Genomic DNA, 57,671 nt, shown 5'->3' on the forward strand with positions numbered 1-57,671 from the left:
ACCTGGCGCAGGTTGTCGCGCGTGTCGTAGACGTAGCCGGTGGTGGTATTGGCCGTGGCCGTGTCGACGCCGGCGAGGTTCTGGATCGTCTCGACCAGGCGGTTGAGGCCGTCGTAGCGCTGTTTTGTGGTGACGCCGAGGCCGTCCTGCTGCAGCACGCGGTTGCCGTTGCCGTCGTAGCCGTCGGCGACGCCGGTGGCGGACAGGCCCTGTGACAGCTCGACCGCGGTGCCAGCCGCGTTGTTCAGACGCACCAGTTGGCTCAGTGGGTTGTAGCTGCGGCTCAGGGCGCGCTTGATCGTGCCGGACGGATCCTTGACCTGCTCGACGCGGCGGTTGCCGGCGGCGTCCAGGCACTGCGCGCTGCCGAGGCCGCCGGGGCAGTAGTCGATCGTGTTGTTCTGGTTGTCGGCGATCTTGATCAGCCGGTGCGCGTCATCGTAGGTGTAGGCGAGGAAGGCGCCGTCGGGCTGGGTGACCTTCGTGACGTTGCCGACCGCGTCGTAGTCGAGGTGCGTGGTCGCATCGCCCACGCCCGGCGTGGCGTTGGCGCGCACGCTGCGGTCGGTCAGCCAGCCGCGCACGTGATAGGCGAAGTCGGTATACGTTCCGTTGGCGTCCTGGGTGCGCGTGACGCGGCCATTCTTGTCGTAGGTGACGTAGGTCGTGACCTGGCCGAGCGCGTTGGTCGCCTTCCACAGGTCGCCCTTGCGGTGCGGGCAGGCGCCGTTGCTGGCGCAGGTCGCGTCGTCGGTCAGGTAGTAGGTATAGGTGGTGAGGTCGTCCTGGCCGGCCGTCATGCCGGTATCGCTGGCCGGGCGCGGGCCGTTGACCGAGCGGACCAGGCCGACCAGCGGGCAGGTGCCGGCGGTGACGTCGGCCGGTTCGCAGTAGGTCGTCACCGTGCGGCGCACCTTCGCGCCGGCGGGCGGGGCGCTCGTCGCGCTGCAGGGGTAGCTCATCGCCGGGGCGTCGGCGGGGTCGAGTTCGCAGCGCGCTGTGGCCTGGCCGCGGGGGTTATAGGCCCAGGTCGTCTTGGCTTCGACGGCGCCACTGGCATTCTTCGTCTTGCGCGAAACGGGGACGCGGAAGTCCGTATGCCACTGGGTCTCGATCGTGCGTTTCGGTGAGCCAGTACCGGAGGTATTCGAGGCCTCGACGCGCGAGGTCTCTTGACCGCGCGTGTTATAGCCGTAGTCCGTCGTCACGCCGTTGAAGTCCGTGACCAGGTCGCGATTGCCGTTGGTGTCGTAGGTGATGTTCGAGCTGCGGGTGATCGAGGAGCAGTTCGCAGTGGCGCAGTGGTCGGTGCCGGCGTCGCGCAGGATGCCGTTGTTGGCGATGAAGCGGCGGCGTTCGACCTGGCCGGACGGAGTGACGAGGATGGTGGAGCCGGTCGCCGACGTGTAGGTACCGTTGTAAGTCAGGGTCAGCAGGTCGGCGCCGCTGCCGTGGTATTCCTGGTAGGCACGACCTTGCGTGTTGTACTTGTAGGTGCCGTAGCGCTGCGCGCGCTCGTCGACGATGCCGGTCAGCAGATTGAAATAGGCGAAGTTGGCGGGAACGTGAGCGGCCTCGTCGTAGCGATACTCGCGCGTCGAACCGTCGGCGCGATCCACGAACTGAAGCAAACCGCTGTTGGTCGCTGGAAATCCGGGCGACTGGTTCGTCACATACCGGAAGTCGACGGCGGCGCCGGCTGGATCGGTGACCTGGATCAGAAACCCATCGGCGTCGTAGCGGAAATACAAGGATCGACCTTGCGCATTGGTCACGCGGACCAGAAGCCCCGGCCGCGGCGCTATCGCGGGCGGCGTCGAACCGTCGCTATACGTCAGCGTGGTGATTTGTCCATAGCGCTCAAGTGACTGCCAGACGCCGTGAGCGTCGTAACGATAGATGGAATCGTCGGCGGCAACATAAATCCAGCCGGCACGGAGCCCACCGGATATGACCTCCTGCAAGGATTCCGACTTGTCCGCTCGCCCCACCCAGACACCACCGCCCAACCGAAAGTGGCGATAGTCCCCGTCCGGGCGCACGACGTAGGCGTAGGTATCCTGACCCGCCGCCAGAGCGGGTTCCACCACAATGGAGCTCTGCCAGGAATGCCGCCAGTTCTGGCCAAGCTCCTCGAGGGCACGCTCGGCACCCGCCGACGAATAAAATCCGGTGCTCGAGTAGTAACGAAGAAAAGCCAGGGAAGCCGAACTGGAGGAGATGATATCGACTTCCGTCTCCATCTTCTGCCCACCTGCGCATTGAATGGGATTTCCTACCGGGCATACTTCGGGTTTGATTCGCATACAAAGTGAATCAAGATGAGGTGAATATCCAGGAGGACAACCCACATCTCTATCCTGCTGAGAGAGCCCCAAAGCTTCCGAAGTATTTGTGCAATTTTCCGCACTCCCATAACCAATATTTATGTCATAATTATTGGCCAAGAAACTATCTATCCGCAGAGTCCTCCCTACGACTTTTGTGCATTCATATGTTCTCACTGGCTCTTGACATACAGGTATGTGGATATTGGCTCGCCAAGCCTGCCACGCCATATCCTCTTCTTGGCATAAATTCTCAGATCCTGTAAGCGGCAAATTGCACTCAGGAGTACTGGTAGAATTCGAGCTAGCTGCGAACCAATACCAAGGCCCTGTCAAAGGACTCACGCATTCGCTCTTTCCAATATCCAAAACCGGGCATGATTCCGGCGGTGACGGCGGGAACGAGCCTTCGCAATATACGACATTGTCAATTTCAGCCCTGGATTCGACCGAGAAGAACACTCCAAAGATCGCGCATACAGAAACAAGTATCGCGCTCGTCAAGCGCCGAATAAGATTGTTCTCCAATTCAATATTCATATTAGAACTTCCCTGCTCAATTAACGGCCATAGAAGAATAATTTCTATTCCATCTTCTCAATACTCAACGAAAATCTTATTGCCCTCGTATTCACTACTTGAAAATCTCCTTGTTCTTCGCGTACTGCCCCGCCTGCTGCCGCGTCACCAACCCCCGCTTCACCAGATCCTGCAAACACTGATCCAGCGTCTGCATGCCGTACTGACTGCCGGTCTGAATCGACGAATACATCTGCGCGACCTTGTCCTCGCGGATCAGGTTTCGGATCGCGGGAATGCCGACCATGATCTCGTGTGCAGCGATGCGGCCGCCGCCGACCTTCTTCAGCAGGCTCTGCGAGATCACCGCGCGCAGGGATTCCGACAGCATCGAGCGCACCATCGGCTTCTCGCCGGCGGGGAATACGTCGATGATGCGGTCGACCGTCTTTGCGGCGGAGCTGGTGTGCAGGGTCGCGAATACCAGATGGCCGGTTTCGGCCGCGGTGAGCGCGAGGCGGATCGTCTCGAGGTCGCGCAGCTCGCCGACCAGCACGTAGTCCGGGTCCTCGCGCAGCGCCGAGCGAAGCGCCTCGTTGAAGCCGTGCGTGTCGCGGTGCACTTCGCGCTGATTGATCAGGCACTTCTGCGAGGTGTGCACGAACTCGATCGGGTCCTCGACCGAGAGGATGTGCGCGTACTCGTTCTTGTTGACGTGATCGACCATCGCCGCGAGCGTGGTCGACTTGCCCGAACCCGTGGGACCGGTGACCAGGATCAGGCCCTGCGGCTGGGCGATCAGCTCCTTGAACACGCGCGGCGCGCCGAGGTCTTCGAGCGTGAGCACCTCGGCCGGAATGGTGCGGAACACCGCCGCCGAACCGCGGTTCTGGTTGAACGCGTTGACGCGGAAGCGCGCCAGGCTCGGGATCTCGAAGGAGAAATCGACCTCGAGGAATTCCTCGTAGTCGCGGCGCTGCTTGTCCGACATGATGTCGTAGATCAGCGCGTGGATCTGCTTGTGGTCGAGTGCCGGGATGTTGATGCGGCGCACGTCGCCGTCGACGCGGATCATCGGCGGCAGGCCCGCCGAGAGGTGAAGATCGGAAGCCTTGTTCTTGACCGAAAACGCCAACAGCTCGGCGATGTCCATGCGATTCCCCTAGCCCCTTCAAGCGATGGATTACGGCAGTATAGCCCGCCCCACCCTACGCAGACCGGCGATGGATTTCTGCGAAACAGCCTACCAATCGATCGGCACGCGCCTCGCCGCCGCACGCGCGGAACAGGGCCGCGACGTACGCCTGCTCGCGGTGTCGAAGACGCAGCCGGCGGCGGCGATTCGCGCGCAGTACCGCCTAGGCCAGCGTGCGTTCGGCGAGAACTACGTGCAGGAGGCGATCGCCAAGCAGCGAGAGCTGGCTGCGCTCGACATCGGCGCGGAAGCGATCGAATGGCATCTGATCGGACCGCTGCAATCGAACAAGGCGCGCGAGGCGGCGCGGCATTTCGACTGGCTGCAGAGCCTGGACCGCGAGAAGCTGATCGAACCCTTGTCGCGCCACCGTGCCGGTGCGCCGACGCCGTTGAACGTATTGATCCAGGTGAACGTCGACGACGAGGCGAGCAAGTCCGGTTGCGCGCCGGAGGTGGTCGCCGACCTCGCCCGCCGTGTCGCGCAGGCCGAGCATCTGCGCCTGCGCGGCCTGATGGCGATTCCCGAACCCGTCCCGGATGTCGATCGACGCCGTACCGCGTTCCGCCGCATGCGTGCGCTGTTCGACGCACTGCGCGCCGAGCATGCCGGCGTCGACACCTTGTCGATGGGCATGAGCGATGATTTCGAGCTCGCGATCGCGGAAGGCGCGACCATGGTGCGGATCGGGTCCGCCCTGTTCGGCGCTCGCCCCGCTCCTTCTCCCGCGCATGGAAGATGAGGGCGTTCGGAACGTAGCTGCGACTACCCGCGGCTGCGCCCCGGTATAGCCACGCAATCCCGCATCGCGTCCGCTGCACGACCCGCTCCCGCCTCGGATGGACCTCTCCCGCCGCCGGAAAGGCGACATCGTGAACCAGCGCATGGCCTTGCTATGCTTGCCGGGAACATCGAAGACCGCACGGAAACATGCCCGTCAATCCCCAGCTCCCCCTCTCCAATCCCGGCCCCGCCATCACCTTCATCGGCGGCGGCAACATGGCACGCAGCCTGATCGGCGCGCTGGTACGCGGCGGCGCGCAACCCGCGTCGATCGCGGTGGTCGAGCCGAACGCCGACCTGCGCGGGACGCTCGCGCGCGATTTCGGCATCGCCGTCCACGAGCGCGCGGAGCAGACCTCCGGCGACGCGGACGTGATCGTGCTCGCGGTCAAGCCGCAGGTGCTGAAGCAGGTCTGCCTCGATCTCGCGCCGCAGGTCGCGCAGTCGCGGCCGCTGATCCTCTCGATCGCCGCCGGCGTGCGCATCGCGCAACTGCGCGAATGGCTCGGCGTCGAGCTGCCGATCGTGCGCAGCATGCCGAACACGCCGGCGCTGATCGGCGCCGGCGCGACCGGATTGATCGCCAACGCGGCGGCCGACGAAGTGCGGCGCGCGCAGGCGGAGGCGATCCTCGCCGCCGCCGGACGCACGGCGTGGATCGAGCGCGAGGAACTGATGGACACGGTGACGGCGCTGTCCGGTTCGGGTCCGGCGTATTTCTTCCTGCTGGCGGAAGCGCTCGAGGACGCCGCCGTCGCCCAAGGCCTGCCGCGCGAGACCGCGCGCGCGCTGGCGACGCAGACCTGCCTCGGCGCCGGCCGCATGCTGGTCGAAAGCGGCGAGGCGCCGGCGACGCTGCGCGAACGCGTGACCTCGCCCGGCGGCACCACCGCGGCGGCGCTGGATGCGTTCGCCAACGGCGGCCTGCGCGAACTCGCCGCGGCGGCGATCGACGCCGCCGTCGTGCGCGGACGCGAACTCGCCGCGGCGCAGGGCTAGGAGCGCAACGATGGGCTACCTCGCCAGTGCTGCACAGATCCTCGTCAACTTCGCCTTCGTCCTGCTGATCTCGCTGATCGTGCTGCGCGTGCTGCTGCAGATCGTGCGCGCGAACTTCTACAACCCGGTCTGCCAGTTCCTGTACAGGATCACCAACCCGGTGCTGATGCCGATGCGCAAGCTGATTCCGGCCTGGCGCAATCTCGACCTCGCCGGCGTGCTGCTGGCGTGGCTGCTCTGCGCGCTCAAGCTGTACCTGCTCTACGTGCTCGACGGGCGTCATCTCGGCCTGGCCGGACTGCCGCTGATCGCGCTGGCCGACCTGCTCGACTTCCTGCTGATGCTGTACTTCGGACTGATCCTGGTGCGCGTGCTGCTCAGCTTCGTCAACGTCGACCGCGCCAATCCGGTGGTGCCGCTGATCTACCAGCTCGCCGATCCGGTGCTGCGACCGATCCGCAAGCGCCTGCCCGCAGTCGCGGGGCTCGACCTGTCGCCGATGGTCGTCATGCTGGTGATCCTGCTCGCGCGCGTGCTGCTGGTCGGGCCGGTGCTCGACTTCGGCTTGCGCCTGTCGCAGGGCGCCTGAGGCGAACGCGATGGACCCGGTCGCGATCACGTTCACGTCGGTCGCCGCGCAGCTGTTCGTCGCCGACGTGCGCGCCTCGTGCGCCTACTTCGCCGGCACGCTCGGCTTCACCGTCGACTTCGTCTACGGCGAGCCGCCGTTCTACGCGCAAGTCTCGCGCGATCGCGCGCCGCTCGCGTTGCGGCTGGTGCACGGGCCTGTCTTCGTCGACGACGTGCGCATCCGTGAGGAGCTGCTGTCGGCGGCGATCACCGTCGACACCACGGCGGAGATCGAACAGCTCTTCCTCGACTATCAGGCGAGCGGCGCGCGCTTTCATCGGACGCTGCGCGAGGAACCCTGGGGTGCGCGCACCTTCGTCGTGCTCGATCCCGACGGCAATCTGATCCTGTTCGCCGGCCCCGCCGGCTAGCGCTCGAAGGCCTGCTCGCGCGCGTCCACGTCATGCCCGCGAACGCGGGCATCCATGGAAGCGCTCGAATTTCCCGCGCCCGTAGGCAACGCACTGAGCCGGGCGCTCGAGCGCGCCCGTCATCCGGCGCTTCGCTGCGCCCATGCGGCCACGATGCGGTGGATCGCATCGAGTCCATCGAACAGCGCCGCCGGTCCCGGCTGCAGGATGATCGGCGACTTGATCTCGTGCAGCTCGCCGTCGCGCACGGCCGGGATCGCATCCCAGCCCGGTCGCGCGGCGACCTTGTCCGGCCGGAATTTCTTGCCGCACCAGGAACCGAGGATCAGGTCCGGCGCACGCCGCACGACTTCGTCCGCATCGGCGAGGATGCGGTCGCGGGCGAGCGGCCGCTCGGCGCGTTCGGGAAAGACGTCGTCGCCGCCGGCGATGCGGATCAGTTCGGCGACCCAGCGGATGCCGGTGATCGGCGGCTCGTCCCATTCCTCGAAATACACGCGCGGACGCCGCGGCAGCGCGGCGGCGGCCTTCCCGACTTCGGCCAGGTGCGCCTCGGCGCGGCGCGCATACGCCTCCGCGCGTTCGGACGCGCCGACCAGCGCGCCAAGGCGGCGGATGTAGTCGACGATGCCGGCGACGCTGCGGTGGTTGCTGATCCAGACCTCGACGCCGGCCTTGACCAGATCGCGCGCAATCTCGGCCTGGATGTCGGAAAAGCCGATCACGAAATCCGGTTCGAGAGCGAGGATCGCGTCGATCTTCGCGCTGGTGAACGCGGAGACCTTCGGCTTCTCCTTGCGCGCACGCGCCGGCCGCACGGTGAACCCGGAGATGCCGACGATGCGCTCCTGCTCGCCGAGCGCGTACAGCACCTCGGTCGGTTCTTCGGTCAGGCAGACGATGCGGCGTGGGCCGATGAGGGAAGACATGCGGCGATTGTCGCACGCATCACCGCTCGTCCCGTTCAACCGTCGATCGGATACAACCCGTCGGCGAACGCGTCGCCGTGATAGCCCTTGATGCCGATCGCCTGCGCCAGCGGGCTGCGCGGATCCTCGCCGGCACGCAGCCGCGCGAGCAGGTGCGCGAAGTCGTAGCGCGGACGCCAGCCGAGTTCTTCGCGCGCTCGGGCGTTGACGTAGACGCGATCGATCGACGCGTGCATGCGCCAGCCGAGTGGCGCGTAGGCCGCTTCGTATTCCGGTACGCGCCGGCGCACCACCGCGGGCGCGTCGGCGCGCAGCTCGGCCAGGTCTTCAGGCAGGAACGGCGTGGTCGCGCTGAGGATGTAGCGGCCGAAGCCGATCGCCGGCGCGCGCTCGATCGCGAGCAGGTGCGCGTCGACCAGGTCCTGCACGTCGGCGCGGCGATAGAGGAACTCGTTCGCCTTCAGGTTCGCGTCGAGGTAGACGTCGCGCCGCTGCGGATCGTCGTCCGGCTCGGGAAAGAAACGCGAGGTGCGCAGCACCAGGCACGGCAGGCGCTGCTTGCGATGGAACAGCCGGCACAGGTCCTCGGCCGCGGTCTTGGTCGCGCCGTAGATGTTCTTCGCGACCGGCGCGACGTCCTCGGTGATCCACGCCGCCGGCGCGCCGGGTGGCGGCACCAGGGCATCGCCGAACGCGCTGGTGGTGCTGGTGAACACGAACGCGGCGACACCGTTCGCGGCGGCGGCTTCGAGCAGGTTCAAGGTGCCGCTGATGTTGGTGTCGACGAAATCCTGCCGCGCGTGCGTGGCGACGTGCGGCTTGTGCAGGGTCGCCGTGTGCAGCACGGCCTGCACGCCCTGCATCGCGCGCTCGACGAAGGCGCGGTCGACGATCGAACCGACCCGGTCGGTGTACGGCGAGGCGACGAGGTCGAGCCCGATTGCTGCACGCCCCTGTGCGCGCAGACTGCGCATCAGGGCTTCGCCGAGGTGGCCGGCGCTGCCGGTGACGAGAATGCTCATGGTCGACTATCCACGGACGATCTTCCGGAAATACACCACGCGCTCGGTTTCCTCGAAACCGTAGGCGGCGTGCGCGGCATGGCTGGCGGCGTTGTCGAGCAGCGCGTCCGAGGCCAGCTCGGCGCAGCCGCGTCCGCGCGTCCAGTCTTCGACGGCGGCGACCAGGGCACGCCCCACGCCGCGCCGGCGCTGCGCCGGGACGACGTAGAGGCCTTCGAGGAAGCCGACCGGCGAATCGTCGGTGCCGTTGACGTAATCGTGCCGCAGCGTCGCCTCGACGAAACCGACCGCCGCGCCGCCGGCGTCGAATGCGAGATAGGCGACGGCGCGGTCGGGTCGTTCGAGCGCGTCGAGCGCTTCGCCGAGATGCGCCGATGCGTCGTCCTCGGGCCACAACTGCGCACGCAGCTCGGCCAGGGCGGCGGCGTTGCCGGCGTCGACGGCGCGAATGTCCACCGCCGTCGTCACGGATACAGCAGCCGCTTCGTCCACGTCGGCGCGTCAGCTTCGTACAGCACGCGTTCGTGCAGGCGGAAGTCGGCACCGTACCAGAACTCGATGCGCCGCGGCGCCACCACGAAACCGCCCCAGTGCGGCGGGCGCGGCACCGGTCCGTCGACGAAGCGCGCTTCGACCTCGGCGATGCGCGCCTCGAACTCGGCGCGATCGCGCAACGTACGCGATTGCTGCGAGGCCCAGGCACCGATCTGGCTGCCGCGCGGGCGGCTCGAGAAATAGGCGTCCGACTCCTCCGCCGGCAGCTGCGTCACGCGCCCCTCGACGCGCACCTGCACGCCGTGGCGCAGCGTCTTCCAGTGGAAGCACAGCGCGGCGGACGGCTCGGCGGCGAGCTGCGCCGCCTTGTCGCTTTCGTAGTTGGTGAAGAAGCGGAATCCACGCTCGTCGACGCCTTTCAGCAATACGACGCGCGCGGAAAGGCGCTCGCCGTCGGTCGTCGCCAGCGTCATCGCGGTCGGCTCGGGATCGCCGGCGGCGGTGGCCTCTGCGAGCAGAGTGCGGAAGGTGTCGAGCGCCTCTTGGTAGAGTGCGCCGGAGTCAGCGGAGGAGGAAGTCATGCGCGAGGATGCTAGCACGCGCTCCGCCTATCCCGAGGCGGTGGTGAGCGCGACGATCGACGCCGCTGTCGAACGCCTGCGCGCGCGCCGCTCGCCGTGGCTGGTCGGGCTTTCCGGCCTGCAAGGCTCGGGCAAGAGCACCTTCGCGCGGCAACTCGCCGCCGCGGCGAACGCGCGCGGCATCGCCTGCGTCGTGCTTTCGCTCGACGACTTCTACCTCGGCCGCCGCGCGCGGCGCGACCTCGCGCGAACGGTGCACCCGTTGTTCGCCACGCGCGGCGTGCCCGGCACGCACGATCTCGACCTGCTGTCGCGCACGCTGACCGCGCTGCGCCGCGCCAGCGCACGAAATCCCGCGTGGCTGCCCCGCTTCGACAAGGGTCGCGACACGCGCCTGCCGCCGTCGCGCTGGCGGCGCGTGACCTCGCCGCCGCGACTGATCCTGCTCGAAGGCTGGTGCGTCGGCGTGCCGCCCCAGCGCGAAGCCGAGCTGCGACGCCCGCTCAACGCGCTCGAACGCGACGAGGATCGCGCGCTGCAGTGGCGCCGCCGCGTCAACCACGAGCTCGCGCACGGCTACGCGAAGCTGTGGCGTCGGCTCGACCTGCTGATTCTCTTGCAGGCGCCGAGCTTCGACGTCGTCGCCCGCTGGCGCGATCAACAGGAACGCGCCCTGCGCCGCCGCGGCGCGCCGCAGGCGATGGATCGCCGGGCGCTCGCGCGCTTCCTGATGCACTACGAGCGCCTGAGCCGCGTCGCGCTGCGCACGCTGCCGGAGCGTGCGGATCTGCGTTTGCGGCTGGATGGGGAGCGTGTGGTGACGGGGGAGCTAGACGCGGATCGACGCGGATGAACGCGAATAGAGCGAATCGATTTTTTGGCGGATTGCCTGATGGACCGGGCTACGCGATTTGAACGTAGGCGTCCGAAGAAGAACCGACGAACAGCCGATCAATCAGCGCTTCTGATCCGCGCTCATCCGCGTCGATCCGCGTCCGGGTTCTGCCCTGAAGCCTCCCCCTGCAACGCCCGCTGCATCACCCCGACGAACTGGTCGAGGTTCAGCGGCTTGGTCAGGTAGTGATCCGCGCCGGCGCGCAGCGAAGCGTCGCGCGCGTCGCCGGTCGAGGTGGCCGACAGCGTGACGATGCGCCCGCGGTAGCCGTGCGAGCGCAGCTGGAACACCGCCGCGTTGCCGGACAGGCCCGGCAGTTCGACGTCGATCAGCAGCACGTCGGGCGGCTGCCGCGTCGCTTCCGCGATCGCCTGGGACGCGTTCTCGGCCACGCGCACCTCGAAGCCGAGGTCGATCAGCAGCACTTCGAGCAGCTGCGCGATGTCCGGATCGTCGTCGACGACCAGCGCCTGGACGCCGCGCGGAAACGGCGCCGCGTGCGAAGCCGCCGACTTCGCCGCCGCGCGCGCCAGCGGCGGCAGCTCGACGCGAAAGCGCGTGCCGCGGCCGAGCTCGGATTCGAGTCGCAGCTCGCCCCGCATCTGCTCGATCAACCGGCGCACGATGCTGAGGCCGAGGCCGGCGCCCTTGCTGCCGGACTGGCCGCCGCGATTGAACGGCTTGAACACGCTGTCGCGGAATTCCGCCGAGATGCCGATGCCGCTGTCGGCGACGTCGATCGAGAGCCGGCCGTCGCGCCAGACCAGATCGCAGGCGATCTCGCCCTTGGTCGTGTAGCGCACCGCGTTGGAGAGCAGATTGACGACGATCTGGCGCAGGCGCACCTCGTCGAACACCGGCGGCGCGGTTTCCTCGACGAGCAGGTCGACGCGAAACGCGACGCCCTTGTCCTCGGCGAGCGGACGGAACATCGCGTCGAGATCGCGCGCGAGCAGCGTCAGGTCGACCTCGACCGGATTCAGCAGCGCGGCGCCGGACTCGCCGCGGCCGTACTCCAGCAGGTTCTCCGCCAGCGTGAACAGATACGTCGCGTTGCGGCGCACCGCCTGCAACGCCTGCGCCGCGTTCCCGCTGCCGTCGAGGCGGCGTTCGAGCAGATGCAGATAGCCGAAGATCGAGGTCAGCGGCGTGCGGAACTCGTGGCTGAGGGTCGCGATCAGCGCGTTCTTCAGCGCGTTCGCCTCCTCCAGGCTGGCACGCTGGCGTTCGAGTTCGTTGCGGATCTCGGTGAGGCGGCCGATCGCCTTGGACTGCTCGTGTCCGGTCAGCACGGCATCGTGGCCGAGCTGCTGTTGCGCGCGCTGGCGCTCGCGCTCTTCCTCGGCGTCGAGCAGCAGCACGTGGAAACCGGGCGCGTCGGCGATCAGGTGCACGTGCGCGCTGCGACCGTTGGAGAACTCGACGAACGGAAGATCCTGGTGGCCGTCCAGCGGCAGGCCGATGAACAGGTCCTGCAATTCGCGCAGGCCGTGCTCGGCATCGAGGCCGTAGACCGCCGGATCGCCGTGCAGCTCGCGCAGTTGCCAGTCGTCGCCGAAGCTGAGCAGCAGCGGATGCGCGCGCCGCATCAGCGTGTCGCGCAGATAGTCCTCGACCGCCGACGGCAGCGCAGGCATCGGCGTCACGGTGCCAGCCTCGCGGCGAGGTCGGCGAACGCGGCTTCGACGCCGTCGCCGGACAGCGCGCTGGTCTCGAACACCGGCAGGGTGTTGCGCAGTTCGGCCAGGGTCGCCGGTGCGACTTCCCAGCGATCGACCAGGTCGAGCTTGTTGACCGCCAGCGCGACGACCGCGTTCGGCAGGCTGCGGCGCGACTGCATCAGAAGATTGAGCGCCGAAGCGAGGCTCGCCTCGCGCGTGCCGTCGGCGACCAGCAGCAGCGCCGAGGCGCCGCGCAGGTAGTTCTCGCCGACGCCGTCGAGCGCGCCGCGGCCGGCGATGTCCCACACCACCAGCTTGAGCGGTTCGCGCCCCGGCAGGGCGACTTCCTTGCTGTCGACCTTGACGCCGACGGTGGTGAGGTATTTGGCCGAGAAGGTGCTGCGCACGAAGCGCGCGACCAGGCTGGTCTTGCCGACGCCGAAGTCGCCGAGCATGCAAAGCTTGTGCGTCCGCATGTCAGGGAGTGTCCTCGACCGTCAGGCGCAGGTAGGCGACGCGCCGGTTCAGGCCGGCATCGCCGTCGGTGGCGAGCGCGCCGCCGTCGGTGCCGCCGACGCCGCGTGCCGCCAGCGCCAGCGCCAGCCATTGCGCGCGCGCCGCGCGCAGGCGCTGGTTGGTCTGCCCGCTGCCGACTTCGGTGTTGGCGCCGACGCAGGTCAGGCGGACGCGGACCTTGCCGATCTTCGCCAACTCGATCGCGCGCCGGGCTTCGCGCGCGATCGTGTCGACGGCGTTCGCGGCGTCGTCCGCCGGTGTCGCGTCGTCGAGGAATCCGACCTGGGTCGACGGAAACTCGCGGACCAGCCGCTGCAGCTCCGCGCGCGCGGTCGCGACGGGATCGATTTCCGGCGTCAGCGTCGATGCGACGCGCGCCACGCCGGCGATCCACCCGGCGCGCTCGGTCGCCGTGTCGAGCCAGGCCTGCGGCGCGGCGCCGGACAGGTTCAGCGCGCCGTCCTTGACCGCGATGCGCACGCCGGCGGGCGGCTGCAGCAGGCGCTGCGCGCGGCGTTCGACGACGGCGTCGTCGGTGGAGAGATAGCCGGTCGCGTCGAGTTTCGGCTCGACGCCGCCGAACGCGGACGCGTCGAGCAGCGGCGCCAGCGGCGCGGCGTCCGGATCGAGCAGGCCGTGCACGACCAGGCGGCTCCACGGCTTGGCCTCGATGCCGTTCAGCACGAAACCGGGATGCGCTTCGAGCTTGCCGCGCAAGTCGTCGACGCGCGCCTGCCAGCGTTCGCGGCTGAGCAGGAATGCGAACAGCAGCGCAGCCAGCACGAGCACGATCAGCAGCAACGGCCAGCGCGAAGGCGATTTGCGCTGCTCCGACTCGGCGCTGCGACCGGCCTCTTGGATCAGTGCCGGCGGCTGCAGCGCCTCGTGCCAGATCGTCTGGTTCTGCGGCGTGCGCGGATCCTCGTCCGCCGCGGCGGCGAGCCGCGCGTGGATTTCCTCGAGCCGCTGTTCGAGCAGACCGTGCAGGGCCTGCGGCGGCACGCCGCGGATGAAGCAGGCGAGGTTCGCGCGCGGACCGTGCAGCATCCACACCAGGTGCTCGCCGACGCGCACGGATTCCAGCGTGCCGCCGCCCTCGCGGCCGACCGAGTCGCCGACGAAATCGCCGAGCGCGGTCAGCATGCCGGCGATCGCGTCCTTGTCCAGCTCGGGCAGGCCGGGCGCGGCCTCGTGGTGCAGCACCAGGCCGGAGTCGCGCTCGATCAGGAACACGTGGTCGATCGCGTAGGCGAGGCGGTGCTTCAGCACGACCTGCGCGTAGGGCACGCCGGCGCGCCAGGCTTCCACGCGCCATTTCAGGCCGCGCAGGGTGAAGCTGCTCTCGATCGCGCCGTTGAGGTCGGCGACCAGGTTGCGCAGCGCTTCGGCGATCGACTTGCGGATCAGCGGGCCGATGATCGGGAACAGCACGTCGATCAGGCTCTGCCGGTTGCGCTGCACGGCCGCGCCGAGCGCCTGCGAGACCGGCGCGGCCAGCGCGTTCGCCACGCGCGTGGTCGATGCCTCGTCGGCGAGCGCCTCGAGCGCGCCGGGCAGGCGCTGCGAGAGATTGTCCTGCGTGCGTTCGAGCTCGGCGATGCGCGCGCGTGCGGCGTCGAGCGCGCGGCGTTCCTCGCCGAGCAGGAGTTCGCGCAGACGCTCGAACTCACCGGGCGGCGGGCTTTCCTCGAGCAGGTCGGACACGACCGCGGCGGCGTCCGCCGACGGCTCGCGCGAGTCCTGGCCGGATCCTGACGAGGTCACGTCGGCGGTCGGTCGGCGGCGGGTCCGCGGATCACTTCAACGTCGGCAGATCGAAATCGCCCTTGAGGCGCAGCGCGAACTCGGTCAGCAGCGCGGCGAGATCGTCGCGGCCGACCTTGTCGGCGCGCAGCTCGGCGTTGCTGCGCGACAGCGCCGCCTCGGTTTCGCCGGCGCGCGCGCTGGCGCTGGCCTGCAGATCGGCGAGCGCGGCGCGGTGGCGCTCGTCGCCCGCGTTCAATTCCTGCTCGAGCGCTTCGAGCGCCTTGTTGACCTCGCCGCGCGCGGTGCGCGCGGCCTGCTGCAGGCGCGACTCCAGGTCGTCGACCGCGCTGTTGCGGTCCTGCACTTCCTGGCGCACCAGCTTGCCGAGCTTGTCGAGCTGGTCGTCGATGCGCTTGTCGATCTGCGCGAGCCGCTTCTCCTGCGCATCGCGCATGCGCGCGAGCTCGGCTTCGAAGCGCTGGTTGAGTTCCTGGAAGCGGCGCTCGTAATCGCGCATCTGGCCGCCGAACAGGATGTCGCGGATCTGGTCGACATTGCGGTCGGCGCCGGCGTCGGCGGCCGGCTTCTTCGGGTCTGCCATCGGTTTGCTCCTGGGTTGCGGACGCGGCGCAGCCGGCCGGCGCGCTGCCGCCGGCACGCGCGAGCGCGAGCCGGTCTTGCTCTTGCGTGGAAGCGACTTCGCTGCGGTTGCCACGGTTCCCCCCGGCGGTGTCATGCCAGCATTGTGGCATTCATGCGCGCCGCCATGCATCCCCGGATCAGCTCGTATCGCGCTAGACCTGCTCCAGGCGATAGCCGTGCTGGTAGATCGCCGCGAGGCGCCAGCCGTTCTCGCCGTTCAGGTCGAGCTTCTTGCGCAGGCGGCTGACGTGGGTGTCGACCGTGCGCGTCGACACCGCCGCACTGAGATTCCAGACGTTCTCCAGCAGCGCGTCGCGGCTGACGATGCGGCCGTGGCGGCGGAACAGGAAATTGGCGAGGTCGAATTCGCGCTGGGTCAGGTCGATCTCGCGACCGTCGATGCTGACCTTGCGCCGCTTGGAGTCGACCAGGTACGGCGCGAGTTCGACGGTGTCGCCGGCACCGGCCTCGGTATCGCTGCCGTGCCGGCGCAGCACCGCGCCGAGGCGGGCGAGCAGTTCGCGCCGCTTCGGCGGCTTGACCACGTAGTCGTCGCCGCCGCTGGCGAGGCCGCGCACGATGTCGTCCTCGGCGTCGCGCGCGGTGAGGAACACCACCGGCAGCTTGCCGTTGGCCGACGAACGGATCGTCCCGATGACTTCGATGCCGGTGCTGTCGGGCAGCATCCAGTCGAGCACCAGGAGGTCGATCGCCTCGGTGCCCTGGCGGCGGCGGAACTCGGTCGCGTTGCGGAACAGGCGTACCGCGTAGCCGGATTCCTCCAGCCACTGGCCGACCAGGGCAGCCATGTCGGGGTCGTCCTCGAGCACGCCGACGACCAGACCGAGCTTGTTCATGCAGTCGCCCCGCTCGCTGCGAATTGCGTCGAACTATGGTGTTCCGCCATCACTCGACGATGAAGTTGATGCGCATGTTGACGCGCCATTCGGTGACGCGGCCGTCGTCGTCGGTCATCACCTTGATCTCGTTGACCCAGGCGCTCTTGATGTTCTTGACCGTCTGCGAAACCTTGCTGAGACCTTTCTGTACCGCATCCTCGAGACCTTTCGGCGACGAGCTGCTCAGTTCGATGACCTTGGCAACGGACATGGCCTTTCTCCTCAGGCGGGAACGCTGACACTACTGGAACGCCGACACTATAACAAAGCCGAAACGGCGCGAAAGCCCGCCAACCGGCGGCGGAATCGCCCCAATGTGAACCTGTGCGCAACCCGGTAAAGCGCGACGATGTGGAGAATGCCGCGCAGGAACCCCTCCGCTCCCGAAGCGGGTTCTATTGCGCCGCCGTCGGCTGCGGCCGTTCAGGAATCACCGCCCGCGCCGCGTCGCGCGGCAGGTAGCGCAGCCAGACCAGGAACACGACCAGCGCATCGAGCACGATCAGCGCCTGCCACAGGTACAAGTGGAACCACTCGAACCAGAGCCGGCTCCACTGGCCGAGATAGAACAGGCTGATGATGCGCACCAGGTTCAGCGTCTGGATCGCCACGAAGCCGACGCCGATGCCGGCCAGCTTGTACTTCCACGGCGCCGGAAACGCGAGCATCGCCGAGACCAGGATGATGACCGCCTCGACGCCGTTGCAGCCGCGCTCGATCGAGATGGCGAAATCGCCGCTGGCGGTCTGCAGGATCTTGCCGTAGGCGACCGCGTTCGGGTCGAACAGGCCGACGATCCCGACGCAGACCTTGGCGATCGCCGCGGTGAACGGCAGGATCACGTACTGCTCCACCGGCTGCAGCAATTCGAGCACGAACAGCGCGGCGAGGAAGAACAGGAACAGCAGGACGAAACGCAGCATGAGACGGACGGATCGCAGGGCGCCAGAAAGATCGCCCAGTTTACGCCAGAGACGTGTCCGCATGAGGCGCCGCTGCTAGCATTCCGGCATGAATCCCGCGCCGAACCTGTTCCTGATCGGGCCGATGGGCGCCGGCAAATCGACGGTCGGCCGCCACCTGGCCGAATTCCTGCGCATGCCCTTCCTCGACCTCGACCACGAAATCGAAGCGCACACGGGCGCCGCGATCAGCCTGATCTTCGAACTCGAACAGGAGGCCGGTTTCCGCCGCCGCGAGAGCGCCCTGCTGGCCGAAGTCACCGCGCGCGAAGGCATCGTGCTGGCGACCGGCGGCGGCGCCGTGCTCGACGCCGGCAATCGCCGCCTGTTGCGCGAACGCGGCTACGTGATCTGGCTCGACGCCAGCGTCGACGCCCAGCTCGCGCGCCTCGCGCGCGACCGCCATCGTCCGCTGCTGCAGGCGCCGGACCGGCGCGAACGGCTCGAACAGCTCGCCGACCGGCGCAACGCGCTGTACGCCGAGATCGCCGACCTGCACCTCGACTCGGTCGGCGTCGGCAACAGCATGCACGCCGCGCACGACCTGCTCGACCTGCTCGAAGCGCGCTGGCGGCGCGGCCGCGCGGAGACGCTGGCATGACCACGGTCGACGTCGCGCTCGGAACGCGCAGCTATCCGATCTGGATCGGCGCCGGCCTGCTCGGCGACGCCGCCCGCTGGCGCACGGCGATCCGCGGCCGTCACGTGCTGGTCGTGACCAATGCGACGATCGCGCCGCTGTACCTCGAACGCGTGCGGGCCGGGCTCGACGGCTTCGTCCACGAAGCGCTCGTCCTGCCGGACGGCGAAGCGCACAAGACGCTGGCCAACGGCGGCGAGGTGTTCGAAGCGCTGGCCGAGCTCGGCGCCAGCCGCGACGCCACCCTGCTCGCGCTCGGCGGCGGCGTGATCGGCGACCTCGCCGGCTTCGCCGCCGCGTGCTGGATGCGCGGCGTCGACTTCGTACAGATGCCGACCACGCTGCTGGCAATGGTCGACTCCTCGGTCGGCGGCAAGACCGGCGTGAACCTGCCCGCGGGCAAGAACCTGGTCGGCGCGTTCCATCAGCCGCGCGCGGTGGTCGCCGACACCGCGACGCTGGCGACGCTGCCGCCGCGCGAATACCGCGCCGGGCTCGCCGAGGTGGTCAAGTACGGCGCGATCGGCGACGTCGCGTTCTTCGATTGGCTGGAAGCGCACGCCGCGGCGCTGAACGCGCGCGACGACGCCGCGCTGATCGAGGCGATCGCGCGCAGCTGCCGGCACAAGGCCGGCGTGGTCGCGCGCGACGAGCACGAACACGGCGAACGCGCGCTGCTGAACTTCGGCCACACCTTCGGCCACGCGCTCGAAACCGAGACCGGCTATAGCAACCTGCTGCACGGCGAGGCGGTCGCGATCGGCATGGTCCTCGCCGCCAGGCTGTCGGCCGATCTCGGCCGCGCGCCGCGCGAAGACGCCGGGCGGCTCGAGCGCCTGCTCGCCGCGCTCGGCCTGCCGACGACGCCGCCGGCCTGCGATCCCGGACGCCTGCTCGCCCTAATGCAGTTGGACAAGAAGAACCTCAGCGGCCGCCTGCGCCTGATCCTGTGGCGCGGCATCGGCCGCGCCGAGATCGTCGCGGACGTCGACGAACGCGCGATTGCCGGGGTGCTCGGCGGAAAGACTTGACGCGGATCGACGCGGATAAAGGCAGATAGAGCGAATCTCCGTTTTTCGTCTGCCTCTTTCTCATCCGCGTCCATCCGTGAGATCCGCGTCCGACGCCTTTTTCTTCCTAAGTCCGCGCCCCGCCGCCCGGGCCGGTACGGTTACAATCCGAGACGACCATGCGCCTCTTCATGCAAACCCAGGCCGCCGGCGCCGAAGCGCCGCGCTACTACCAGATCGTGCTCGAGCAGGACCTGCTCGGCGGCTGGACGCTGTTTCGCGAATGGGGCCAGCAAGGCGCCCGCTCCAGCAGCAAGCGCGAGCTGTTCCTCGAGCGCGACGCGGCGATCAACGCCTTCGAGCACGCGCGCGACACCCAGCTCAAGCGCGGCTTCCAGGTCATGTTCAGCCAGGGCTTCGACGGACGCCGCGCGAGTTGAGCGTGCCGGCTCCGCATCCGGCCTGAGTCCAATCGCCGCGCCCCGCGGCCGCATCGGTGCGGCGACAATGGCGCCCCCCGCTTTTCGACGATCCGTTTCACTGATTAGTTTTCACCGATCCCGCATCCCGAGGCCGACATGTCCACGCCCGACCACCGTTTCCTGCGCGCGCTGCGCCGCGAGCCCGTCGACAAGACGCCGATCTGGATCATGCGCCAGGCCGGGCGCTACCTGCCCGAGTACCGCGCCACGCGCGAACGCGCCGGCAGCTTCCTGAAGATGGCGCAGACGCCGGAACTGGCCTGCGAAGTCACACTGCAGCCGCTGGCGCGTTTTCCGCTCGACGCGGCGATCCTGTTCTCCGACATCCTGACCATTCCCGACGCGATGGGCCTGGGCCTGCACTTCGTCGACGGCGAAGGCCCGAAGCTGCGCCATCCGCTGCGCAGCGCCGCTGACGTCGACAAGCTCGGCGTGCCGGATCCGGAAACCGACCTGCGCTACGTGCCGGACGCGGTGCGCCTGATCCGCCGCGAACTGAACGAGCGGGTGCCGTTGATCGGCTTCTCCGGCAGCCCGTGGACGCTGGCCTGCTACATGATCGAAGGCGAAGGCTCGTCGAGCTTCTCGCGCGCGAAGGCGCTGGCGCTCGACGATCCGGCGACGATGCACCGCCTGCTCGACACGCTGGCGCAGTCGGTCGCCAGCTACCTGGCCGCGCAGGCCGCCGCCGGCGCGCAGGCGCTGATGGTGTTCGACACCTGGGGCGGCCTGCTCGCACCGGGAGCGTTCCGCGACTACTCGCTGCGCTACCTGGCCGAGATCGTGGCGCTGCTGAAGTCGAATCCGGCGTCGCGCAAGGTGCCGGTGATCCTGTTCTCGAAAGGCGCCAACGCGCACCTGGAAGCGCTCGCCGCCACCGGCTGCGACGCGCTGGGCCTGGACTGGACCATCGACATCGCCGAGGCGCGCGCGCGCGTCGGCGCGCGCGTCGCGCTGCAGGGCAATCTCGATCCGGCCGTGCTGGCCGCCTCGCCGGAAGCGATCCGCGCCGAGGCGCGCAAGGTCGTCGACGGATTCGGTCCGCATACGGGCCACGTGTTCAACCTCGGCCACGGCATCACGCCGGACATCGATCCCGCGCACGTCGCGGTGCTGGTCGACGCGGTGCACGGGCAATGACGCGGCATCGCACGAACCGGTAGCGAAAACGCGGCGCGCGGAATCGCGCGACGCGCACCCGACCGTCCTCCGCGAACCGGCGCGCGACCTCAGAGGCGGGCCGCGGCGGTGATCGCTTCGCCGAGCGACTCCAACGTGGTCGGCTTGCGCAGCAGCAGGTCCATGCCGGCGGCGCGGATCTGCGCCTCCTCGTCGCCGACCGAACGCGCGGTGAGAGCGATCAGCGGCAGGCGCGCGGCGCTCCCGGACGCGCGGATCATGCGCGCCAACCGCAGGCCGTCGAGGCCGGGCAGATCGAGATCGAGCAGGGCGAGATCGAAGCCCGCTTCGCCCGCCGTCGTCGCGCACTGGAGTTCGGCCAGCGCGGCGAGCCCGTTCGGCGCGTGCAGGGCGCGATGGCCGAGCCGGGCGAGCAGTCCGACCACGACGTCGGCCACCGTCGCGTCGTCTTCGACCAGCAGGACGCGCAGGCTCCGTGGCGCGGCGGCCGGCACCATCGCGGAAATCGCCGCGGCGACATTCGGTGCTTGCGCCAGCGGCAACGTGACACTGAACGTGCTGCCGGCGCCGGGCGCGCTGGCGACGTCGATGCGTCCGCCCATGCGCTGCGCGAGTTCGCGGCAGATCGACAGGCCCAGCCCGCTGCCGCCGTGCCGCTCGGCGACGCCGTCGGCCTGCTCGAAGCGTCCGAACAGGCGCGCGCGTACTTCCTCGCTCATGCCCGGGCCGCTGTCGGCGACGCGAAACACCAGGCCGTCGTCGGCCCGCGCGAGACCGAGCGTGACGCCGCCGCGCTCGGTGAACTTGAATGCGTTGTTGGCCAGATTGAGCAGGATCTGCTTCACGCGCAGCGCGTCGCCGAGCACGCTCGCCGGCACGCCGGCGGCGACGTCGAGCGAGAGTGAAAGTCCTTTGCGTTCGGCCAGCGGCTTCTGCACCGCGGCGACCTCGCGCAGCAGCGCAACCGGATCGAACGGCGCCACGCTCAAGGCGAGCTTGCCGGCCTTGATGCGCGCCAGATCGAGACTGTCGTTGACCACGCGCAGCATCAGCTCGCCGGACTGGCGGATCGCATCGACGTAGCCGCGCTGGCGTTCGTCCAGCGACGTCGCCAGCAGCAGCTCGCTCATGCCGAGCACGCCGGTCATCGGCGTGCGGATCTCGTGTCCCATGGTGGCGAGGAAGGCGGACTTGGCGTCGACGAGCTGCTCGGCGCTGCGGCGGCGTTCCTCCGCCAAGGCCTCGGCGTGGCGCCGGCGCAGGCGCGCGCGCCAGCCGCCGAACACGGCGTAGCCGGCCAGCGCCGATGTCAGCGCGTACAGCGCGTAGGCCGTCGGCGTCTTCCACGGCGGCGAGGCGACGCGCACCGGCAGCGGCGGCAGTTCGCTCCAAACGCCGTCGGCGTTCGCCGCGCGCACGCGCAGGCGATAGTCGCCGGGCGGCAGCTGCGAGTAGATGCGTTCGCCGCGTTCGGCCTCGATCCAGTCGCGATCGAATCCGTCCAGTCGCACGCGGTAGCGGTTGGCGGCCGAGTTGGCGTAGGACAGCAGGCGTGCCTCGACGCGGAAATCCAGGTCGTCGTAGTCGAGTTCGACCGGCGCGGCCGGATCGAGCGGGCGCGTGACGCCGTCGCGGCGCACGTCGAGCGCGGTGCGATGCAGCGGCGACGGCGGCGAATCGAGTTGCAGCGCGAGCGGGTCGAATCCCGCCACGCCGTGCAAGGTGCCCGCATAGAGCGCGCCGTCGGCGGCGCGGATCAAGGCGCCGGCGAGGAACTCCGAACTCGGCAGGCCGTCGCGCTCGTCGAAGCGGCGGATCGCGCCGCTGCGGCCGTCGACGCGCCACAAGCCGCGCGGCGAGGTGACCCAGACGCTGCCGTCGGCGGCGACCGCGAGCGCCGAGGCGGTCAGGGTCGGCCAGCCCTGCGCCGCGCCGAGACTTTGCATGCGCTCGGCGGCGCCATCGGGGCCGAGGCGGTAGCGCTCCAGCGCGCCGAGCCGATGCAGCCAGAAAGAGCCGTCGGCGGCGAAGTCGAAGGCGGTGATCTGCTCGCGCGGTACGCCGGCGACGACGACGAAGCGGTCCTGCGTCGCGTCGTGGCGCTCGATACCGCCCATCGTCGCCAACCACGGACTGCCGTCGCGATCGAGCGCCAGCGCGAACACCTCGGCGTTGTCGAGCCTGCCGCCGCTCGGCGTGTAGCGCGCGAGCACGCGCGGCGGATCGGCGGCCATCCGCGCAACGCCGCCGCCGCGCACGCCGACCCACACGCTGCCGTCGCGCGCGGTCACGAGCTGATCGACGATGCCGGGCGGTAGCGCATCGGCGCGACGCAGATCCATGGGCACCTCGACGGCGCCGAGATCGCGCAGCGAGTACCGCCTGAGCGCGGACGCCGTACCGACCCAGACGTGCGCGTCGCCCTGCGGCAGCACCGCCGACAACGGCGAGCCGGACAACCGCAGGCGCTCGCCCCAGCGCTCGATGCGGCCGCTGTCGGCGTCGATGCGGTCGAGGCCGTCGCTGCCGCTGCCGACCCAGATCGCACCGGAGGCATCCTGCATCAGCGTCTTCGCGCGCGGACGCGCCAGGCTGCCGTCGTCGCCCGGCACGTGGCGGAACACGGAGAAGTTGCGCCAGTGCGGCGGCAGACGCGCGACGCCGCCGTCGTACAGGGCGAACCAGGTGCCGCCTTCGCCGTCGTGCAGGATGTCCATCGTGCGCGCGCCCGGATACGCGCCCGGCGAGGACTCGACCGCGCCGTAGCGATGCAGCCCGCGCGCGTCGCTGCGCATCAGTCCACCGCTGACGCCGATCCACAGCGCGTCCAGGTCGCCGCGCGCCATCGACAGCACGCGCAGCGGCGCCGGCGTCGCGCCGATCTCGCCGCGATAGCGCAACTGCGCGTCGACGCGGAACAGCCCCTTGGTGGTGCCGACCACCACGCCGCCGTCCGGCTCCGCCACCAGCGAGGACACCTTGGTCGGACCGGGGCGCTGCGCGGTCGGCGGCAATTCGACGTGGAGCAGGCGACCGTCGGCGTCGAGCACGTCGACGCCGTCGTCGGTGCCGATCCACAAGCGCTTGCGCGCGTCCGGCAGCAGGCTGATGACGCTGGTCGAGCGCAGGCTGTCCGGATCGTCGGCGTCGTGGTCGTAGCGCTGGAAGCTGCCGTCCGGCAGCAGGCGGTTGAGGCCGCCGAGATAGGTGCCGACCCAGATCGCGCCGTCGGCGTCCTCCACGATGGTGAACAGGTCGTCGCTGCCGAGCGTGCCGAGTTCGTTCGGTGCGTGCATCCAGTGCCGGAAGCCGCGGCCGTCGGGTTCGAGCCGATTCAGGCCGCTCGCCTCGCCGCCGCACCACAGGTTGCCGGCGCGATCGACCAGCAGCGCCGAGACGTCGTTGGACGGCAGCGAAGCCGGATCGGCCGGATCGTGGCGGAACACACGGAAGCCGAGGCCGTCGTAGCGCGCCAGGCCGTCCTGCGTGCCGATCCAGATGAAGCCCTCGCGATCCTGCACGGTCTTGTAGGCGACGCTCGACGGCAGGCCGTCGGCGACGGTCAGCGAGACGAACTGCGGTGGCGCCGGCGGCGGCGCTGCGGCGGCAGTCGATACGGCGAGCATCGCCGCAATCACACCCAGAGCGAGCGATCCATGCATCCCCTCATCCCCACTGCAAGCCCCAATGCCCTTTGCTTCACTTGAAAAGTGCGGCCATGGATGGCCGCTCTAGACTCCATAGAGGGCTCGACCGACACGGACCCCGAAGCCTCCAAGCCACAGCGATCACGGACGATCGCACAAGCAATCCCACTAGAATGCCGACGTTCACCGGACACGTCCATGCCGCAGCCACGCCTTCCGCTACGCCTGATCCTGTTCGCGGCGCTCGCCGTCGGCGGCGCCATCCTGATCGGTCTGGTCGTCGCGACGCTGAACAGCCTGCTCGAGTTCTATCAGCGCCTGGCCGAGCTGCCGCTGTGGCTGCGCCTGCCGTTGATCGCCGCGGTCGCGCTCGCGTTCGGCGCATTGCTGTGGCTGCTGTGGCGGCTGGCGCGGCCGACGTCCAAGTCCGCCGTGCCGACCGCGATCCCGGTGTCGCGCGGCGAAGTGGACGCACGCATCGACGCGCTGCGCGAACGCCGCGCGGAAACCGCCGCGCTCGAAGCCGAACTCGCCGAACTCGACCGCCGCCGCGCCGCCGGCGAGGTCTACGTCGCGTTGTTCGGCGAGATCTCCACCGGCAAGTCCAGCCTGATCCGCGCGCTGGCGCCGGAGGCGCTGCCGGCGATCGACGTGCGCGGCGGCACCACGCGCATCGTCGCGCACCATCGCGGCCGCCTGCCGGACGGCCGCGAGCTGATCCTCGCCGACGTGCCCGGCAGCGGCGAGGTCGACGGCAAGGTGCACGAGCAGCTCGCGCGCGACGAGGCGCTGCGCGCGCACGCGGTCGTCTATCTGTGCGCCTCCGACCTGACCCGCGCGCAGGACGCCGAGCTGAACTGGCTGGCTCGTTTCGGCAAGCCGCTGCTGCTCGTGCTGAACAAGGCCGATCTCTACAGCGACGCCGAGCGCGATGCGCTGCTGCGGCGTTTCGAGCAGCGCTACGCCGCGCAGGCGCGCGCGGTCGTCGCGATCAGCGCCGGCGGCAGCGAGCGCTACGAGCGCACGCTCGCCGACGGCCGCCGCGAGAAGGTCGAACGCGAGCGCGTACCGGAGATCGGCGCGCTGACCGGCGCGCTGGTCGACCTCACGCGCGCCGGCGCGGCGGCGCTCGAACCCGCGCGCGAAGCCGCCGTGCTGGCCGAGGTCGGCCGCCGCGGCGACGAACTCGCGCGCGCTGCCGCCGCGCGCGAAGCGGTCGACACGGTCGCCAAGTACACGCGCCGGGCGGTGGTCGGCGCGCTGGCCGCGGTCGCGCCGGGCAGCGACATCCTGATCCAGGGCGCGCTCGGCACCGCGCTGGTGCGCGAACTGGCGCGCATCCACGGCGTGCCGGTGCGCGAACTCGACGTCGAGGCCCTGCTCGCGCGCGTCGGCCTGACCGTGCGCAACACGACCGCGATCGTGCTGGCGATCGCCGGCAACGCGCTGAAGGCGTTCCCCGGCCTCGGCACGCTCGGCGGCGGCGTGCTGCACGCGATCGCCTACGGGCTGGTGTTCGACAGTCTCGGCAACGCGCTCGCCGCGACGCTCGCCGAGCGCGCCTCGCTCGACGCCGCCGACGTCGAGGCGCGCGTGCGCGCGCTGCTCGCCGAGCCCGCGCGCGAACGCGTCGAGCGCGTCGCGCGACTGGCGTGGGAGGCGGCGCGCGGCGATCGCGGCAACGGCGCTGAATCCTAGGCGGCGCTCCGCCGTTCCGTTCCCCAGCGGCGGAACGGTGAATGCAGCGTTCACGCCACGGCGCTAGTCTAGGCTGCCGCTTTTTGCCAAGCTGTCGGCCATGTGCCTCTGCCGCCCGATCCTCGCCGCGCTTGCTCTCGCCCTGCCGGGCGCCGCTGCGGCCGCGCCGGAAACCTACCGCTTCGATCCGGTGCACACGCAGATCTGGTTCAGCGCCGCGCACCAGGGCTTCTCGCATCCGCTCGGCCGCTTGCGCGTGAAGGACGGCTGGTTCGCGTTCGACGCCGAGGACTGGAGCGCGAGCCGCGTCGACGTGACGATCGACCTCGCCTCGGCCGACCTCGGCGACGAGAAGTGGAACCGGACCGTGACCTCCGGCCAACTGCTCGACGTCGAGCGCTGGCCGACCGCGCGCTACGTCAGCCGCAGCGTGGAAAAGAAAGGCGAACGCGACGGCGTGATCCACGGCGAACTGCAGTTCCGCGGCGAGAGCCGGCCCGTCGACGTCGCGTTCACGCTGAACCGCGTCGCCAACGACCCGTATCTGTTCAAGCGCAAGGCCGGCTTCTCGGCGACGGCGACGTTGCAACGGTCGGCCTTCGGCATGAAGCGCTACGCCGAGGTCGTCGGCGAGGACGTCTCGCTGCGTTTCGAGATCGAGGGCATCCGCGACGGCGACGCCGCCAAGCCCACCACCGCCGACGGAGGAAAAGATGGCGCTGAAAAGTGACGCGACGCGCTGGGGAAGCCTGGCCAAGTTCTTCCACTGGACGATCGTGCTGCTGATCCTCGCGCAGGCGATCATCGGCCTGGTCATGGTCGAGCTGCCGAAGCGGCCGAGTTCGATTCCGGTCTACTCGTTCCACAAGTCGCTCGGCATCACCATCCTCGCCCTGGCGGTGCTGCGCCTGGGCTGGCGTCTGTTCGATCCGCGCCCGCGCGAAGTCGCCGGCATGCCGCACTGGCAGGCGCTCGGCGCGCGTCTCGGCCACGTGCTGCTGTACGTGCTGATCTTCGCCGTGCCGCTGTCGGGCTGGCTGTTCGATTCCGCCTCGAGCCTGCGTCCGCTGTACTGGTTCAACCTGTTCCCGCTGCCGAACCTGACCGGCGGCAAGAACGAGGCCGTGAAGGAGTTCGCCGAAGGCGCGCACGAGCTGCTGTTCTGGGTGCTGGTGGTGGTCGCCGCCGGGCACGCCGCCGCCGCCCTGATCCATCACTTCCACAATCGCGACGAGACGCTGGTGCGCATGCTGCCGTGGCGCAATCGCGCCGGGCGCGCGCCGTCATCCGAAGTTTCCTGATCCGCACGAGGAGTACGACATGCTGCGTTCCATGATCTGCGTGGCCCTGCTGCTGCCGCTGTCCGCCGTCGCGCGCGACTGGCAGGTCGACACCGCCAAGAGCACGCTGGCCTTCAAGGGCAGCTACCAGGGCGAAGGCTTCGACGGCACGTTCAAGAAGTTCGACGCGACGATCGCCTACGACGCGAACGACCTGTCGAAGTCGAAGTTCGACGTCACCATCGATCTCGCCAGCGCCGACACCGGCAACGGTGATCGCGACGACTCGCTGCACGGCTCGGACTTCTTCGACGTCAAGAAGACACCGAAGGCGCATTTCGTCACCGAGTCGTTCGCCAAGGCCGCCGACGGCGGCGTCGAGGCGAAGGGCAAGCTGACGATCCGCGACAAGACCGCGCCGGTCACGCTGAAGGTCAAGTTCGCCGAGACCGGCGACGCCGCCACGCTCGACGTCGACACCGTGCTCAAGCGCGCCGACTACGGCCTCGGTGCGGGCAGCGACTGGTCCGACGTCGGCGCCGACGTGCCGGTGCACGGGCATCTGCAGCTCGGTGCCAAGAAGTAGCCGGCGGCGCCGCCGGCTCAGAACACGCGGCTGAAAAGATAGATCAGCACCAGCAGACCGGCGGGAATGCCGAGCAGCCACGCCAGGACGTACTTGCGCATGGTTCGTTCTCCGTGTGTGTCGATGGTGCAGCGGCGCGGGTGCCGCTGCGTGCCTGACGGCGAGATGGCGCGAGTGCCGTCATAGGCCTGATGGCGCGGCGGCAAGGACGTCGCCGTGTGCCTGATGGCAGGACAATGCAAATGCCGCCGCATGCCTCTGACGGCGGAGCAACGCAAACGCCGCCATAGGCCTGATGGCGGGGCGGCGCAAGCGCCGCCCCGCGTCCATCACAGACCGCGCTGGAAGTCGTCGATCTGCTTCTTCGCCTCATCCTTGGCGATGCCGTAGCGCTCCTGCAGCTTGCCGGCGAGGTATTCGCTGTTGCCTTCGGCGACGGTGAGGTCGTCGTCGGTCAGCTTGCCCCACTTCTCCTTCAGCTTGCCGGTCAGCTGCTTCCACTGGCCCTTGATCCTGTCTTCGTTCATGGCTTCTCTCCGAATGGTTGAGTGAATGATCGACGGCGCTCAGGACTTCGCCTTGAGCCCCGCCGCGTCGACTTCCTTGACCCCCTTCACCGCCTTGGCCGCCGCGACCGCCTTCTTCACCGCCAGCTCGGTCGACTGCACGCCGGTCAGCGTGACGACGCCGTTGACGGTGGTCACGCTGATGTCCAGGCTCCGCACGCCCTCGGTGGTGGCCAGTTCGGCCTTGACCTTGCCGGTGATCCAGCTGTCGGTCACCGGCTGCGCGGAATCGGCTTCGTCGGCGTTGCGATCCTGCGGCGCCGCCTGCACCGGCGTTGCAGGAGCGAACGCGAGCAGCGCGCTCGCGACGGCGCTGCACAAGGCAAGCGACGCGGCGGCCATTCCGCTGCGGCGTTGCTCGCCGCCACGCTCCGGACGATCTTTGTCCGGTTCGCCCCGACTCGGACGACGCTGCCCGGATCCTCCGCGATCGGCCTCGTCCTCGTCGCGGCCTTCGTCGTCCCGCTCGCGGCGGCCGGGACTCTCGTGGGCGGGATGCGGCTCGGTATGGCCGGTGGCACCGGCGTGGGCAGCGGTCGAAAAAGGCTTCGGTGCGGTTTTCGGTGGCACGTTCATCTTTCGTCTCCTTCCTGTCGATGTCTGCCGTCGTGCGGCGAACGCCACAGAAACTAGACGCCGCCGGCGATGCCCGACAGAGCAGCCCTACTCCCCCGCCGTGGTAGTTTTTGCCCTCCCACGACGGATGCACCCCCAACTGGAACGCACGATGCGCAAACCCGCCACGCCTCCGGTCGACCGGCGCCAGCTGGAGCAGCTCGTTTCCGGCCTCGCAGAAGGCGTGGTGCTGCTCGATCCGGGCGGCAGCGTCGTCTGGGCGAACACGACCGCGCTGACCGCCCACGGCGTCGATTCGCTGCCCCAGCTGGGCCGCAACGCGGCCGAATACGCGCGACACTTTCGGCTGCGCTACCGCAACCACCACGCGCTGCCGGCGGCGCAGTACCCGCTGCGGCGCCTGCTGCGCGGCGAATCGTTCGGCGATCTGGTGGTCGACGTCGAACGCCGCGACGGCGCCGATTTCCGCCGCATCCTGCGCATGCGCGGCATCGTCCTCACCGACGTTTCCGACAGCACCGAATCGCTGGCGCTGACGATCGACGACGTCACCGAGCGCTACGAGGCCGAACAGCGCTTCGAGAAGACCTTCGCCGCCAATCCGGCGCCGGCGCTGATCTGCCGCATCGCGGATCTGCGCTACGTCAAGGTCAACGCCGGCTTCCTCGAGATGACCGGCTACCGGCGCGAGGACGTGCTCGACCACTCGGTCTACGAGCTCGACGTGCTGGAAGGCATCGCGCGGCGCGAGGAGGCGATCGCGAACCTGCATGCCGGACACACCGTCGCGCAGAGCGAGGCGACGCTGCGCCTGTCGGACGGCTCGACCAAGTTCGTCATCGTCGCCGGCCAGCCGATCGACATGGACGAAGACGCGTGCATGCTGTTCACCTTCATCGACCTCGACCTGCGCAAGAAGGCCGAAGACGCGCTGCGCCACAGCGAGCAGCGCTTCGCCACCGCGTTTCGCCTGGCGCCGGTACCGATGACGCTGATCGCGCTGTCGCCGCCGCGGCTGCTCGAAGCCAACGACGCCTTCCTCGCGGCGACCGGCCGCACGGCCGCGGAACTGGACGGCGACGCCACCGCGCTGACGGTATGGCGGGAACCGCAGGCGTTCGCCGACCTGCTCGCCGCGGTCGCCGGCGACGGCGGCGCGCGGCATCGCGATTTGACACTGAGCGACGGCGACGGCGGCGAGATCGACTGCCTCGCCTCGGCCGGCATGGTGCGCATCGACGACACGCCCTGCGCGCTGTGCGTGTTCCAGGACATCAGCGAGCGCAAGCGCTCGGAAGTCGAACTCGTCGCCGCAATCGAAGCGGTCATGCAGGACGCCTCGTGGTTCAGCCGCACGGTGATCGACAAGCTCGCGCAGGTGCGCCGCGGCACGGTCGCCGGCAAGGGCGAACTGGCCGACCTCACGCCGCGCGAACTGGAGGTGCTCGGCCTGCTCTGCGAAGGGCGCAGCGACGCGGAGATCGCGCGCGCACTGCGCCTCTCGCCGCACACCGTGCGCAACCACGTCGCGACGATCTACTCCAAGATCGACGTGCATCGCCGCGGCGCCGCGATCGTATGGGCGCGCGAGCGCGGCATCGTCGGCTACGAGCCGCCGCCGAAGCGGTCCTCGCGCGCGCCCGCGCGCTCCGGCCGGCGCGGTTGAGCCGATGCGCCCGAATCAACGCGATTGAATCGGGCGCGATTGAAGCGGGCGCGATCGAATCGGGCGCGACTGAATCGGCGCGCTTGAACCGACGCGACGGGACCGGCGATTGAAGTCCCGCGCGGCGCCGGCATACTGGCGCCGCGGCGGACGGCCAACCGGACCGGCGCGCCACGCCAGGAGGAAACGTTCGCATGGGTCAACTGGGCACGCTCTGGCGACGCCTGCAGCGGAGCTTCGCGCGCGAGGCGGCGCCGTCGATCGATGCCGACGCGCCACGCGGCGAGGCGCACCACGCGCAAGCCGCGGCGAGCCTGCGCGCCCTGCTCGACGATCCGCAGATTCCGTCCGCCGTGCGCGGCAGCCTCGCGGCCGATTTCGCGCGGCTCGAAGCGATGCTCGGCAAGCTCGAGCGCGGCGAGCTGCACATCGCCGTGTTCGGCCGTGTCAGCGTCGGCAAGTCGGCGCTGGCCAACGCGCTGCTCGGCGAGGACGCGTTCACCGTCGGCGTCCTGCACGGCACCACGCGCGAAGCCGGACAGCGTCCGTGGCGCGAGGTCGCCGGCAGCGGCGTGCACCTGATCGACACTCCCGGCATCGACGAACTCGACGGCGAGGCGCGCGAACGGCTCGCCTTCGAGGTCGCCGGCGTCAGCGACCTGGTCGTGTTCGTCGTCGACGGCGACATGACGCAGCGCGAGCGCGACGCGCTGCAACTGCTCGCGCGCACCGAGCACCCGCTGCTGCTCGCGCTGAACAAGTCCGACCGCTACGGCGAGGACGAGCGCGAGCGCCTGCTGGAACGCCTGCGCGAACACGCGCACGGCCTGGTGCGCGCGGACGACGTCGTCGCGATCAGCGCCCAGCCCGCACCGCACAAGCGCATCCGCGTCGACGCGAACGGCGTCGAGCACGCCGAACTCGCCGAGCGCGCGCCCGACCTGGAACCGTTGCGCGCGCGCCTCGGTGCGATCGTCGAGCGCGAAGGCAAGACGCTGGCCGCGCTGAACGCGAGCCTGTTCGCCGGCCGCGTTTCCGACCAGGTCGGCGCGCGCATCGCCGAGGCGCGGCGCGATCTCGCCGCGAAGGTGATCCGCCAGTACTGCCTGGCGAAGGCGGTCGCGGTCGCGCTGAATCCGATTCCGGTCGCCGACCTGCTCGCCGCCGGCGCGCTCGACGCGGCGCTGGTCATGCACCTCGGCCGCGTCTACGGCCTGCCGCTGACCAAGGTCGAGGCCGGCTCGCTGATCGCGGTGATCAGCGCGCAGCTCGCCGCACTGATGGGCGCGATCTGGGGCGTGCATCTGGTCGCCTCGGCGCTGAAGGGCGTCAGCGCGGGACTGTCGACGGTGGTCACCGCCGGCGCGCAGGGCGCGCTCGCCTGGTACGCGACCGAACTGGTCGGCCGCGCCGCCGAGAAATACCTCGTCGCCGGCAAGTCCTGGGGCGAACAAGGCCCCAAGCGCGTCGTCGCCGGCATCGTCGAGGACCTCGACCGCGACTCGATCCTGCGCGAGGCGCGCGCGGAGATCCTCAAGCGCCTGCGCGGCGCGTCCGAGCGCGCCTGAAAATCCGCCGGTCGCGGCGGGCGCGTGCGACAATCGGCGGCGAGGCCCCTGCTCACCGGCGGTGACGGCCTCGTCCATCAGGGGAGGCTGTCATGCGTAACAGGCTGCGTTCGCTGCCGTCGCTCGTTTTCGTTCTTTCGTCCGCCTCGTCGCTCGCCGCCAACGGCGATCTCGACCCGACCTTCGGCGTCGGCGGGACGACCACTGCGGGCGTGAGCCAGGCGGGACTCCAGTTGCCCGTCGCACCCGTCGTCATGCCCGACGGCAGGATCCTCACCTGCGCTCCGCTGGGCGCCAACGGGCCTTCCGGCACCGATTTCCTCGTCGTGCGCTATCTCGCCGACGGCGGACTGGACACCAGCTTCAGCTTCGACGGGAAAGTCACCGTGGACTTCGGCGGCAGCAACGATCAGTGCAACGCGATCGCGCTGCAAAGCGACGGCAAGATCGTCGTCGTCGGCTCGACCAACGCCGCCGGCAATTCCGATTTCGCGATCGCGCGGCTCAACGCGGACGGCACGCTGGACACGAGCTTCGGCAACGGCACAGGCAAAGTCGTGGTGGCGTTCGACAACGGCGGCACAAATGCCGACATCGGCGGCGGCATCGCAATCCAGCCAGACGGCAAGCTGGTCGCCGTCGGCATGGCCAATTCCGCGTCCAACGGCGACGATTTCGCGATCGTGCGGCTACTGCCGGACGGCACGCGCGACCCAGCCTTCAACCTGACCGGGCGCGTCATCGTCGGCTTCGATTTTCCCGCCAGTTCCAACAAGACCGACGAGGCCAGCAGCGTCGCCGTCGACCCCGCCGGACGCATCCTGGTCGGCGGCGTTGCACAGACCGTCGGAAACGGTCTGGACTTCGCGGTCGCACGACTGCTGCCGAACGGGCAGCTCGATGCGGATTTCGACGGCGACGGTCGCGCGACGATCGGCTTCGATCTCGGCGCCAGCGGCAACGATCTGTGCTATCGCATGCTGCTGCGGCACGACGGCCGCATCGTGCTGATCGGCGCCGCCGACACCTCCTCTTCGAGCGCGGTGAACAACGACATGGCCGTCGCGCGCCTGATGCCAGACGGATCTCCCGACGTCACCTTCGGTATCGGCGGCAAGACGGTGCTGAGCTTCGACCTGATCCCCAACGGAGCCGACGGCGCGTTTGCCGGCGTCGAGCAGTCCAACGGCAAGCTGATCATCGGCGGCATCGCCCAGCACAACCTGTCGCCGCTGGGCATGAAAGGCGCGCTTGCCCGCCTGAACGCCGACGGCAGCCTCGACGGGCAGTTCGGCACGTTCGGCAAGGTCCTGCTGGATTTCGAACGCACCAGTCCGTCGCAGCAGTTCGTGCTCGGCCTCGCCCTGCAGGGCACGCAGATCATCGCCACGGGTGTCGTCACCATTCCCGGCGCCGGCGATCCGCCGCCGCAGGACGTCTATGTTGCGCGCCTGCAGAACGATCTGATCTTCGCCGACGGCTTCGATTGACCTGCCAACGACACGTCGGCTTCACGTCTTCCTAAGGCGACGACGAGCACAGTCCTCTTCCGCCGCGCGGCATGGTGCCGCGCGGCGCTTCCGAAGAGAGGTCATCGCCATGAAGTCGAAGATCGTTCTCGCACTCGCCGCCGGTGGCTGCATCGCCCTGTGCGGAACCGCCGGCGCCCAGGATCTGGGCGCTCTCAAGGGCGCCGTCGGCGGTGCGGATTTGTCCTCGCTCGCGTCGGGCAGCGCCGGCAACGCGGCCGGCGTCATCGAGTACTGCGTGAAGAACAACTACCTCGGCGGCGATGCCGCCGGCGGGCTGAAGGACAAGCTGCTCGGCAAGGTGGGTGGCGACGATGCGTCGGAGGCCGACAAAGCCGACTACGCCGACGGTGCCAATGGCATGCTGAAGACCGGCGACGGCAAGAGCGTCGACCTCGGCAACCTCGGCGGCGGACAGCTCGGCGGGATGAAGGACAAGCTGACCAAGAAGGCCTGCTCCAGCGTGCTGGATCACGCCAAGTCGCTGCTCTAGCTTCTCGTCGAAGGCGACCTGTTAGCCGATCCAGATTAGCGCCAGCATCCCTCGCGCGTTTCGATCGGATCAGCCGGGCATCGGTGGCATCGAACATACCGATCGCGCAACGACGAGTCCGCCGCCGCCTTCAAGCCTCACCGCGCAGCCCGGATGGCAACAGCCATCCGGGCTGCGCGACGTCCGCTTCTTCCCTCCCTTCGCGGCGCGCCCGGCGGCTCGAAGAACCGTCCTCGCCCTGTCGCCGAGAAGGCTCCCGTCGCGCGCCTCCTAGGGCAGACCCTAGCTAGGGAACATGCGGATGGGCGGAGCGAAAAAGATATGGCCAACTTGCGAATCACTACATTCCGCGAGGCCCGACCCCATGTCCGTCAGTGCCGTCTCCAGCAATCGAGCGTTCTCCGCGCAGGCCTCCCAGAACGACTACACGATCCAGCGCGGCGATACGCTGTCGGGCATCGCCGCGCGTCACGGCGTTTCGCTGCAGAGCCTGCTCTCCGCCAATCCGCAGATCCGCAATCCGGACGTGATCTATCCGGGCCAGTCGCTGTCGATCCCCGGCGGCGGTGGCGGACGTTCCGGCGGATCGGACGGCGCGGTGCAGGGTGCGCAGGGACCGAGCGGCGTATCGGGCACCACGCCCAATTCGCTACAGGGGCGCATCAACGAGGCGATGGGCTTCTTCGAGAGCCAGGGTTGGACCCGCGCGCAGGCCGCCGGCATCGTCGGCAACCTGCAGGCCGAGAGCGGCGTCGATTCGAACCGCGCGCAGGACGGCGGCGGCCCCGGCTACGGGCTGGCGCAGTGGGAAGCGCCGCGCCAGGCGGACTTCCGCGCCTGGGCCGGCAAGGACATCCATCAGTCGACGTTCCGCGAGCAGCTCGAATTCATCCAGCACGAGTTGACCACGACCGAGCGCGGCGCCGGCAATGCGCTGAAGGGCGCCACCACCGCCTCCGAGGCGGCGCAGATCGTCTGCAACAAGTACGAGCGTCCCGGCATTCCGCACATGGAATCGCGCATCGCGAACGCCAACGCGATCTTCAACAACGCCACGCCGTCGCAGCCGGGCGGCAACAGCCCCAAGCCGGGCGGCGACACGCCGTCGACGCCCAAGCCGTCGACACCCGGCGCGGGCGGCGGCAACTACACCGTGCGCAGCGGCGACACGCTGAGCGGCATCGCCGGACGCAACGGCGTCTCGCTGTCCGCGCTGATCGCGGCCAATCCGCAGATCAAGAATGCGAACCTGATCTATCCGGGCCAGACCGTGCACATCCCGGGCGGCTCGCCGAGCGGCGGCGGCAACAACGGCGGCAGCTACACCGTGCGCAGCGGCGACACCATGAGCGGCATCGCCGGGCGCAACGGCGTCTCGCTGTCTGCGCTGATCGCGGCCAATCCGCAGATCAAGAATGCGAACCTGATCTATCCGGGCCAGACCGTGCACATCCCGGGCGGCTCGCCGAGCGCCGGCGGCAACAACGGCGGCGGCAGCTACACCGTGCGCAACGGCGACACCATGAGCGGCATCGCCGCGCAGCACGGCGTCTCGCTGTCGGCGCTGATCTCGGCCAACCCGCAGATCAAGAATCCGAACCTCATCTACTCGGGCCAGGCCGTGCACATTCCGGGCGGCGGTTCGTCGTCCGGATCGCAAGGATCGTCCGGCGTCAACGGCTCGACCGGCCCGTCGGACGTGAAGGGCGTCAACAGCAGCCAGCGGCTCGCGGATGCGGCACGCTCGGCGGCGATGGGCATGGGCGGCTACCAGTCGCAAGGCTTGTGCGCGACCGGTGTGAGCCGCGCGATCCAGAACACGTACGGCATCAAGGTCTGGGGCAACGGCAATCAGATCGACGATAACCTGCCGCGCGACAAGTTCAAGCAGATCAACATCCCGCTGTCGGAGGCGCTCAAGATTCCCGGCCTCGTCCTCACCTGGGAGCACACCTCGACCGCGCTCGGCGCGAAGTACGGCCACACCGCCATCACGCTCGGCGACGGTCACAGCTCGGCGTCGGACTTCATCGAGAGAAATACGCTGGCCGGCGACGCCAGCCGCACGGGCCTGAAGATCTTCATGCCCATCTGACGCCGGCGGACTTCGCGCCGAAGAACGGCCCGGTCACCGACCGGGCCGTTTTCTTTTGTCCGAAGATGCTTTCCGCCGCGACACATCGGCGGCGGCGATGCGCGAAGCCGCCGGCGCATCGCGCCGCTGTCGCCGATCACTTCGTTCGGAGCTTTACGCTCAGGCGACCGAGCGCAGTTCCGGCAGGGCGCAATCCTCGATCATCGCGCGCAGCGCCGGATGGCGGACCTCGAACACGTCGAACACGCCGGCCGCGCGCAGATAAGGCACGCGGCGCAGGAGCTCGTCTTCGCAGAGGCGGCGTTCCTGTTCGTCGTCCTCGGCGGCCAGGGCGCGCTGCGCCAAGGCGACGAATTCCTCGATCCAGATCAGGGCGGTGAAGGCTGCGCCGCGGTCGGCGGCCGGCGGCGGTTCGGGCAAGGGAGTGGTTTGCAGGCGCAGGGGGATGGGAGAGTTCATATTGGTCTTCTTGTATACCGTCCGGACGGTACAGTATATAGTTCGATTTTCGCCGTCAACCCGCAGCCGCCTCATGCCCACGAAACGCCGAGCCAGCGCCCGCGAACGCATCCTCGCAGCGGCCGAACACGTCGTGATGGAGGTCGGCGCGGGCAATCTGACTCTGGACGCGGTCGCCGCGGCCGCCGGCGTCAGCAAGGGCGGCCTGCTGTACCACTTCGCGAACAAGGAAGCCCTGCTCAAGGGCATGGTCGACCGGCACATGGACCAGGAGGCCGAACGCGTCGCCGACGTGCATCGGCGACTCGGCGGCGCGCCGGCGACGTATCTGCGCGCCTTCATCGAAGCGGCGGTCGAGATGAGCGGCAAGGATCTGCACTCGCCCGCCGCCTCGCGCTCGTTCCTCGCCGCGGCGGCGAACTTTCCCAGCCTGCTCGACCGGCCGCGTCGCGAGATCGCCGAGCATTTCGACCAGCTGCGCTCGGCCGGCGGCAATTTCCTACTGGCGGCGGTGGTCAGCCTCGCGCTCGACGGGCTCTACTTCAGCGACATCTTCGAGTTCAGCCCGCTGACGGCGAGCGAGCGCGATCGACTCACCGCGGAACTGCTGAAGCTCGCCGACCAGGCCGCGGGCTGCTGATCGGCGCAGCGGTTCGCGCGCGATCGAACGCGACGACTTCGAGGCGGCGCAGCGCCGAAAATCGAACGAGACGGCTCTAGGGAAAACCCTAGCTAGGGCCGACACGGATGGGCAGGTACGACCGAAGGTGCTGAAGTCGCGAGCACTGGTTTCCGTACTTTCCATCGAGGCTCGCCATGGTCAGTCCTGTCTCCGCCACCCGTTCCTTCGCCGGCAACGGCGCCGCCAACAACGACTACACGATCCAGCGCGGCGACACGCTGTCGAAGATCGCGGCCGAAAAAGGCGTTTCCCTGCAGGACCTGCTCGCCGCCAATCCGCAGATCCGCAATCCCGACGTAATCTATCCGGGTCAATCGCTGTCGATCCCCGGCGGCGGCGGAAGCGCCGGCGGCGCCAACGGCGCCGCGCAGGGCGCTCAGGGACCGAGCGGCGTGTCGGGCGCCGCGCCCAATTCGCAGCAGGGCCGCATCAACGAAGCGATGGGCTTCTTCGAGAGCCAGGGTTGGTCGCGTGCGCAGGCCGCCGGCATCGTCGGCAACCTGCAGGCCGAGAGCGGCGTCGATCCGAATCGCGGCCAGGACGGCGGCGGCCCCGGCTACGGGCTGGCGCAGTGGGAAGGTCCGCGCCAGGCCGCGTTCAAGGCCTGGGCCGGCAAGGACATCCATCAGTCGACGTTCCGCGAGCAACTCGAATTCATCCAGCACGAACTGACCACGACCGAGCGCGGCGCCGGCAATGCGCTGAAGGGCGCGACTTCGGCCTCCGAAGCGGCGCAGATCTTCTGCAACAAGTACGAGCGCCCCGGCATTCCGCACATGGAATCGCGCATCGCGAACGCCAATGCGATCTTCAACAACGCATCGCCGACGCAGCCGGGCTCCGGCAATACGCCGGTCGGCACGCCGTCGAAGCCGAATCCGGATGCGGCCTCGCCGGCGGGCGGCAGCTACACCGTCAAGAGCGGCGACACGCTGTCGGCCATCGCGGCGCAGAAGGGCGTCTCGCTCGCGGCGCTGATCTCGGCGAACCCGCAGATCAAGAACCCGAACCTGATCTTCCCCGGCCAGAGCGTGAACATTCCGGGCGGCGGCAGCGCGGCCGGCGGCAGCTACACGGTGAAGAGCGGCGATACGCTCTCGGGCATCGCGGCGCAAAAGGGCGTTTCGCTGGCGGCGCTGATCTCGGCCAATCCGCAGATCGGCAATCCGAACCTGATCTTCCCGGGCCAGCACGTGAACATCCCGGGCGGCGGCAGCGGCACGCGCGGCACCGACGGCGCGAACAGCACCGGCGGCGTCGGGCAGACGCCGGGCGCGGGCAAGCCGACCGGCGGCAACCCGGCGGCGATCGCCAACCAGTTCCTCGAGCGCAACGCGTCCGAGCTCAAGAAGAGCGGCGCGCTACCGATGAATCCGAACGTGCCGAGCGACGTCTGCTGCGCCAACTTCGTCACCGCCTGCCTGCAGAAGGCCGGCCTGATCAACTGGCACTCCGACGGCGTCGCCGACATGGCCTCGCGCCTGAAGGCGCAGGGCTGGAAGGTCGTCGATGCGGCGCACGCCAAGCCCGGCGACGTCGCCGTCATCAACGGCAGCCAGCACACAGAACTGGTCTACAGCAACGACGGCGGCAAGCTCACGCTGATCGGTTCCAACAACCGCAATGCGGACGGTACGCAGCGCATCACCTACGGCAATCCGTACGGCAATACGTATTACCTGTCTCCGCCGTAAGTTCCGAGACGACGACGCCCCGGCATGGCGAAAGCCTGCCGGGGCGTTTTCGTTTGCGCGCAGCCCGGGATTTGCAGCGCTAGCCTGCGATCGCAGCGACGGCAGAACGCGGCAGTGGACCGCAACGATCTCCTGTGAGGCCGATGTGAATTGGAGCGGCTCGCGATCGGAGCGGCCCGGCAGAGACTGGTCTAGTCGGCGGGGAGCTCGAAGATCGCCGCTGGCGCGGAGTACTGGCGTGCCCAGTCGGTCCAGGCGACGTCGGTCGGACCGACCACGCTCGCCACCAAGGTCCAATGCTCGCCGCTGCCGCGCAGCAGTCCGGCGTAGACGTGCGACTTGAGGCCGGCCTCCGCCTCTTCGGCGAACGGCGTGCCTTGGTAGTCGATCGGTCGGCCGCCGGCGCCCTGGATCGAGGCGTAGACGAAGGCCCATTCGCCGGACACACGCAGGCTTTTCACGTCGAGCTGGGCGGGCTTGCCGAGTCCGGCGGCGAGTTCGACCAGGGCGGAGTGCAGGATCGCGCGACCTTCGGCGGAAGTCGTGGCCGGCGTGCGCGGAGCTTCTTGAGCTGGGGTGGCGGTCATGAGGAAGGCGCTCAGGATCAGGGGGATCGTTCCGATACGCATGGACGCTCTCGCTGCGAGTCGCGATGAAGCGGAAAGTCTATGTACCGCGCACGCCCGGGGACTGCAAGCGCGTGCCGGCGAAGCCTTGCGCGGCTGCGCGCACGGCGAAGCAGCGTCAGCTCGGGTTCGTCGCCGCACGCTTTCCGGGGCCCGCCGCAGCCGCACTGAAGCGGCGATCGCCGACACGTCGCCCGCGGTGCGCCACATCAATCGCGCGCGTCGACGAATGCGCGCACGCCTTCCGCGTCGAACGGCCAGTCCAGCTCGCGTCCGTCGCGGTCGTCGCGCAGCACCGGCACGCGCGCGCCGTAGCGCGCCTCGAGGTCGTCCGCGTCGTCGATCCAGCGCGTCTCGAAGGTCGGCAAGCGCGCGGCGGCGAGCACGGCCAGCGCCTGGTCGCACAAGGGACAATCGTCGCGCTGGAAAAGAATCCACCGCATGCGGTGCGTCTCCGGCAAAACCGTAGAATAGCCGCACCTTCTTCCGCGGCGGCGTGCGCGTGCCGTCCGCATCTGCTTCGAGGCATTCATGGCTGTCAGCGTCTTCGACCTGTTCAAGATCGGCATCGGACCTTCCTCTTCGCATACGGTCGGACCGATGCGCGCGGCCGCGCGCTTCGGCGAGCGCTGGCTGGAGCAGGCCGGCGTACTCCAACGCGTCGCACGCGTGCAGTGCGAACTGTTCGGCTCGCTGGCGCTGACCGGACGCGGCCACGGCACCGACAAGGCGGTGCTGTGCGGCCTGGAAGGCGCGCAGCCGGACTCGATCGACCCGGATTCGATCCCGGCCACGCTCAAGCGCATCCGCGGCGAGAAGAAGATCCACCTGCTCGGCCGCCAAGAGATCGCCTTCGACGAGAAGAAGGACCTGGTCTTCAACAAGCGCCAGCGCCTGCCCTACCACTCCAACGGCATGCGTTTCAGCGCCTACGGCGCCGACGGCGAGCTGATCGCGACGCGCGACTACTACTCGGTCGGCGGCGGCTTCGTCGTCAACACGGACGAGGCCGCCGACGATCGCATCGTCGCCGACACGACGCCTCTCCCGCATCCGTTCCACTCGGGCGAAGAACTGCTCGCCATCTGCGACCGGACCGGCAAGACGATCGCCCAGGTCATGCTCGACAACGAGAAATCCTGGCGCGGCGAAACGGAGATCCGCGCCGGCCTGCTGATGATCTGGAAGGCGATGCAGGACTGCGTCGCGCGCGGCATCCGCGAGACCGGCACCCTGCCCGGCGGCCTGCACGTGCAGCGCCGTGCACCGGCGATGGCACGCGAACTGCGCGAACGGCCCGAGGCGTCCCTGCGAGATCCGCTGACGATCCTCGACTGGGTCAACCTGTACGCGCTCGCCGTCAACGAGGAGAACGCCGCCGGCGGCCGCGTGGTGACGGCCCCGACCAACGGCGCCGCCGGTATCGTGCCGGCCGTACTGCACTATTACGAACGCTTCTGCCCGAAGGCGAACGAGGACGGCGTGATCGAATTCCTGCTGACCGCCGGCGCGATCGGCATCCTCTACAAGGAGAACGCCTCGATCTCCGGCGCCGAGGTCGGTTGCCAGGGCGAGGTCGGCGTGGCCTGCTCGATGGCCGCCGGCGGACTCGCCGCCGCGCTCGGCGGCAGCATCTACCAGGTCGAGAACGCCGCCGAGATCGGCATGGAACACAACCTCGGCCTGACCTGCGACCCGATCGGCGGCCTGGTGCAGATTCCCTGCATCGAGCGCAACGCGATGGGTTCGGTCAAGGCGATCAACGCGCAACGCATGGCGATGCGCAGCGACGGCAAGCATCGCGTCTCGCTCGACAAGGTCATCAAGACCATGCGCGAGACCGGCCGCGACATGAAGGACAAGTACAAGGAAACCAGCCGCGGCGGATTGGCGGTGAACGTCATCGAGTGCTGAGGACACCTCGACCGCAGCGCCCGAATTCGCGCTCGCCGATGGTCGGCGGACCGGCTGCCGACAAACCGGTCGCCGACGAAGAAAAGCGCCGCCCATCGGGCGGCGCTTTTTCTTCTACTGGACCGGCACCTTCGGACTCCGAACAGAGTCCGAAGGCCGTATCAGCTCGGCCTACGGGTTCTGCGTGATGTGGATGTCGTCGTAGTAGATCGCGCTCGCGCCGTTCGCGTAGAGATCGATCGAGCCGATGTTCAGGCTTCCCGGCACGTCCTGATTCGGGAACTGCTGCGTCCACGATCCCGAATAGAGCTGGGCACCGTTGTAGTAGAACGTCTGCAGGTCGTTGTCGAGATCGACGTCGAGCTTGATGTCCACCCACTGGCCGGTCACGTACGAAGCACTGCCCGGATTCGCCGCGCCGTCTTCGTTCGCCAGGGTTCCGGTGGCGCTGTCGAAGTACACCTGCGTCGACCAGCTGATGATGCTGGTGTCGGTGTCGGAGTACACGTTCTCGAAGATGAAGTACGACTTGCCGGAGAACGTCGCCGGAATGTACTGCTTCGCGGTGATCGTGTACGAACCGCTGGTGTAGCCCGTGAACTCGTGGATCAGGTCGCTTCCTTCCTTGATCTCGATCGAGTTCGGCGCGCTGACGCTCTGCGTGGTGACCACGGTCGCGCCGGCGGCCGCGTCGTTCGCCCAGCCCTTCCAGCCGCCCTGGCCGTGCACGTTGTTGCCGGCCGTGTAGCTGTCCCAGTTCTCGGAGAATCCGGCCGAGCCGGACGAGCCGTCGAAACCGTCCTTGAAGATCTCGTCGTCGGGCTGCGGGTTGCCGCTGCCCTTGACCGCGACGTACATGTGCGCGTCGGGCGCCAGGCCGTTGGCTTCGGTGAACACGACTTCGGCGAACGTGATGTTGCTGAGCGTGGTGGTCGGCGTCGCCGTGACCGTGATCGCCTGCGTGTCGGTCAGGGTGCCGTCGAACGAGAACGAAGGCGTGTCGACCGAGACGTCGAGGCCGTCGGGCGCGTTGACCGTCACCGTCCAGCTCGACGGCTGGCCGAGCGTGTTGCGCAGCGTACGCGTCCAGTCGCACGAATCGGTGCAGCTCATGTTGCGCATGCTCGCCACATTCAGCGTCTTCGGATCGCCCGAAGAGGCCGGATCGGCGGCGAGGTAGTTGGCGAAGGTCTCGTCGAGCACGAAGCCGGCCTTCGCGACCTTGGTCATGTCGATGCGGCCGCCGCCGACGTCGTCCGGATCCCACGGCGTGGTCGTGTCTTCCTTGTGGCCGTCGGTGAATGCGGTCAGCATCATCGCCGACTTCACTTCCGACGGCGTCCAGTTCGGCTGCAGCGCGCGCACCAGCGCACCGGCGCCGGCCAGATGCGGCGAGGACATCGAAGTGCCGCTCATGTAGCCGTACTGGCCGGCCGTGCCGGTGTCCATCGCGGCGTAGATGCTGACGCCGGGGCCGGTGATGTCCGGCTTGGTCTGCGTGACGAGACGGCTCGGACCGCGCAGGCTGAAGTCGCCGAGCACGTCGCCCTGGACGATGCCGGGCGTGAACGTGGTGGTGACGGCGGTCGGCGCGCTCGAGTTGATGAACGAGGCGATCGCCTGGCCGTCGGTCTGCGGGATGCCGTAGGTCGGCAGCGTGGCCGAACCGACGATCGGGCTGAGGCGGCCGGCCGCGTTGTTGTAGATGATCGCGACGACCGCGCCGGCGGCCTGCGCGTTGTTGGCCTTTTCCTCGAACGTGCAGTCGCCGCGGCTGATCAGGGCGATCGCGCCGGTGAACGTGCCGGCCGGAATGCCGCCGGTGGAGGTGCAACCGGTGTTGTTGGTGGTGTAGTTGCGAATCGGCAGATCACCCGCGGGTCCCGTGTCCGAACCCGAGCCCGGATCCAGCACGATGTTCTGCAACTGCGCCGGCGGCGTGCCGGGGCCGGTGACCGACAGCATGCCCGTCGCAGCGGGGTTGCGGTTGTGGGTCGAAGCGGCCACCGTGGTGACCCACGGGCCGAGGTGGTTGACCTGGCCGACCGGATCGGGCGTCTCCGCACGCGTGTTGCCGGCGGAAGCGGCGACGAAGATGTCCGCATCGACCGCGTCGAGGAAGGTGCGATCGCCGTCGTTCCACGGATCGTCGCCGCCGGAGATCGAGAAGTTGATGACGTCGACGCCGTCGGCGATCGCGTTCTCCATGCCGGCCAGAATCCAGGTACCGGCGCAGTTGGTGGTCGCGCAGACCTTGTAGGTGCGCACGCTGGCGCACGGCGCGACGCCGGACATGAACGGCGCATCCGTCGGCAGCGCCGGCGGCGGAACGGCGGAGGTGGTCAACGTGTTGCCGGCCGCCGTGCTGGCGGTATGCACGCCGTGGCCGTTGCCGGCGTTCGCTTCGGGGTTGGTGCCGGTACAGACGCCGCCGCTGCTGGTCGAGCAGTCGGCCGAACTCACCAGCTTGGGATTGCCCGCGTTGAAGCCGCAGGCGGCATCGTTGGCGAACGAGGGATGAGCGGCGTTGCCGCCGGTGTCGATCACGCCGACGACCACGCCCTGGCCTCGCGTGCCGGTTCCGCCGGGAACGTTGCTGCCGTCCCAGATCGAAGGTGCACCGATGAATTCCGGACCGCGGAAGGTGTCGACGCGCTCGTCGCGCGCACGCACCACCTTGCTCACGCCGGGAAGAGCGGCGATGGTGCGCGCCTCGCTCATCGTCAGATCCAGACCGACGCCGTTCATCGTGATCGCGTAACTGTGCGTCGGCGTCAGCTCGCGGCCGAGCGCGCCCGCGATCGCCGCCATGTGCGTGTCGCGCTGAGTGGAGAGATAGGCCTTGTAGGCGACCGCCGCCGGCGAATTCGCGGCGAGCTTGCGCGTTCCCAGAGACGACGGTGCAGTCGCGGCGAGCCCGTTGGCTTCGCCCTTGTAATGCAGCAAGCCGCTTTCGACGAAGCTGACGATGTAGGGCCGACGAACCGACGTGGCCTGTTCGCTAGTGGCGACCTTGTCGAAGGTCGCGGCGTGGATCGGCATCACCGCGCCGGCCAGCGCGAAGCCGATCGATGCAGCCAGTGTTTTGATGTGCAGCGACTTCCCCATCTCGATTCTCCAGTTCAGCAGCAGCCAAAAAACCCGGAACACCGCGCCGTTTCGGCGCGGTGTTCGCGGACGTGACGAAGCTAAAGACCCAGGACGCTCACGGCGGGTTATAGCACTGGCTCGAATATGCCGCCAACCGGTGGCAGTACGCGGGCGAATGGTCACGCATGGGCCACCGCGCATGGCGCGCCGCAGCAAATCTTCCCCGTCGCTGCCCTGGAAGCAGGGAATGACGCTCTTCGAACGGTTTGTCCGAAAAAGAAAAAGCCGGCGTGGAAATCCACGCCGGCTCGTCAAAGGACGACTCTGAATCGAACGCTTACTGCAGGTGGATCGGCTGTCCTGCCGCGGACGTGCCGTGGCCGCGGATGATCCAGTTGAATGTGAATCCGGACACGGCGGCGCTGGTCTTTTGCAGGTTCAGCGTCGCAAGGTTTGGATCGCCGGCGGTGATGATGTTGATGCCGCTGATCCACGAGCGCTGCGCGTCCGGTCCCATATCCGCGCTGGCCGGATAATGGCCTTGACGACCGCGGTTGACGATGCCGATCAGAACGTCGCCCGGGCCGTTCAGCGTAATGCCGGGGCTCGGAATCGTGACCGACTGCATGTCGTCGAGCACGGTCACCGCCGCGCCTTCGACCTTGCCGACCAAGGTCGCGCCATTGGCCGGATTGGTGTCGTTGTCTTGGAAGACGTAATAGTCGAAGGTCTCGCCCATCACGGCGCCGTCGGAGCCGCTGCTGGTCTGACTGCCGAAGATCGTCTCCAGCGAGGTCAGCGTGATCGGATAGCTTGCCGGGTCCGGCGTGAAGCGATTGAGCCAGAGGAACTGCAGCGGCGGATTGGAAGTCGCGCTACCGAGCAGGTTGAAGCCGCCGCTGCTGAAGGTGTCGACCTGCAGGTCGACAGCGTTGCCGGCATCCACCGTTCCCTTCACCGCCGCCGTGATGTGCTGGCTCGGAGACTGGCCGTTCGCCTCGACCAGGTCGACCTGACCGAACGAGATCACCGGCAGGGCGGCAGTGAGGTTCGCGGTGATGGTCAGCTCCTTCGTCTCGCCCGGAGCCAGCGTGAAGCTCGACGGCGACACCGTCAGGCCGAAGCCGTTGCCGGTCGCGGTCGCGTTCCAACTGCCCGAGGTCGCCAGCCGGTTCTTGACCGTACGCGTCCAGGTGCAGGTCGTCTGGCAATTCGAATTGCGCACGGACGGGATGTTGAGGTCCTTCACCGCCACCGTGCCGCCGCTCGGATTCGCGTCGACGAAGCGCTGATAGGTCTCGTCCAGCGTCAGGCCCACCTTCGCCGCCTTGGTCAGATCGACGCGACCGCTGCCGACCTGATCGGGCGTCCACTGCGTCGTGCCGTCTTCCTGGAAGCCGGCCTGGAACGAGGTCGTCATCAGCGCCGACTTCACTTCCGCCACGGTCCAGTCCGGATGGATCTCGCGAACCAGCGTCGCCGCGCCCGCCACGTGCGGGCTGGCCATCGACGTGCCGCCCATGAACAGGTAGCTGTTGTCGGCTGCGCGGCCGGCAGCGTAGATGTTCACGCCGGGAGCGGTGATGTCCGGCTTGGTGACGTCGGCCGCGGCGCCGGAGGTCGGTCCGCGGAAGCTGAAGGAGCCGAGCACGTCGCCCTGCACCGTGACCAGCGAAGCGCCCTTGACGAAATCGCCGACCGTACCGCTGGCGACCACGTCCTCGAAGCCGTTGGCGAAGACCACGTCCGGGTCGACCGGCGCGCCGTTGTTGGCGTTGACGAAGGCGATCAGCGCATCGGAGGTCGCCAGGTCGTTGATCTTGAACGACGGCAACGTCGAACCGGTCGTGTCGATGCCCTGCGCGTCGTTCTTGTTGTTGGCGATGACGACCATGACCGCACCGGCGCCGGCCGCGTTGTTGATCTTCTCGGAGAAGTTGCAGGCCTCGGTCGCCGGCGGCGTCGCGCCGCGACGGATCACCGCGATCGCGCCCTGGAAGTAGTTCGCCGGGAATCCGCCGGTCGCCGTACAGCCGGCGATGTTGGTCGGATAGGTGCGGAACGGATAGCCGGTCAGGTCGTCGACCTGATCCATGTTGGTGGTGGTGCCCTTGGTGCCGCCGAAGCTCTGCAGCAGCGGCGGCACGGTGCCGGGGCCGGTCACCTTGAACGTGCCCTGGCCGATGGTCTGGTCCTGCGTCGAGGCGGCCACCGTCAGCATCCACGGACCCACGTGCGACACGCGGCCGACCGGGCTGGTGCAGTTCGCGCGCGTGTTGCCGGCCGAGGCGGCGATGAACACGTCGGCGTCGATCGCGTCGAGGAAGTCGCGGTCGTCGTCGTTCCACGGCGAGCCGCCGCCACAGGTCGGTCCGATCGAGAAGTTGGCGACGTCGAGACCGTCGGTGACGATCGCCTCGATCGCGGCGCTGATCGCCGAGCCCGGCAGACTGCCGGAGGCGTTGGAGACGCGATAGGAGTACACCGTCGCGCACGGCGCCACGCCGGACATCGTCACGCCGTCCGGCAGATCAGGCGGCGGTGTCGCGGTGTTGTCGAGGGTGTTGCCTGCCGCGGTGCTGGCGGTGTGCACGCCGTGGCTGAAGCCTTCGTCCGCGCCCGCCGGTGCCTCGGGGTTCGGGCCGGTGCAATGTCCCGCCGAGCTCGTGTTGCAGTCGAATGCGTACAGCTTCTTGTCGGTCGCATTGAAGCCGCAGGTCTCGTCGTTGGCGAACGACGGATGCTGGCTGTTCGCACCCATGTCGATGATGCCGACCTTGATGCCCTTGCCCATCACGCCGACGCCGCCGGGCACGTTGCTGCCGTCCCAGATCGTGTTCGCGCCGATGAACTTCGGGCCGCGGAACGTATCGGGCGAGTAGAGCTTGACCGGCTTGACCGAGACCACGCCCGGCGTCGCGGCGACCGCGGCCAGTTCGTTAGGGCTCAGGCTCACGGCGATGCCGTTGCGGATCACGCCGTAGGTGTGGGTGATGTCGAGCGGGCGTCCCAGTCGATTCTCGATCTCGGTGACGTGCGCCGTGCGCTGCGCGTCGAGATAGGAGGCGTACGCCTTGGCCGCCGGCGACTGCGCGTCGAGCTTGCGCACGCCGAGCTTCTTCGGCGCGGTGGCGCTGAGTTCCTGCGCGCCGTTCCTCGCGCCGCCTTCGTAGCGGAGCAGGCCCGACTCGGCGAACGTGACGATGTACTGGCCGATGCTGCTCACTTCCGCCGTGGTCGAAACCGCAGCTTCCAGGCTGGGCTGCGCCGCCGTCACCGACGACGACAAGCCGATGCCCATCAACGCCACGCCGACGGCCGAGGCCAGCGCATTTACGTGAACCAACTTCTTCATCTCGATTGCTCTCCGACGCGGAACGCGACAAAACGGAGCCACAGCGACGTCCCTGCTTCGTCGCGCAGCTGTAAATGAACCAAAGTGGAAACCCAGGAGGCTTTGGTGCAGTGGTTGTAACACTCCGGCTCGGGCGCCGAAATGTGCAGAAAGTCCCACATTCAATCCGATTCGGAGCGACTTCGTCACGCTGCTCTGCAACGACGAATGCCGTACGCGGACGTATGTTCTTTTTCGTACGATGACTTACGTCACCGATGAACTTTTTGTCACGAAGAACGCTGAGGCATCGGCCAGCGAGCGCGTGCGCGGCAGCGGCGGCAGGCTGGACAGGAAGATGCGCCCGTAGCCGCGCGAGGTCAGGCGCGGATCGCACAGCATCAGCACGCCGCGATCGTGCACGTCGCGGATCAGCCGGCCGGCGCCCTGCTTCAGCGCGATCACCGCAGCCGGGATCTGCCAGTCGGCGAACGGATTGCCGCCGGCCTCGCGCAGCGCGTCGAGGCGCGCGACCAGCACCGGATCGTCCGGCGCGGCGAACGGCAGCTTGTCGATGACGACCAGGCTGAGCGCCTCGCCGGCGACGTCGACGCCTTCCCAGAAGCTCGCCGCGCCGAGCAGCACGCCGTTGCCGGATGCGCGGAATTCGGTGAGCAGGCGATGTCGCGGCGCGGTGCCCTGCACGAACAGCGGAAATCCCACGCGCAGCGGCAGCAGCTCCGCCGCGCGGCGGAGCGCGCGATGCGAGGTGAACAGCAGGAACGCGCGGCCGCGCGAGGCTTCGAGCATCGGCACCGCGGCGTCGACGACGCGATCGACGTAGTCCGCCGCGCTCGGATCCGGCAGCCCCTGCGGCAGATAGGCCAGCGCCTGGCGCGCGTAGTCGAACGGACTGTCGAGGTTCAAGGTGACCGGATCGTCGAGCCCGAGCTGGCGCGCGAAATGGTCGAAGCGGCCGGCGACCGACAGCGTCGCCGAGGTGAAGATCCACGCGGCGCGGCTCTGCTCGCGCAGCTCGCGCAGCGGCGCGGCGAGGTCGAGCGGCGTGGCGTGGAAGGCGAAACCGTGCGTCGACAGCTCGTACCAATGCACCGCGTCGCGCGTGCCGCCGTCGGTCAGGTGGGTGAGCTTGGCCGCGTGCTCCGCCGCACGCTCGGCGAGGCTGGCGAGGCCGCGGCTGCGTTCGGCGTGCTTGCCGACGACCTCGTTGAATTCGTTCAATGCGCTGCGCAGCGTCTCCAGCTCGCGCTCGACCTCGACGTCGCGTTCGATCAGGGTGAACGCGCCCTTGGCCGGGAAGCGGTCGAGCGCGAGCCGCAGTCGCTTGATCGTCGCGTTCAAGGCGTCGATCGGCGCCTGCAGCGAAGCGAACGCGCCGCTGACGTTCGCGCATTCGGCCACCGCGTCGCCGCCGAGTTCGGTCAGCTGGCGCGCCGACAAGGTGGTCGAGAAGAACTGGCCGGCCAGCTCCGGAATCTGATGTGCCTCGTCCAGGATGAACGCGTGCGCGCCGGGCAGGATCTCGCCGAAGCCTTCCTGCTTGATCGCCAGGTCCGCGAACAGCAAGTGGTGGTTGACGACGACGAGATCGGCCTCCTGCGCCGCGCGCCGCGCCTTGACCACGAAGCAGTCGCCGAACAGCGGACATTCGGCGCCGAGGCAGTTCTCGGTCGTCGAGGTCACGCGCGGCCACAGCGGCGAGTCTTCCGCCACCTCGGCAAGTTCCGCGCGATCGCCGGACGCGGTGCGCGTCGACCAGACGTGGATCGCCTGCAACTGGGCGACCTGCTCGCGGCTGGCGAAGCGCCCTTCCTGACGCGCCTGGTCGAGCCGGTGCAGGCACAGATAGTTCGCGCGTCCCTTCAGCAACGCCGCCGACAGACGCGCACCGAGCACGCTGCGCACCTGCGGCAGGTCGCGATGGAACAGCTGGTCCTGCAAGGTCTTGGTGCCGGTGGAAACGATCACGCGCCGCCCCGACGTCAGCGCAGGCACCAGGTAGGCGAAGGTCTTGCCAGTCCCGGTGCCGGCCTCGGCGACGAGCATCTGCCGCTCGTCGATCGCCTCCTCCACCGCCGCCGCCATCGACTGCTGCGAAGCACGCGGCGCGAAGCCGGGCACTTCGCGCGCGAACGGGCCTTCGGGGCCGAGCAGATCGGCCGCGCTAGTGGCGGGTTGCGTGTCGATCATCAGCGGAAAAGAGCTTTGGACGCGGATCGACGCGGATGAACGCGGGGCGAGTGCTTGAGTTCAGGAACATCTTGATTCGCGATGGTTCGCGGCCTGCGTCGACGGGAAGAAAAGGCTTTGACGCGGATTGGACGGATGAAAACGGATAAAGCGTGTGCATCAGAAAAATCGCTTGATCCGTGTCGATCCGCGCTGATCCGCGTCCCGCTTTTCCCCGAGCGTCACATCCGCAGACGCGGCGCCACGCGGCATTCCTTCAGGCGCTGCTTGGCCTGCGCCACCGTGGCCGCGTCGTTCAGCGCGGTGCGCGCCTCGACCACGGTCTGCCAGTTGCGCGCGCACAGGCTGCCGACTTTCGGGCCGAGCGTGAAGCTCTTGATCGCGGTCTGCTCGGCCGGCAGCCAGTTGCCGCGCGCGATCTCGAGCTCGGCGACATACTGCAGGATGTCCGGCGCATCCGGCGCCAGCTTCAACGCGGAATTCGCCGCGGCGATCGCGCCGGCGTAGTCCCTGGCCGCCTCCGCCGTGTGCGCCTTGGCGAGGAAACCGTCGATGGCCGGATCGCGCAGCGGCTGCACCTGCACCGCCGAATCGAGCCCCTCGCCGGCGGCGCGGATCGCCTTGACCGCGGCGACCGGATCGACCGTCACCGTCGGCTTGACCTCCGGCGCCGGCGGCGGTTGCGCGCAACCGGACAACACCACGGCGATCGAAAAACCGATGTTGCGAAGCTTCATGTTCATTCGTCGCTACCGAAAACCAACCCCGATTCTCGCACGTCAGCCGCCGTCGCCGCCGAAGAACTGCTTGAGCTGGTCGAGCGGGCAATGCTCCTCGTCGGTCGGCGCGTAGCCGCTGGCGAACGGCAGCTCGCGCGCGCCCGAGCAGGCCGAGTCGGAACGCTTGCCTTCGGCGCTGACCCAGACCCGCTCGATGCCGTCCTGCGGCACCGACAGCGGCGCGGTCGGCAGGCGCTTCATCAATTCGATCCAGATGCGCAAGGCGCCGGTCGAGCCCATCAGCCGCGTCGGCTTGTTGTCGTCGCGGCCGACCCAGGCGACCGCCAGCGTGCTGCCGGTGAAGCCGGCGAACCAGGAGTCGCGCTGCGTGTCGCTGGTGCCGGTCTTGCCGGCCGCACGCAGATTGCCCAGGCCCGCCTCGGTGATCGAGCGCGCCGTGCCGCTGACCGCGACCTGCTGCATCGCGTAGATGACCAGGCGCGTCGCGGTGGTGTAGTCGCCGCCGCCCGGCTTGACCGCGTAGCGCGTCAGCGGCCGACCCTGCGCGTCGAGCACGCCGCGCAGCGCGCGCAGCGGGATCGCGTGGCCATCGGCGGCGAGGTATTGGTACAGCCGCGCCACGTCGAACGGGCTCAGCTCGACCGCGCCGAGCAGGAGCGAAGGATTGGGATTGATCTCGCGGCCGAGCCCGAAGGATTGCAGGAATCCGCGCACGCGGTCGACGCCGACGCGCAGGCCGAGGTGTACGGTCGCCAGGTTGAAGCTGCGCACCAGCGCGTCGATCAGCAGCACCTGGCCGTGCGTCTGGCGGTCGTCGTTCTGCGGCTGCCAGCGCTGCCCGTTCGGCTGCGCCATGTCGACGGTGGTGTCGTCGACCGGTGTCGCCAGCGAGTAGCGCTGCGGTTGCGCCAGCGCGACCAGGTTGACGAACGGCTTCACCAGCGAGCCGATCGGCCGCAGCGCGTCGAGCGCGCGGTTGAAGCCGGGCTCGTCGACGTTGCGGCTGCCGATCATCGCCTGCACCTCGCCGTCGCGCGCGCCGGTGACGACGACGGCCGACTCGACCGAGTCGCCACGCTGTCCGAGCCCGGTCAGCGCCTTGTCGACCGCATCCTCGGCCATCGCCTGCGCCGACGGCGCCAGCGTGGTGTGGATGGCGAGCCCGGCGCTGTTCAGTTCGGTGTCGGGGTAGTCCTGCTTGAGCTGGCGGCGGACCAGATCGAGGAAAGCCGGATAGCGATCGCGCGGCAGCGTCGCCTGCGCCGCCGTGCCGATCGGCTGCTTGACCGCCGCCGCGTAGCTCGCCTCGTCGAGCAGGCCGGTGCTGCGGAACATGCCGAGCACCAGATTTCGCCGCGCCAGCGCGCGCTCGGGATTGCGGCGCGGGTCGTACAGGCTTGGGCCCTGCACCATGCCGACCAGCAGCGCGATGTCGGCCGCCTGCAACGTGCGCACGTCGCGGCCGAAGTAGAACTCGCTCGCCGCGGCGAAGCCATGCACGGCCTGACCGCCCTGCTGGCCGAGGAAGATCTCGTTGACATAGGCCTCGAGGATCGCCCGCTTGTCGTAGCGCGCCTCGATCAGCAGCGACAGCAGCGCCTCGTTGAGCTTGCGCATCAACGTCTGGCTGCGGTCGAGGAACAGGTTCTTGACCAGCTGCTGGGTCAGGGTCGAACCGCCCTGCACGACGCGTCCGGCGATCAGGTTGGCCCAGGCCGCGCGCAGGATCGCGCCGAGGTCGATGCCGTGGTGATGCTTGAAGTCGCGATCCTCGACCGCCTGCAGGCCGCCGAGCAGCAACGGCGGAATCTCGCCGAGCTGCACCACGCGCCGGTCCTCCTGCTGCGTGCCGTACAGCGTCGCGATGCGCGCCGGCTCCAGCCGCACGCTGGCCAGCGCCGCGCCGCTGTCGGCGTCGACCAGTTCGCCGACGCGACCGCCGGCCAGGGTGACCGCGATGCGCTTCTCGCGCTCGCGTCCGTCGAGATAGATGAACGCGCGCCGCGCGATCGTCCAGCGCGCGCCGTCGCGATGGAAGGTGCCGGGCGTGCGCGCCACCGCGTCGTCGAGATAGCGCGCCGCCTCCAGCTCGAGCGCGAGCGCCTCCGCGCTCAGCGGCAACCCCGGTGCGAGCTGCAGCGATCGTGCGTAGACGCGGCTCGGATATTCCCACGACAAGTCGTCGAAGCGGCTGCGCACTTCGCGGTCGAGATAGAACGTGTACGGAACCAGGAACCCGATCGCGAAACCGAGACCGATCCAGAACGGAATCCGCAACAGACGCCAGAGCGTGCGCAACACGTTCAGAAAACCCGCGGGAAAAGACGGTGGCTCATTTCGCTACGGCGGCACACTAGACGGAACGGAAGGCGGAATTCGGGCGATCCGGAGCCGGATCGAGGCGCGCGCAGTGTAGCCGCGCCGCGTCGCGCGTGGCGAGACGGTTCGCGCCGGGCCGGCAAACTCGGCGATAATCACAAGGCTTGCGCCTTTCGTACACGGAGCCCGGATGCACGTCACGCCGATCGCCGCGAAGCCATCCGCCGGCGACGGTATGGCCGAACGACCCAGCCTCGAACCCGCCGCGCCGCCGTTGCGCGTGTGCGTGTACGCGGCCGACACGGCCTCGCCGGAACGGCTGGACGCGTTGCGCGAACGCCTGCCTCGGGCGGCGGCGTTCACGCTGCTCGGTACGCCTGCGGCGGCACCGGGCGCGCAGAACCTCGCGGACGATCCGCTGGAACTGCTGGCCACCGCCGCGCGCGCCTTCCCGCACGAGCATCTGATTCTGGTTCGCGCCGACCTCGACCTGCCGCGCTTCGCCGGCGAACGGTTGCTGCGCGCACTCGATCGACCCGACGTGCTCGGCGCCTTGCCGCTGACCGAATCGAGCCTCGACCCCGATCGCAGCGGCGTGTTGCGGACGGCCGCCGAGCACGCCGCGGACGCGCATCGCGTCGACGCGCTCTGCTACGCCTATTCCGCCCGCCGCATCGACGACGATGCGGATTTCCCCGACGCCCTGCCGGCCCTCTCCGCCTGGCACGGCGAGCGCCTCGCCAGACTCGGCGCGGACCGCCTGCGCGAGCGCGACGCGCTCGAGGCGGGCGGGCTGCGCGTGGTGCGCCTGGATCACCTCTACGTCGAAACCGGCGCTGCCGATGCTCCGGCACGCGAAGCGGTCGTGCCCTCGCCGCTCGATCCGTTGCGCGAGCAGGTCGCGGCCGCGCTGGCCGCCGGTCTCGCGCCGGCGCAGCCGGGGCTCGACGCCAAGCCCGTGCTGCTGCACGTGCTGCACGGCTGGGGCGGTGGCGCCGAGCGCTGGGTGCGCGACTACGCCGCCGCCGATTCCGCCGCGCATCATCTCGTGCTGATCGCGCGCGGACGCTTCAAGCACCGCCGCCACGGCGAATGGCTGGAGCTGCACGACGGCGCCATGAACGGCCCGCCGCTGCGCCGCTGGCCGCTGCCGCGGCCGATCGCCGACACCGCGATCGGCGACGCGACTTATCGCCGCCTGCTCGCCGGCGTGCTGCGCGACTACGGCGTCGACGCGCTGATCGTGTCCTCGCTGATCGGCCACAGCCTCGACGCGCTGCGCACCTCGCTGCCGCTGTACTGCATCGTCCACGACCACTATCCGCTGTGGCCGATCCTGCATCGCGATTTCGGCGATCCCGCCGTCGCCTTCGACGAAGCGCAGCGCGCCGCCGATCTCGCCGCCAACGGCGACGACGCGGAGTTCGCCGAACGCGATCCACGCCATTGGCGCCGCCTGCGCGACGCGACCGTCGCCGCCCTGCGCGAAGCCGAAGCGACGCTGATCGCGCCGAGCCGCTCGGCGCTGGCGAACCATCTGCGCCTGGCGCCGGAACTCGGCGCGCTGCCGGCGCACGTGATCGCGCACGGTCTCGCGCCGTGGCCGGACGGCAGCCCGCAACCCGCATCGCCGCCGCCGCGCGAGCGGCTCCGCCTGCTGGTGCCGGGCCGCATCCGCCGCGGCAAGGGCGCCGAACTGCTGCGCGCGGCGGTGCCGCGTCTGCGCGAACACGCCGAGCTGTTCCTGCTCGGCGCCGGCAGCGACGCGCACGCGCTGTTCGGCGAACACGGCCTGCACATCGTGCTCGACTATCGCCGCGACGAGCTGCCGCGCCTGGTCGGCGAAATCCGCCCGGATGCCGCGCTGCTGCTGCCGACCGTCGCGGAAACGTTCAGCTACGCGCTGTCGGAAATGCGCAGCCTCGGCCTGCCGGTGATCGCCACGCGCGTCGGCGCGCTGGCCGAGCGCATCGAGGACGGCGCCGACGGCTTCCTGGTCGACGCCGACGTCGAGGCGATCGTCGCGCGCGTCGACGCGCTCGCGCGCCGGCCCGATGCGCTCGCCGCCGTGCGCGCCCGCCTCGCCGGCCTGGCACCGGCCACGACCGCGGAAGCGGCGCGCGCGTACACGACCCTGCTCGACCTGCCGCCGCGCGCCGGCGTGCGCTATCCGCTCGATTCGACCGATGCCGCTTCGCTGCACGACGCGGCGCTCGCGCACACGCTGGCGCAGTTGCGCGAGCGCGAGCGCGACGCGCGCGCGCAGCTGGCGGTCGCGACCGCGGAAAGCGCGCGGCGCGGCGACTGGGGCCACGGCCTCGACCGCGAGCTTTCGGCGACGCACAAGCGGCTGAAGAAGCTCAACGACGCCCACGACGCCCTGCACGAGGAACTCAAGGACCGCACCGACTGGGCGCTGCGCCTGGACAGCGAACTGCAGGACGTCAAGCCGCGCTACGAACAGATCCTCGCCAGCACGTCCTGGCGCCTCACCGCGCCGCTGCGCCGCGCGAACGCGGGCGTGCGCAGCCTGCGCGCGAGCCTCGCCTACCGCGCTCTGCACCTGCGCAACATCGCCGGCCGCGTGCGCGGCAGCCTGGCCCAGCGCGGACTCGCCGGCACCGTGAAGCGCATCGCGCAGGAATTCGGTCGCGGCGGCGGTCCGGCGCCGGCGCGCGTCGTCTACGCCGAACCCAGCGACGACTTCGCGCCGTTCGCCGTGCCGAGCAGCACCACGCCGCGCGTCTCGATCGTGATCCCGGTCTACAACAAGATCGCCTACACGGTCGCCTGCCTGCGCTCGATCGCCGCGCACGCCGGCGCGACCGCGTTCGAGGTGATCGTCGTCGACGACGGCTCCAGCGACGCGACGCCGCAGCGCCTGGCCGAGATCGCCGGTATCCGCGCGCAGCGCAACGCCGAGAACCTCGGCTTCATCGGCTCGTGCAACGCCGGCGCGGCGGCCGCGCGCGGCGACTACCTCCTGTTCCTCAACAACGATACCGTCGTCACGCCGGGCTGGCTCGACGCGCTCGTGCGCTGCCTCGAGCAGGCGCCGCACGCCGGCCTGGTCGGCGCCAAGCTGGTCTATCCCGACGGACGCCTGCAGGAAGCCGGCGGCATCGTTTTCGACGACGGCTCGGGCTGGAACTACGGCCGCTTCGAGGATCCGGCCGACGCGCGCTACGGCTTCCGCCGCGAAGTCGACTACTGCTCGGGCGCGGCGATCCTGCTGGGCCGCGACCTGTTCGAGCGGCTCGGCGCGTTCGACCGCCGCTACGCGCCTGCCTACTACGAGGACACCGATCTCGCCTTCGCCGTACGCGATGCCGGCCTGAAGGTGTACTACGAGCCGGCCTCGACGGTCGTGCATTTCGAAGGCATCACCTCGGGCACCGACCTGGCCAGCGGCACCAAGCGCTACCAGGTCGTCAATCGCGAGAAGTTCCAGGACAAGTGGAAGGACGCGCTCGCCCGCCAGCCCGCGCCCGGCACGCCGATCGGGCGCGCGGCGACGCATCGCGCCGGCAAGCGCGTGCTGATCGTCGACGCGACCACGCCGACGCCGGATCAGGATTCCGGTTCGCTGCGCATGGTCAACCTGATGCGCGTGCTGGCCGATCTCGGCTGCCAGACCAGTTTCCTGCCCGACAACCGCGCCTGGGTCGAACGCTACACGGCCGAGCTGCAGGAGCTCGGCGTCGAGGCGCTGTACGGCGCGCACGCGGCCGATCCGATCGCGCTGCTGCGCGAACGCGGCCGCGAGTTCGACCTGATCGTGCTGTCGCGCCACTACGTGGCGGCGAGCTACGTCGGCCTGGTGCGCCTGTACGCGCCGCAGGCGACGCTGGCGTTCGACACGGTCGACCTGCACTACCTGCGCGAACAGCGCGCGGCCGAGCTGTCCGGCAAGCCCGAACTCGCGCGCCACGCCGCGGCGACGCGTGCGCAGGAGCTGAAACTGATCCGCGAGTGCGACGTGACGCTGGTGGTCAGCCCGGTCGAGCAGGAGCTGCTCGGCAAGGAAGCGCCCGGCGCGCGCGTGGAGGTGCTGTCGAACGTGCACGAGGTCTACGGCTGCCGCCGACCGTTCGACGCGCGCCGCGACCTGGTCTTCGTCGGCGGTTTCCAGCATCCGCCGAACACCGATGCAGTGACCTGGTTCGTGCGCGAGGTGTTTCCGCTGGTGCGCGCCGAGCTGCCGGAGCTGAATTTCCACGTGATCGGCAGCAAGGTGCCGGACGCGATCCGCGCGCTCGCCGACGAACACGTGCTGGTGCACGGCTACATCGAGGACATCGCTCCGTACATGGACGGCTGCCGCATCTCGGTCGCGCCGCTGCGCTACGGCGCCGGCGTCAAGGGCAAGGTCAACATGGCGATGAGCTACGGCATGCCGGTGGTGGCGACCACCGCCGCGGTCGAAGGCATGTACGTGCGTGCCGGCGAGGACG

The 57,671-nt window shown here is 69.1% G+C and carries 46 protein-coding genes and 1 pseudogene (1 of these 47 running past the window's edge); 22 read left to right on the forward strand and 25 right to left on the reverse strand.

Translation table 11 applies throughout. The annotated features are described in order from the left end of the window. Positions 1-1,775, reverse strand: a pseudogene (locus tag J7520_RS17315) (hypothetical protein); the annotation flags it as partial. Positions 1,776-2,961: 1,186 nt separating this feature from the next. Beyond that, positions 2,962-3,999: a type IV pilus twitching motility protein PilT gene (locus J7520_RS17320; protein ID WP_291191024.1), complete on the reverse strand. Its 1,038-nt coding sequence runs from the start codon at positions 3,997-3,999 to the stop codon at positions 2,962-2,964. A gap of 70 nt (positions 4,000-4,069) precedes the next feature. Between J7520_RS17320 and J7520_RS17325 the strand changes: the two genes are divergently transcribed. From J7520_RS17325 to J7520_RS17340, 4 genes are all read left to right on the forward strand, one after another. Further along, a complete protein-coding gene (locus J7520_RS17325) occupies positions 4,070-4,783 on the forward strand; it encodes a YggS family pyridoxal phosphate-dependent enzyme (RefSeq protein WP_291191026.1) in 714 nt (237 codons plus the stop codon). Between the two features lie 188 nt (positions 4,784-4,971). Then, the gene (proC, locus tag J7520_RS17330; protein ID WP_291191029.1) at positions 4,972-5,823 is read left to right on the forward strand and encodes a pyrroline-5-carboxylate reductase; all 852 of its coding nucleotides are present in this window, start codon (positions 4,972-4,974) and stop codon (positions 5,821-5,823) included. Positions 5,824-5,833: 10 nt separating this feature from the next. Continuing rightward, positions 5,834-6,412, forward strand: a complete 579-nt coding sequence (locus tag J7520_RS17335; RefSeq protein WP_291191032.1) for a YggT family protein — start codon at positions 5,834-5,836, stop codon at positions 6,410-6,412. Between the two features lie 10 nt (positions 6,413-6,422). Further along, positions 6,423-6,824 carry a VOC family protein gene (locus tag J7520_RS17340; RefSeq protein WP_291191036.1) on the forward strand — a complete coding sequence of 134 codons (402 nt, stop codon included), beginning with the start codon at positions 6,423-6,425 and terminating at the stop codon, positions 6,822-6,824. A gap of 119 nt (positions 6,825-6,943) precedes the next feature. Here the strand turns inward: J7520_RS17340 and J7520_RS17345 are convergent, their stop codons facing one another. Genes J7520_RS17345 through pdxH form a run of 4 tightly spaced genes read right to left on the reverse strand, consistent with a single transcriptional unit; the run spans position 6,944 to position 9,851 of the window. Continuing rightward, positions 6,944-7,753, reverse strand: coding sequence for a cobalamin-binding protein (locus J7520_RS17345; protein ID WP_291191039.1), 810 nt, complete (start codon positions 7,751-7,753; stop codon positions 6,944-6,946). A gap of 35 nt (positions 7,754-7,788) precedes the next feature. After that, positions 7,789-8,775, reverse strand: a complete 987-nt coding sequence (locus J7520_RS17350; protein WP_291191042.1) for an NAD(P)-dependent oxidoreductase — start codon at positions 8,773-8,775, stop codon at positions 7,789-7,791. Between the two features lie 6 nt (positions 8,776-8,781). Further along, positions 8,782-9,231: an aminoglycoside 6'-N-acetyltransferase gene (gene aac(6') / locus J7520_RS17355; protein ID WP_291191045.1), complete on the reverse strand. Its 450-nt coding sequence runs from the start codon at positions 9,229-9,231 to the stop codon at positions 8,782-8,784. 8 nt (positions 9,232-9,239) lie between these two features. Continuing rightward, positions 9,240-9,851, reverse strand: a complete 612-nt coding sequence (gene pdxH / locus J7520_RS17360) for a pyridoxamine 5'-phosphate oxidase (protein WP_291191048.1) — start codon at positions 9,849-9,851, stop codon at positions 9,240-9,242. On the opposite strand from pdxH, the gene J7520_RS17365 reads away from it, so the two are divergent. After that, a complete protein-coding gene (locus J7520_RS17365) occupies positions 9,850-10,704 on the forward strand; it encodes a kinase (RefSeq protein WP_291191050.1) in 855 nt (284 codons plus the stop codon). The two genes, pdxH and J7520_RS17365, sit on opposite strands and share 2 nt — an antisense overlap. Positions 10,705-10,826: 122 nt before the next feature. Here J7520_RS17365 and J7520_RS17370 read toward each other — a convergent pair whose 3' ends face one another. The 7 genes from J7520_RS17370 to xrtH all read right to left on the reverse strand — a co-directional run bounded on the left by J7520_RS17370 (position 10,827) and on the right by xrtH (position 17,133). Continuing rightward, complete coding sequence (locus J7520_RS17370) at positions 10,827-12,383, reverse strand: ATP-binding protein (protein WP_291191228.1); 1,557 nt, start codon at positions 12,381-12,383, stop codon at positions 10,827-10,829. A 5-nt stretch (positions 12,384-12,388) separates the two neighbouring features. Continuing rightward, positions 12,389-12,883 carry a Rab family GTPase gene (locus J7520_RS17375; RefSeq protein WP_291191052.1) on the reverse strand — a complete coding sequence of 165 codons (495 nt, stop codon included), beginning with the start codon at positions 12,881-12,883 and terminating at the stop codon, positions 12,389-12,391. 1 nt (position 12,884) lies between these two features. Beyond that, complete coding sequence (locus J7520_RS17380; protein WP_291191055.1) at positions 12,885-14,687, reverse strand: hypothetical protein; 1,803 nt, start codon at positions 14,685-14,687, stop codon at positions 12,885-12,887. 31 nt (positions 14,688-14,718) lie between these two features. Next, entirely contained in the window at positions 14,719-15,270 is a 552-nt protein-coding gene (locus tag J7520_RS17385; protein WP_291191058.1) for a hypothetical protein, read from the reverse strand. A gap of 193 nt (positions 15,271-15,463) precedes the next feature. Then, positions 15,464-16,168 carry a response regulator transcription factor gene (locus J7520_RS17390; RefSeq protein WP_291191061.1) on the reverse strand — a complete coding sequence of 235 codons (705 nt, stop codon included), beginning with the start codon at positions 16,166-16,168 and terminating at the stop codon, positions 15,464-15,466. Positions 16,169-16,217: 49 nt separating this feature from the next. Beyond that, positions 16,218-16,421: a dodecin family protein gene (locus tag J7520_RS17395; RefSeq protein ID WP_291191064.1), complete on the reverse strand. Its 204-nt coding sequence runs from the start codon at positions 16,419-16,421 to the stop codon at positions 16,218-16,220. Positions 16,422-16,605: 184 nt separating this feature from the next. After that, positions 16,606-17,133 carry an exosortase H gene (gene xrtH, locus J7520_RS17400; RefSeq protein ID WP_291191067.1) on the reverse strand — a complete coding sequence of 176 codons (528 nt, stop codon included), beginning with the start codon at positions 17,131-17,133 and terminating at the stop codon, positions 16,606-16,608. 88 nt (positions 17,134-17,221) lie between these two features. Here xrtH and J7520_RS17405 point away from each other — a divergent pair, with 88 nt between their 5' ends. From J7520_RS17405 to hemE, 4 genes are all read left to right on the forward strand, one after another. Continuing rightward, positions 17,222-17,773, forward strand: coding sequence for a shikimate kinase (locus J7520_RS17405; RefSeq protein WP_291191071.1), 552 nt, complete (start codon positions 17,222-17,224; stop codon positions 17,771-17,773). Beyond that, a complete protein-coding gene (gene aroB / locus J7520_RS17410; protein ID WP_291191074.1) occupies positions 17,770-18,843 on the forward strand; it encodes a 3-dehydroquinate synthase in 1,074 nt (357 codons plus the stop codon). The genes J7520_RS17405 and aroB overlap by 4 nt, the downstream gene beginning before the upstream one ends. Before the next feature lie 158 nt (positions 18,844-19,001). Next, positions 19,002-19,262: a WGR domain-containing protein gene (locus tag J7520_RS17415; protein ID WP_291191077.1), complete on the forward strand. Its 261-nt coding sequence runs from the start codon at positions 19,002-19,004 to the stop codon at positions 19,260-19,262. Between the two features lie 138 nt (positions 19,263-19,400). Continuing rightward, complete coding sequence (gene hemE, locus J7520_RS17420) at positions 19,401-20,444, forward strand: uroporphyrinogen decarboxylase (RefSeq protein WP_291191080.1); 1,044 nt, start codon at positions 19,401-19,403, stop codon at positions 20,442-20,444. Between the two features lie 89 nt (positions 20,445-20,533). Here hemE and J7520_RS17425 read toward each other — a convergent pair whose 3' ends face one another. After that, positions 20,534-24,106: a hybrid sensor histidine kinase/response regulator gene (locus J7520_RS17425; RefSeq protein ID WP_291191082.1), complete on the reverse strand. Its 3,573-nt coding sequence runs from the start codon at positions 24,104-24,106 to the stop codon at positions 20,534-20,536. Positions 24,107-24,289: 183 nt separating this feature from the next. Here J7520_RS17425 and J7520_RS17430 point away from each other — a divergent pair, with 183 nt between their 5' ends. The 4 genes from J7520_RS17430 (at position 24,290) to J7520_RS17445 (ending at position 27,655) form a co-directional block, all read left to right on the forward strand. Further along, positions 24,290-25,789 (forward strand): GTPase, encoded by a 1,500-nt coding sequence (locus J7520_RS17430; protein ID WP_291191085.1) that lies wholly within the window; start codon positions 24,290-24,292, stop codon positions 25,787-25,789. A gap of 100 nt (positions 25,790-25,889) precedes the next feature. After that, positions 25,890-26,519 (forward strand): YceI family protein, encoded by a 630-nt coding sequence (locus J7520_RS17435; RefSeq protein ID WP_291191088.1) that lies wholly within the window; start codon positions 25,890-25,892, stop codon positions 26,517-26,519. Beyond that, a complete protein-coding gene (locus J7520_RS17440) occupies positions 26,503-27,090 on the forward strand; it encodes a cytochrome b (RefSeq protein ID WP_291191091.1) in 588 nt (195 codons plus the stop codon). Before J7520_RS17435 ends, J7520_RS17440 begins: the two co-directional genes overlap by 17 nt. 19 nt (positions 27,091-27,109) lie before the next feature. After that, positions 27,110-27,655 carry a YceI family protein gene (locus J7520_RS17445; protein WP_291191093.1) on the forward strand — a complete coding sequence of 182 codons (546 nt, stop codon included), beginning with the start codon at positions 27,110-27,112 and terminating at the stop codon, positions 27,653-27,655. Between the two features lie 17 nt (positions 27,656-27,672). On the opposite strand, the gene J7520_RS17450 is transcribed toward J7520_RS17445, so the two are convergent. From J7520_RS17450 to J7520_RS17460, 3 genes are all read right to left on the reverse strand, one after another. After that, the gene (locus J7520_RS17450) at positions 27,673-27,861 is read right to left on the reverse strand and encodes a hypothetical protein (protein ID WP_291191097.1); all 189 of its coding nucleotides are present in this window, start codon (positions 27,859-27,861) and stop codon (positions 27,673-27,675) included. Positions 27,862-27,984: 123 nt separating this feature from the next. Beyond that, positions 27,985-28,182 carry a CsbD family protein gene (locus J7520_RS17455; protein ID WP_291191100.1) on the reverse strand — a complete coding sequence of 66 codons (198 nt, stop codon included), beginning with the start codon at positions 28,180-28,182 and terminating at the stop codon, positions 27,985-27,987. A gap of 39 nt (positions 28,183-28,221) precedes the next feature. After that, a complete protein-coding gene (locus tag J7520_RS17460; protein WP_291191103.1) occupies positions 28,222-28,797 on the reverse strand; it encodes a BON domain-containing protein in 576 nt (191 codons plus the stop codon). Between the two features lie 151 nt (positions 28,798-28,948). Here J7520_RS17460 and J7520_RS17465 point away from each other — a divergent pair, with 151 nt between their 5' ends. From J7520_RS17465 to J7520_RS17485, 5 genes are all read left to right on the forward strand, one after another. Next, a complete protein-coding gene (locus tag J7520_RS17465) occupies positions 28,949-30,463 on the forward strand; it encodes a helix-turn-helix transcriptional regulator (protein ID WP_291191106.1) in 1,515 nt (504 codons plus the stop codon). Between the two features lie 194 nt (positions 30,464-30,657). Then, positions 30,658-32,031, forward strand: a complete 1,374-nt coding sequence (locus J7520_RS17470; RefSeq protein ID WP_291191108.1) for a GTP-binding protein — start codon at positions 30,658-30,660, stop codon at positions 32,029-32,031. Between the two features lie 92 nt (positions 32,032-32,123). Further along, positions 32,124-33,521, forward strand: a complete 1,398-nt coding sequence (locus tag J7520_RS17475; protein ID WP_291191111.1) for a hypothetical protein — start codon at positions 32,124-32,126, stop codon at positions 33,519-33,521. A gap of 109 nt (positions 33,522-33,630) precedes the next feature. Continuing rightward, a complete protein-coding gene (locus J7520_RS17480; RefSeq protein WP_291191115.1) occupies positions 33,631-34,053 on the forward strand; it encodes a DUF2501 domain-containing protein in 423 nt (140 codons plus the stop codon). Between the two features lie 364 nt (positions 34,054-34,417). Continuing rightward, a complete protein-coding gene (locus J7520_RS17485; RefSeq protein WP_291191118.1) occupies positions 34,418-36,148 on the forward strand; it encodes a phage tail tip lysozyme in 1,731 nt (576 codons plus the stop codon). Positions 36,149-36,307: 159 nt separating this feature from the next. On the opposite strand, the gene J7520_RS17490 is transcribed toward J7520_RS17485, so the two are convergent. Beyond that, on the reverse strand, positions 36,308-36,607 hold the full coding sequence (locus tag J7520_RS17490) for a hypothetical protein (protein WP_291191122.1): 300 nt from the start codon (positions 36,605-36,607) through the stop codon (positions 36,308-36,310). A 73-nt stretch (positions 36,608-36,680) separates the two neighbouring features. Here J7520_RS17490 and J7520_RS17495 point away from each other — a divergent pair, with 73 nt between their 5' ends. Then, positions 36,681-37,247 (forward strand): TetR/AcrR family transcriptional regulator, encoded by a 567-nt coding sequence (locus tag J7520_RS17495; protein WP_291191125.1) that lies wholly within the window; start codon positions 36,681-36,683, stop codon positions 37,245-37,247. 176 nt (positions 37,248-37,423) lie between these two features. After that, positions 37,424-38,983, forward strand: coding sequence for a phage tail tip lysozyme (locus J7520_RS17500; protein WP_291191128.1), 1,560 nt, complete (start codon positions 37,424-37,426; stop codon positions 38,981-38,983). Positions 38,984-39,174: 191 nt separating this feature from the next. Here J7520_RS17500 and J7520_RS17505 read toward each other — a convergent pair whose 3' ends face one another. Together J7520_RS17505 and J7520_RS17510 are read right to left on the reverse strand one after the other, a co-directional pair. Further along, complete coding sequence (locus J7520_RS17505; protein ID WP_291191132.1) at positions 39,175-39,612, reverse strand: hypothetical protein; 438 nt, start codon at positions 39,610-39,612, stop codon at positions 39,175-39,177. Positions 39,613-39,818: 206 nt separating this feature from the next. After that, positions 39,819-40,052 (reverse strand): glutaredoxin family protein, encoded by a 234-nt coding sequence (locus tag J7520_RS17510; RefSeq protein ID WP_291191135.1) that lies wholly within the window; start codon positions 40,050-40,052, stop codon positions 39,819-39,821. An 88-nt stretch (positions 40,053-40,140) separates the two neighbouring features. Between J7520_RS17510 and J7520_RS17515 the strand changes: the two genes are divergently transcribed. Then, on the forward strand, positions 40,141-41,523 hold the full coding sequence (locus J7520_RS17515) for an L-serine ammonia-lyase (protein ID WP_291191138.1): 1,383 nt from the start codon (positions 40,141-40,143) through the stop codon (positions 41,521-41,523). A gap of 171 nt (positions 41,524-41,694) precedes the next feature. On the opposite strand, the gene J7520_RS17520 is transcribed toward J7520_RS17515, so the two are convergent. From J7520_RS17520 to mrcB, 5 genes are all read right to left on the reverse strand, one after another. Further along, positions 41,695-44,631: a S8 family serine peptidase gene (locus J7520_RS17520; protein WP_291191143.1), complete on the reverse strand. Its 2,937-nt coding sequence runs from the start codon at positions 44,629-44,631 to the stop codon at positions 41,695-41,697. Between the two features lie 319 nt (positions 44,632-44,950). After that, on the reverse strand, positions 44,951-47,968 hold the full coding sequence (locus tag J7520_RS17525; protein WP_291191147.1) for a S8 family serine peptidase: 3,018 nt from the start codon (positions 47,966-47,968) through the stop codon (positions 44,951-44,953). Between the two features lie 246 nt (positions 47,969-48,214). Then, a complete protein-coding gene (locus J7520_RS17530) occupies positions 48,215-50,158 on the reverse strand; it encodes an ATP-dependent DNA helicase (protein WP_291191150.1) in 1,944 nt (647 codons plus the stop codon). A gap of 221 nt (positions 50,159-50,379) precedes the next feature. After that, positions 50,380-50,895 (reverse strand): tetratricopeptide repeat protein, encoded by a 516-nt coding sequence (locus J7520_RS17535; protein ID WP_291191153.1) that lies wholly within the window; start codon positions 50,893-50,895, stop codon positions 50,380-50,382. A 42-nt stretch (positions 50,896-50,937) separates the two neighbouring features. Continuing rightward, entirely contained in the window at positions 50,938-53,199 is a 2,262-nt protein-coding gene (gene mrcB, locus J7520_RS17540) for a penicillin-binding protein 1B (RefSeq protein ID WP_291191156.1), read from the reverse strand. A 208-nt stretch (positions 53,200-53,407) separates the two neighbouring features. On the opposite strand from mrcB, the gene J7520_RS17545 reads away from it, so the two are divergent. Beyond that, a protein-coding gene (locus J7520_RS17545; protein WP_291191159.1) for a glycosyltransferase crosses the window boundary here: on the forward strand, positions 53,408-57,671 show its 5' portion. The gene runs 161 nt beyond the window's last position; 4,264 of the gene's 4,425 nt are visible here — the first part of the coding sequence; its start codon is at positions 53,408-53,410; its stop codon lies beyond the right edge, outside the window.

The organism is Dokdonella sp. (assembly GCF_017744955.1).
GTDB lineage: Bacteria > Pseudomonadota > Gammaproteobacteria > Xanthomonadales > Rhodanobacteraceae > Dokdonella_A.

What these genes read in the sequence shown, in the direction of transcription:
- J7520_RS17320 (WP_291191024.1), bottom strand. Translation starts at nt 3,999, where the DNA reads ATGGACATCGCCGAGCTGTTGGCGTTTTCGGTCAAGAACAAGGCTTCC.
- J7520_RS17325 (WP_291191026.1), top strand. Translation starts at nt 4,070, where the DNA reads ATGGATTTCTGCGAAACAGCCTACCAATCGATCGGCACGCGCCTCGCC.
- proC (WP_291191029.1), top strand. Translation starts at nt 4,972, where the DNA reads ATGCCCGTCAATCCCCAGCTCCCCCTCTCCAATCCCGGCCCCGCCATC.
- J7520_RS17335 (WP_291191032.1), top strand. Translation starts at nt 5,834, where the DNA reads ATGGGCTACCTCGCCAGTGCTGCACAGATCCTCGTCAACTTCGCCTTC.
- J7520_RS17340 (WP_291191036.1), top strand. Translation starts at nt 6,423, where the DNA reads ATGGACCCGGTCGCGATCACGTTCACGTCGGTCGCCGCGCAGCTGTTC.
- J7520_RS17345 (WP_291191039.1), bottom strand. Translation starts at nt 7,753, where the DNA reads ATGTCTTCCCTCATCGGCCCACGCCGCATCGTCTGCCTGACCGAAGAA.
- J7520_RS17350 (WP_291191042.1), bottom strand. Translation starts at nt 8,775, where the DNA reads ATGAGCATTCTCGTCACCGGCAGCGCCGGCCACCTCGGCGAAGCCCTG.
- J7520_RS17365 (WP_291191050.1), top strand. Translation starts at nt 9,850, where the DNA reads ATGCGCGAGGATGCTAGCACGCGCTCCGCCTATCCCGAGGCGGTGGTG.
- pdxH (WP_291191048.1), bottom strand. Translation starts at nt 9,851, where the DNA reads ATGACTTCCTCCTCCGCTGACTCCGGCGCACTCTACCAAGAGGCGCTC.
- J7520_RS17370 (WP_291191228.1), bottom strand. Translation starts at nt 12,383, where the DNA reads ATGCCTGCGCTGCCGTCGGCGGTCGAGGACTATCTGCGCGACACGCTG.
- J7520_RS17375 (WP_291191052.1), bottom strand. Translation starts at nt 12,883, where the DNA reads ATGCGGACGCACAAGCTTTGCATGCTCGGCGACTTCGGCGTCGGCAAG.
- J7520_RS17385 (WP_291191058.1), bottom strand. Translation starts at nt 15,270, where the DNA reads ATGGCAGACCCGAAGAAGCCGGCCGCCGACGCCGGCGCCGACCGCAAT.
- J7520_RS17390 (WP_291191061.1), bottom strand. Translation starts at nt 16,168, where the DNA reads ATGAACAAGCTCGGTCTGGTCGTCGGCGTGCTCGAGGACGACCCCGAC.
- J7520_RS17395 (WP_291191064.1), bottom strand. Translation starts at nt 16,421, where the DNA reads ATGTCCGTTGCCAAGGTCATCGAACTGAGCAGCTCGTCGCCGAAAGGT.
- xrtH (WP_291191067.1), bottom strand. Translation starts at nt 17,133, where the DNA reads ATGCTGCGTTTCGTCCTGCTGTTCCTGTTCTTCCTCGCCGCGCTGTTC.
- J7520_RS17405 (WP_291191071.1), top strand. Translation starts at nt 17,222, where the DNA reads ATGAATCCCGCGCCGAACCTGTTCCTGATCGGGCCGATGGGCGCCGGC.
- aroB (WP_291191074.1), top strand. Translation starts at nt 17,770, where the DNA reads ATGACCACGGTCGACGTCGCGCTCGGAACGCGCAGCTATCCGATCTGG.
- J7520_RS17415 (WP_291191077.1), top strand. Translation starts at nt 19,002, where the DNA reads ATGCGCCTCTTCATGCAAACCCAGGCCGCCGGCGCCGAAGCGCCGCGC.
- hemE (WP_291191080.1), top strand. Translation starts at nt 19,401, where the DNA reads ATGTCCACGCCCGACCACCGTTTCCTGCGCGCGCTGCGCCGCGAGCCC.
- J7520_RS17425 (WP_291191082.1), bottom strand. Translation starts at nt 24,106, where the DNA reads ATGCATGGATCGCTCGCTCTGGGTGTGATTGCGGCGATGCTCGCCGTA.
- J7520_RS17430 (WP_291191085.1), top strand. Translation starts at nt 24,290, where the DNA reads ATGCCGCAGCCACGCCTTCCGCTACGCCTGATCCTGTTCGCGGCGCTC.
- J7520_RS17435 (WP_291191088.1), top strand. Translation starts at nt 25,890, where the DNA reads ATGTGCCTCTGCCGCCCGATCCTCGCCGCGCTTGCTCTCGCCCTGCCG.
- J7520_RS17440 (WP_291191091.1), top strand. Translation starts at nt 26,503, where the DNA reads ATGGCGCTGAAAAGTGACGCGACGCGCTGGGGAAGCCTGGCCAAGTTC.
- J7520_RS17445 (WP_291191093.1), top strand. Translation starts at nt 27,110, where the DNA reads ATGCTGCGTTCCATGATCTGCGTGGCCCTGCTGCTGCCGCTGTCCGCC.
- J7520_RS17455 (WP_291191100.1), bottom strand. Translation starts at nt 28,182, where the DNA reads ATGAACGAAGACAGGATCAAGGGCCAGTGGAAGCAGCTGACCGGCAAG.
- J7520_RS17460 (WP_291191103.1), bottom strand. Translation starts at nt 28,797, where the DNA reads ATGAACGTGCCACCGAAAACCGCACCGAAGCCTTTTTCGACCGCTGCC.
- J7520_RS17465 (WP_291191106.1), top strand. Translation starts at nt 28,949, where the DNA reads ATGCGCAAACCCGCCACGCCTCCGGTCGACCGGCGCCAGCTGGAGCAG.
- J7520_RS17470 (WP_291191108.1), top strand. Translation starts at nt 30,658, where the DNA reads ATGGGTCAACTGGGCACGCTCTGGCGACGCCTGCAGCGGAGCTTCGCG.
- J7520_RS17475 (WP_291191111.1), top strand. Translation starts at nt 32,124, where the DNA reads ATGCGTAACAGGCTGCGTTCGCTGCCGTCGCTCGTTTTCGTTCTTTCG.
- J7520_RS17480 (WP_291191115.1), top strand. Translation starts at nt 33,631, where the DNA reads ATGAAGTCGAAGATCGTTCTCGCACTCGCCGCCGGTGGCTGCATCGCC.
- J7520_RS17485 (WP_291191118.1), top strand. Translation starts at nt 34,418, where the DNA reads ATGTCCGTCAGTGCCGTCTCCAGCAATCGAGCGTTCTCCGCGCAGGCC.
- J7520_RS17490 (WP_291191122.1), bottom strand. Translation starts at nt 36,607, where the DNA reads ATGAACTCTCCCATCCCCCTGCGCCTGCAAACCACTCCCTTGCCCGAA.
- J7520_RS17495 (WP_291191125.1), top strand. Translation starts at nt 36,681, where the DNA reads ATGCCCACGAAACGCCGAGCCAGCGCCCGCGAACGCATCCTCGCAGCG.
- J7520_RS17500 (WP_291191128.1), top strand. Translation starts at nt 37,424, where the DNA reads ATGGTCAGTCCTGTCTCCGCCACCCGTTCCTTCGCCGGCAACGGCGCC.
- J7520_RS17505 (WP_291191132.1), bottom strand. Translation starts at nt 39,612, where the DNA reads ATGCGTATCGGAACGATCCCCCTGATCCTGAGCGCCTTCCTCATGACC.
- J7520_RS17510 (WP_291191135.1), bottom strand. Translation starts at nt 40,052, where the DNA reads ATGCGGTGGATTCTTTTCCAGCGCGACGATTGTCCCTTGTGCGACCAG.
- J7520_RS17515 (WP_291191138.1), top strand. Translation starts at nt 40,141, where the DNA reads ATGGCTGTCAGCGTCTTCGACCTGTTCAAGATCGGCATCGGACCTTCC.
- J7520_RS17520 (WP_291191143.1), bottom strand. Translation starts at nt 44,631, where the DNA reads ATGGGGAAGTCGCTGCACATCAAAACACTGGCTGCATCGATCGGCTTC.
- J7520_RS17525 (WP_291191147.1), bottom strand. Translation starts at nt 47,968, where the DNA reads ATGAAGAAGTTGGTTCACGTAAATGCGCTGGCCTCGGCCGTCGGCGTG.
- J7520_RS17530 (WP_291191150.1), bottom strand. Translation starts at nt 50,158, where the DNA reads ATGATCGACACGCAACCCGCCACTAGCGCGGCCGATCTGCTCGGCCCC.
- J7520_RS17535 (WP_291191153.1), bottom strand. Translation starts at nt 50,895, where the DNA reads ATGAAGCTTCGCAACATCGGTTTTTCGATCGCCGTGGTGTTGTCCGGT.